Origin of the sequence: Staphylococcus sp. HMSC068G11, assembly GCF_001815825.1 — a bacterium.
GTDB lineage: Bacteria > Bacillota > Bacilli > Staphylococcales > Staphylococcaceae > Staphylococcus > Staphylococcus epidermidis.
Genome location: NZ_KV822073.1, coordinates 1 through 57,671 on the forward strand (window position 1 = coordinate 1; position 57,671 = coordinate 57,671).

Consider the following 57,671-nt stretch of genomic DNA (forward strand, 5'->3'; position numbering starts at 1 on the left):
GACATATTGTCATTCAGTTTTCAATGTTCATTTCCTTACCGACAAGAATTAATTATACTCTTCATAGTTGTTTAAGTCAACAACTTTTTGAAATTAATTTTAGTCGTTTATTTAATGATTAGTTAAGTTGTTTCGCTCAACAAATAAATACTATACAGACTTATCCCCGTTTTAACAACAGTAAAAATTACACTATCAAAAGACAATCAAAATCACTCCAAAAGAAAAACCGAACTTTTTCCTTATAGAATTCAATTACAAACGTATTATACAGAAAAAAGATACTTGAAATAAAACTAAAACGCCTATACAAACCCTATTCACAAACTTTATTTTTGTTGTTCATTTTAAAATATTTTTACTATTTTTCTATAATCCTTGTTTTTTTATTCCAAACACCTTACATCTTCCTTGAGGAATGAAGGGTTGATTCTTATCCTCATTAATAATAAATGTAATTATAAAAGTCTCACCATAAACTCAATAAGTCTGAATTCTAAAAAGCTAAACAGAAATCTTATCATATTCGTTATTTCAATCCATTAACGAACCCCAACTTGCTTTGTCTGGTGAATTTCTCAGTGAAATTCTCTATGTTAAAGAGCTTCATATATAAGTGTATTTAATCTTCTTCTATTTAAATATAAAGAAAGCCTAGAATATTGACTTATATCCCAGACTTTTAAGTGGTAAATATTATTACATTTCCGTTCTACCTGCAATTGCTTTAGATAAAGTCACTTCATCAGCATATTCTAAATCGCCGCCTACAGATAAACCTTGTGCCAGTCTTGTGACTTTAATCCCAATTGGCTTAACCAGCCTAGATATATACATTGCAGTAGACTCACCTTCTAGGTTAGGATTCATAGCTAATATAAGTTCTTTCACCTCATCGTTTTTGAGGCGTTCAACTAATGCAGGTATATTGATGTCTTCAGGCCCAATACCATCCATTGGTGAAATCGAACCATGAAGCACGTGATATAAACCTTTATATTCACGCATTTTTTCCATTGCTATGACATCCTTGTCATCCTCAACTACACATATGACAGAACGATCTCGCTGTTTATCTTCACATATATAACAAGGATCATTTTCTGTAATATGTCCACAAACACTACAATAGGTAAGTTCTCTTTTAACATCAACTAGTGCTTTAGCAAACTTAACAACATCGTCTTCTTTCATATCTAAAGTATGAAAAGCCAGACGTTGAGCCGTCTTTGGTCCAATGCCTGGCAGTTTCATAAAACTATCGATAAGCTTTGATATAGGTTCTGGATAATGCATATTTCATCACATTCCAGGGATGTTTAAGCCTTGAGTATGCTTACCTAAACGTTGTTGTGTTAACTCATCTGCTTTATTCATCGCTTCATTTGTAGCCGCCAATACTAAATCTTGAAGCATCTCAACATCTTCTGGATCAACAGCTTCTTCTTTAATTTCTACATCTACAACTTCTTTATGACCTGTTACAGTAACAGTCACCATACCTCCGCCTGCTGTTCCAGCAACACGTTCTTCTTTTAATTTTTCTTGTTCTTGAGCCATTTTCTTTTGCATTTTTTGCATTTGTTTCATCATTTGTTGCATATTTCCGCCACCGCGCATAATTTCATTTCCTCCTTAATAGTAAACAATTTCTATAAAAATTTAGCTTTTATTACATTATACATACCAATATATCGCTTGTCATGTATCAGTCTTCATCAACTAAATGTACAGTTTCCTCACCAAATAAGTCTTTAGCTTTTTGAGCAATATCTATTTGTTGAGACTGTTGTGTGCTTTGTTTTTCACTTTGATGTGTTTCATTGGTGTTACGATTTTGTAAGTACTCTGCTCCCGCTCTCAACCATTGGTCAGCCGGCACTCCTACTACTTTGACAGTTTTATTAACTATATTACAAACTACACTTTCAATATTATTTCTCTTTTCATCATCTTTATTTACTATTTCACAATGAATTTCTTCATCAAATTTAACTAACACATGATCTTCACTAGCTGCTACCGGTTCTGAATTCAGTAGTAAACTAACTAAAGACTTTTTATCATTACTTTTCGCATGATCAATCACTTCTTGCCAATGGTTCTTCAATAATTTGATATCATCTTTGTTTGCTTTGTCTAATACTTTCGCTATCTGTTGCATAGAAAACGCATTTTTAGATCGTTGAATCGTGCGTGTTGGCTTCTTAGGTTGTTTATTAACTTTATTAGCTTTGATTCCTTGTTCTTTTAAGGTTTTAAGCTCATTTTCAAGTTGTTCTAAGCGTTGTAATAACATTTCATTATCTGGTTCATTAGCTACCGATGCTGTTGCTACATTTTGTACAGTTTGAGGCTGTGTCTTAATCATTTCTGCAAGTTTAACTAGTAACACTTCAAAATGAACACTTTGATTTACACTGAACCTAATGGATACTAGTGTATCATTTATGATATCTATCATCTTGTATAACATATCTAAGTCGAAATGAATAAGTGATTCAAAATGAACGGATTCGTTAGACGTTTTATTCATTATTGTATCTCTAACAAAGTAAATCATATCATTAATGAGTCTGTTGACTTCTTTACCTTCTGAAATAAAATGATGATATCTATTAAATGCAGCTTTAACATCACTTTTTACAATGTCATTAAACAACTCATTTAACGCCGCTTCATCAACACTACCTGTAACATTTAAAGCATCTTGTAAAGTAAGTCGTTCATCTCCGAACGCTATTGCCTGGTCCATAATGCTTAATGCATCTCGCATACCACCTTCTGATGCTTTAGCAATAAATTCTAATGCTGCGTCGTCGTAATCCAAAGATTGGGAATTAGCTACATACTTAAGTCTATCTATAATTTGGTCACTGCTAATTGCTTTAAAGTCAAATCGTTGCGCTCTCGAAATAATAGTGGGTGGAATTTTATGTGGTTCTGTTGTTGCCAAGATAAATATAGCATGCGCTGGTGGTTCTTCTAATGTTTTAAGCAAAGCATTGAAAGCACCAGTAGTTAACATATGAACCTCGTCAATAATATATACTTTATACTTAGATTCACTAGGTGCGTACTTAACTTTATCTCTAATATTCCTTATTTCATCTACACCGTTATTACTTGCAGCATCAATTTCAATTACATCGTTATTCGTACCTTGTATGATTCCTTTACAAATCGCACATTCATTACAAGGTTCACCATTGTCACTATTAAGACAATTAATAGCTTTGGCAAAAACCTTTGCAATACTCGTTTTACCCGTACCTCTCGGACCGCTAAAAATATATGCATGAGATTGTTTACCTTTTGAAATTGCATTACGCAGTGTTTTAGTTACATGCGTTTGTCCAACCACATCATCAAAACTTTGCGGTCTATACATACGATACAAAGCTTGGTAATCCACCGTAGCACCTCCATTAACAATTACTCATTATTATATCACGCTCTTATATTTTCTTTTCAATTAAAAATCAATCCAGTACTTCCGGATAATACACTGTCATTCCAGACCATTCATTTTGAACCGGTTTTAGAAATTTTACTAATAATGTTTGATCATTTCGTTTTTCTTCTATATGTATATTATATAAATGAGCTGCTTCATAATCAGATTTCTCAAAGTACTGAGGATGATTATTTACAAAAATAGCACAATATCCTTGTTCTTTAGCACGTTCTTCTACAGCTTTTAACAGCGCTTGACCTAATCCTTGGTTTCGAATAGATTTATCTACTGACAGTGCACCAATGGCTAACGCTATCGCTTTTTTGTTTTTAGACGACAACTTAACCTCTGCTAACACAACGTGACCTATAACTTCATTCAATTCATTCTTAGCTATAACTTCTAATTCATAATTGTAGCTTTCAAGTTTTCTTAGATTTTTAACGCGCGCTCGATCTTGCCAACTGGATTCTGGATTTAGATTATAATTATTTTCTATACTATTTAGTGACGTTTCATAATCGACCTCTGTTAAAGTACTTAAATAAATATGCATGTATCCTCCATTTTAATAAGCCATTCTATATTTCGACGTAATTTTTTTAATTAACTAGGTTTTTATTTTACAACGATATAACTTTAACAAATTATTCGTTATTAATCCATTTAATAAAAATGACTTGAAGTAAAACATCACACTCAACATCAAACATTTAAATTAATATTTAGATAAATAACTATAACGCTTCGTAGTAACTACTCCAACTTTAAGATTGAAATCAATAGCTATTATATTAAATTAAATTGTAAATAAAAAAATAGCCCTGAATGAAATTTAAATAACTTCACATCGGACTATATATCTAAGTTTCATAACCTAGACCTTTATTATCTATATAAAAATTTGCTTAAATCTAAAGTAAAAAACCATGCACCTTTGTATCGAACGCATATCATAAACGTTACCGAAGTCGACAGCTAAATCTCGGCTACCCTACGGCACATATGAGGATCCACTTAATGCTGCTTCCGTCAGGACCTGACATGGTTCATGGGTTCATATTGCATAGGACCGAAATCTTCAAACACTACGTGCTTCGGGCAGACTTCACAAAAATACGCCCTCAACAAAGGAATTAAGTCTCGCATAAAGCGGATTTCGAGTACAGGGAACCGCTACCTCCCCACCTAGCACGGTAAGAACTATATTACTATAATTCTGCCTCTCTTTGCAAGCGTAAAAATTTAATCTTCTTCGCTTTTAAAAAAAACACGACGATTTTTGAAACTCATTAAAATGTAATTATCGTTGTCTTAAAAATTCTGCGAACTTAAATTCTGTGGCTAAATATTTTGAAATAATATATTAAAAATATGTGGTATCTTTAAAAAAACAGTACTTCTGACAGTAGCTGTAAAAGGTGTAAAATAATTACCAAAAATTTCGTAGTCAAAAGATAAAAAAGTTTCAAAAGTAATAGACTTACTTAAATAACTTATATCTAATTTCGAATCCTTTTCAATGATTAATTGTCTTTGAAGACATTTCTCCTACGATCATCAATACTTTATCTCCAAAAGCATTTAAATTTTCTGCACAATGAGTTACATTAAAAAATTTATTCATATATATAAATTACAAATACGACATAAAAAGGCAAATACTTATTAACATAAGCACTTGCCTTCGGTATCTATTAGTCTTGGAATTTAAATTCTAATGGCGGAGGAAGAGGGATTCGAACCCCCGCGGCCCGTTAAGGCCCTGTCGGTTTTCAAGACCGATCCCTTCAGCCGGACTTGGGTATTCCTCCAATTAACACAATAACAATAATATAATGACTTTAATTAAAAGTCAATATAATTATTCTTGAGTTTACACTAGAACTTTTTTACTTAAGTATTGATCAACAGACTGTGCTACTTCACGACCTTCTTTTATTGCCCAAACAACCAAACTCTGACCTCGTCTTGCATCTCCTGCAGCAAATATTTTAGCGTGATTGGTTTGATAATTTGTATCATTAGCTACAATTTTATTACGCTCGGTGTGTATATCAAACGCATGTGGAACAGTGGTTTCAGTGCCAACAAACCCTATAGATAATAAGACTAAATCAGCTGGCCAAAATCGTTCTGGTCCATCTTCCATAACCATACCATCAGGCGTTTCTTTTAATATTTGTGTATATAAGCCTTTAACATTTCCTAACTCGTCAACATCATAGCGCATTGTTTGTACACCATAGGCTCTTGGTTCTTGACCAAATTTAGCTTCATATTCCTTATGCGCATAATCCATTTTGAAAACAGGCATTGCTAATGGCCAGGAAGTATTACTTTCAAAAGTAATCTCTTCAGGTTGCTTCGTATATTTATTAAATTGGACAATAGATTTACAGTTTTCACGTAATGCAGTCGCTACACAGTCTGCACCAGTGTCACCAGCACCAATAATAATTACATTCTTATCTTTAGCAGTAATGCTCAAACTTTCAATCTCACCATTTAGATACTGGGTTTGTTCAGTAAGATAGTCCATTGCAAAATGAATACCAGAGCCCATTCGTCCTTCTAATGGCAAATCTCTCGCATTTTGAGCACCTGTGCATAAAATAATAGCATCATAATTTTCTTCAAGTGTTTCACGGCTCACATCGACGCCAATTTCAACGCCTGTTTTAAATAAAATCCCAGCATCTTTCATAAGTGATACACGTCGACGTATTACGTCTTTATCTAGTTTCATATTTGGTATGCCGTACATTAGCAAGCCACCTGGTTCATGCGCCTTTTCATAAACCGTAACTTTATAGCCTTTAAGGTTTAATTCTTCAGCTGCTGTAAGTCCCGCTGGGCCACTACCTACGATAGCAACTCGTTGGTCCTTATGATCTTCAGGATATGCGGGATGAACCCACTCGTTCTCATATGCTTCGTCAATAATTGTACGTTCAATACCTTTAATCGCCACGGATTCTCTATTAATTTTCATAACACATGATTGCTCACATGGTGCTGGACAAACTCTTCCTGTAAATTCAGGAAAATTATTCGTCTCTCTCAATCTTTCGTAAGCAGCTTTAAAATCTTGATGATAGACTAAGTCGTTCCACTCAGGTATATAATTACCAATAGGGCATCCTATTGTTTCTCTTCCATAAGATTGCCCAGTTTGACAAAAAGGTGTTCCACAATCCATACAGCGAGCACCCTGAATCGAAGCATCTTCTTTAGTGAAGCGTTGTTGAAACGCTTCATGATTCGAAAGACGGTCTACCAAAGACAATTCTGATAGCGACTGTTTATCATATTTCATAAATCCTTTAAATTCGCCCATGATAATCCCCCACTTCTTTAATAAATGACTGCTGGCTGTAACTCTTGTTCAATTGTTTCTCTATCATCATAAAACGCTGCCAGTGTTGCTTCATCTTCACGTTCCATTTGACGTTTTTTCAAATCAATTTTTTGCATCATTAATTTGTAATCTTTTGGAATAACTTTAATTGCTAACTTTTCAATATTGTCAAATTGGTCGAGTAATTGGCGTGCTTTGTTACTATGTGTATGCTTAAAATGTGCTTCAAGCATGTCTTTGATAAGAGATTTTTCCTCATCAAAACGTATACTACTAAATTCTAAAGTTTCAAGCGCATTAACCTTTTTAAATGTCTCCACGTCAGAAGGAAAAATATAACTTACGCCCCCGCTCATACCTTGGCCAAAGTTCTTTCCTACATCTCCTAAGATAATGACATGTCCCCCTGTCATATATTCAAGTCCATGATCACCAATACCTTCTACCACAACATCTGCGCCGCTATTTCTAATACAGAAACGCTCACCAGCTTTACCATTGATAAACGCTTTACCTCTAGAAGCCCCGTAAAAGTTTACATTTCCTGCTATAATTTCATTTTCACGCTGACTATTTGGAGCATTTACGATGACAGTTCCACCGGACAATCCTTTACCTACATAATCATTAGCATCACCGGTATGATGAATTGTTAATCCACGTGGTGCATATGCAGCTAAGCTTTGACCTGCATGACCTTCAGTGTAAGCAAGTATCGTATCTTCAGGCAATCCTTCTTCTCCATATTGTTTAGCTATCGCACTACCTGTAATTACACCTACATCTCGCTGTTCATTATTAACAACATAATTTCCGGTAAAAGAGTGCCCGTTTTCAATGCTATAGCGTGCGTCTGGGTACAGATAATTCAAATCGAATCCTTCATCAAGATGATGATTTTGTGATATCTCTTTCGTATTAACACCGTCAAATTGTTCAATTAAACGTTCTATTTGAAGAGACGCTGATTTACTATTTGGTTTCAATTGCGTCGAACGTTGAAGAAGATCTGTTCTCCCTACTAACTCTTCTACTGTTTCTAAACCAAGTGAAGCCAAAATTTCACGTAATTCTTCAGCTATAAAATACATAAAGTTAACTACATGCTGTGCCTTACCTCTAAACAAAGCTCTCAAATCTTTGTTTTGTGTTGCAACCCCTACTGGACACGTATCGTTATGACAAACTCTCATCATAATACACCCCAAAACAACAAGTGGTGCTGTTGCGAAACCAAATTCTTCTGCACCGAGCGCACAAGCATAAGCTACATCTTTACCTGTCAGTAACTTACCATCCGTTTCTAATTTTACACGACTACGCAAATCATTTAATTTAAGTGTTTGATGTGTTTCGGCAAGGCCTATCTCCCATGGCAAACCTGCATGTTGAATACTTGTTTTAGGCGATGCACCTGTACCTCCATCATAACCACTTATAACAATTTTATCGGCGAAAGCTTTAGCTACCCCTGAAGCTATAGTTCCAACGCCAGTTTTAGATACAAGTTTAACTGCAATATCAGCTCTTCTATTTGCATTTTTTAAATCATGAATGAGCTGTGCTAAGTCCTCAATTGAATAAATATCATGGTGTGGTGGTGGTGAAATTAATCCTATACCTGGTGTCGAACCTCTAGTCTCAGCAATCCATGGATATACTTTTGAACCTGGTAGTTGTCCACCTTCCCCTGGTTTAGCGCCTTGTGCAACTTTAATTTGAATTTCTTTTGCATGTTGCAAGTAATCACTCGTCACCCCAAAACGACCTGATGCAACTTGCTTAATTGCACTTATCTTATTACTTCCATCCTTTTGAATTTCGTAACGTGAAGAATCTTCACCACCTTCTCCACTATTGCTTTTACCTCCAATTTGATTCATAGCTTGAGCCAACGTCTCATGTGCCTCTGCTGAGATAGAGCCGTAACTCATTGCTCCTGTATTAAAACGTTTCACAATTTCACTTGCTGGCTCAACACGACTAATATCAATAGATTGACGTGTCTTGAATTCTAATAAATGTCTAATATGATCCGTACGTTTTAAATTTACAGCTTTGGAGAATTTTTTAAACAATTCGTAATCATTTTCTCTACATGCATGCTGCAATAAAAAAATCGTACGAGGATTAAATGCATGATGCTGACCTTGCTGTCTCCATTGGAATACACTTCCGGATTCAAGATAATCAGAATCATCACTTTGTCTCGCTTTATTCTCTTGGTCTATTTGTTCAATACTTATACCAGATAATTTTGACTGTGTACCTGTAAAATATTTTTCAATGACGCTATTCGATAAACCTACCGCTTCAAATATCTGTGCTCCTTGATAACTTTGTACGGTAGAAATGCCCATTTTAGCCATCACTTTAATAACGCCTTCTGACAATACATTGGTATACGTAGCAACATTTTCAGCGACGTTTCCTGAAAGTTGACCTTGACGCGTTAATTGTTCAATCGTTCGTTGCGCTAAATATGGAACTACAGCGTTTGCACCATAACCAAGTAAACATGCAACATGATGAACTTCTCGTGTTTCACCGGACTGCGCAATGAGGCTGGTCTCCATTCTTAATCCTTTTCGAATTAATAATTGATGCACGTGACTTAATGCTAATAAAATTGGCATTGCATAACTATTTTCGTGAGTTAACGACGTATCGTCTAACACCAAAATTTTCGCCCCTTCATGTACAGCCTGTATTGCTCGGTTCCCTAGTTCAGTTAAGCTACTTTCCAAATCATCTGTATAAAGTGTAGATAAATACGTTACATTAAAATACGAATGATCGATTGATGATAATTGCGCTTCATTTAAAACTGGTTTTTTTAATTGAATTCTTTCTAAAACTGATTCATCAGGACATAAAAGGTTCCCTTCTGAACCTAAATATGAAAGTTCACTCGTTACAATCTTTTCTCGATAAGCATCGATGGGTGGATTGGTAACTTGTGCAAATAATTGTTTAAAATAATTAAATAGCGACTCAGGCTTATCATTAAGAACTGCAATAGGTGCATCATATCCCATCGCTCCAATGGGATCTTTTTTATTGATGACTAAATCTGTCATATATTTATTGATATCTTCTTTAGTGTAAGCAAATTGTTTCTGTAAGCGGAAGAGTGTTTGATCATCCCAGTCGGAAGATTGGTAATAAATATTATCTAAATCATTTTGATTTTTATAATCTTTTAGCCATTGTTCGTAGGGCAACTCATTAGCAATATTAGTTTTTAGCTCATTATTTTCTACAACCTTATTTTGTAAAAAGTCTACAAGTAATAACTTCCCAGGATTAAGTTGTCCTTTAAATGCTACATTTTCTTCCGGAACATCAATGACACCTACTTCGGAAGAAAAAACAATAAAATTATCTTTAGTTATTGTATAACGCCCAGGTCTTAATCCATTTCTATCAGTCAATGCACCTATCTTATCTCCATTGCAAAAGGAAATCATAGTTGGTCCATCCCATGGCTCCATTAAATAACTATAAAATTCATAGAAAGAACGAACTTTTTTATCGTTAGATTCATTGTATAACCATGGCTCTGGAATTAATAACATCGCTGCTTTTTCAGGCTCCATTGCTAATGATAAGAACTCTAACGCATTATCAACTATTGATGAGTCACTACCATCTTCATCAACAATAAAATGCACCTTATCTTTCTCATCTTCAAATAATGTTTCAACTAGTTTATTTTGGCGTGCTCGCATCCAGTTTACGTTACCCTTAATGGTATTAATTTCACCATTGTGCATAAGCATTCGATTTGGATGTGCACGTTTCCAACTTGGAAATGTATTAGTACTAAAGCGGGAGTGTACAAGCCCTAATTTTGATTGATATGCCTCATTTTGTAGATCTAAATATAACCCTTTAATTTGATCCGAACGTAACCAACCTTTATAAACAATCGTTCTATGAGAGAGACTTGTGAAATATAAATCAATGGATTGTGTTTCACTATATTTTTCAATTTGTTTTCTTGCTAAAAACAATCGTTTTTCAACTTCATTTACACCTGTGATGTCAACAAATACTTGTTGAATATAAGGCATAGTATCTGCAACATGTTGAGCAATAGCGCGAGTATCTACTGGCACATCTCTATATCCAATGACTTTAAAACCTTCACTTTCAAAATATTGATTAAACATCTCTTCGTGAATTGAATCTCTAACTTTCTCTTTAGAAAAAAATAATCCCACGGCATAATATCCTTCGCCGGGAACTTTGAATTCTGTTAATTGTTCGAACAATTGGTATGGTATCTCCGTCATAATTCCAGCACCATCACCAGTAATACCGTCGGCACCTACTCCACCACGATGATCTAACCGTCTTAACATTTCTAAAGATTTTTCTATAATATCGTGAGATCTTTTATTATCCATATTGGCATAAAATCCAATACCACACGCATCATGCTCTTCACGATAATCGTATAGTCCCTTTTTTAATTTCTCATTGTACATGATGCACACTCCCTTATTAGAATTTTCTGACAATTTTGTTTGATAGTAATAACTATAATGTAATTTATTTATCTGTTCAATATATAAATTAGATTAAATTCATCTAATTATTAGAACGATTCCAAAAAATACTGATATACTAGGTTTAGAATAAGACAGTATTTATTTTATTGAATGGAGGGAAATCAACTATGGATATAAAACAACTTAGATACTTTGTAGAGGTTGCACGTCGAGAGCATATTTCAGATGCAGCATTAGAACTAAACATTGCACAGTCTGCGATTAGTCGTCAAATCACTCAACTCGAAAAAGAATTGGGGGTGACATTATTTAAAAGAAGTGGTAGAAATATCATATTAACTGTTGAAGGTAGACAGTTACTCTCACAGGCAACTCAAATACTAGAATTAATGGATAAAACCATTCACTCATTTCAACAACACGCATCACATAATCAACAGACAATTTATATTGGATATGAAGAAAGTGATGCCTCTCAAATGATTCTTCCCCTAATTCAAACATTTGAACAACAAAGTAACAGTACCATGATTCCGCAACTTACAATACATGATAAATTATTAGATCAAATTCTTTCCAATCAGTTGGATATTGCAATCACTGAATTTACTCCTGTGTTAGAACGGGAAACACATTTACGCGTCATGCCTTTATTTGAAGAAAATTATCATATGTATGTACCCAAATCACATCCGCTAGCTATGACTATACATCCCCCGCTATCTCAATTTACAAATCAATCACTATACTGTCTCGAACCAATGACAAACTCTATAAAAAGTAAATTGATTGAAAAGACTAAAGCACAAGTACGAATGATTTCAGATATGAAACTCGCGCAACATATTTTGAGTAATGATAAGGGATTTATTATTTCTAGTCAAAATTGTTTACTATATAATCACGTAAATTGGACTAAAATCCCTTTAAATCATACAGAATTAAAACGAACGCTATGTGTAGTTATGCGAAAAGATAACAAGAAAAACGACATTAATGTAGCATGGGGTTTAATTTACACATTATTAAATAAATCTACTATATATTAATTATTCATCTTATCTTTGTAAAACTTTATCACTCTTCGACATCAACATTTCATTGATAACTTTTTGAGTTCAATCATAAAAGGTCGTATAATCACTATATCAATATGATTATTAAGTTGAGAATTGAGGTTTTAAGATGCAATCCAAGAATTTTTTAAAAATACCTTTTACTTGGATGATGATAATCTTTAGTTGCCTATTTTTAGGTACGTTAATATTCACGTTTTTTAACGATAGATTTTATAATATGCCTATAGGACAAATCACTCAAATTACTGATATCCAATCACAAAAGGTAACAGACGAGCACAAAAATAAAGATATTAAATACAAAGAGAAGCTAACATTCAAGATTCTAAATGGTGAATTCAAGGGGCAAACAACGACGATTCCCCACCAATATGTGAAATCTCAAGCTGATTCAGAATCATTTTCCAAAAATGACAAAGTTGTTTTACATATTTCTAAAAATCCTAAAGACGCAACGATTATAGAGAAAAAACGAGATACTATTGTTGTCATAATAACCGGCTTATTTTTACTTACTGTTTTAGTCGTAGGAAAAAAAGTAGGAATTCAATCTATATTATCACTTATCGTTAATACTATTACCGTTATGGGAGCTATTTTAATACATAATCAATATGGGACTATAAGTTTATTCTTATTGATGACTTGTGCCATTATCATTTCCACTTCTTTCACTTTGCTACTTGTAACAGGTTGGCATACCCGAACCTTAATTACTATTGTAAGTACGCTGATTGGAACGTTCTTATGTGTTGGAATTACCGAAGTCATCATCAAATTTACCGGGGGAAATGGAATAAAATACGAAACAATCACTTTCCTTACTCTCCCTCCTAAAGATGTCTTTCTAGCTTCCGTACTAATAGGTACACTTGGAGCAGTGATGGATGTTTCTATTACTATAGCAAGTGGGATGTATGAAATTTTACAACGTAGCCCTCAAATATCAATGAAACGTTGGGCTCTTGCCGGAAGACATATCGGTCAGGATATAATGGGAACGATGACTAACATACTACTCTTTTCATATCTATCTGGTAGCTTACCTATGTTTCTAATTTATTTAAAAAATGCTAACACTATTACTTATACTATTTCGATGAATTGGTCATTAGAAATTGCTCGAGCATTAACTGGTGGGATAGGCATCGTTTTAACTATTCCTATAACAATTGCTTTAATGGAACTATGGCTTAAACTGCGAGGTGTTAATCAATGAGTGCAATTACTATTTTAGGTTTCTTATTATTGTTGATAATGGTTATTTTCGGAGGTAAGAAAGGACTCATTTCTTTTTTTACTTTGTTTTTAAACTTTATCATTCTTGTAATAAGTATTCTTTTAATTATATATGGTGTACCAATCTATCTTGTCACATTTATATTTTGCTTTATCATAGCCGCAATTAATTTATTTGTATTAAATAGTTATAACGTCAAAACACAAGCAGCTTTTCTAGGTACTTTAGCAACAATACTCATATTAATACTCATGATATACTTTTCAGTTGAGATGGGGCACTTACAAGGTTTTGCAACCGAACAGCAGGATGAAACATATGTGTATTCAATGAATATTGGTATTAATATGGTACAGTTTATGGTATTTACAATTGTTCTTGCAGTGATAGCAGCAGTCATTGATTTAGCAATAACAATTAGTTCCCCTATGTATGAACTAAATGAGACAAATCCAAATTTAAATCAGCATCAATTATTTCAGTCTGGTATGCGCGTGGGTAGAGAGATATTAGCAACTTCTGCCAATACCATTTATTTAGCATTTTTCGGAGGACAATTAACTTTATTCTTCTGGTTCTTTAAATTACATTATTCATTTGGACACATCATTAATTCGAAAATATTCACACAGGAATTTATAGCTATTTTACTTGGTGGCATCGCCGTTGCAATTAGCATTCCCATAACTGCATGGATTACAGCATTTATGATTAAACATGTCAGTCAAAAGAAGACTCTTACGAATCAACAAAATAAATAAAATATTCCCACCGCCTTTAAATAATTATAGCGAGCGTTTATGATCAAACAGTTTAACTTAATTATTATATGGCGATGGGATGTTTAATATTATTCTTAATGTATAGACCTAATTTAAAGTAATTGCATTTTTAATAAATATTCGTCATGTTCTTATTTTTAATATTTGATAGTGTACGTAAATTCTTTAACCCATGAAAAAATATATATCATCTGTGTAACAACTTACTCATTTTTCGCCGACAACTTATCCTCAACATTAACTTTCTATAATGCATCATCAAAATAGTATAGCAAACAGGTGTTTTCATATACTGTCTAGCCATTAATCTTTCCACTCAGAAAGATTCAGTCATCTATGTACCTGCACAACTAGGTTAGTCTAATGGATTCTATGATGAGTACGGTTTAAATACTTAATTAACGATCTTTCATAAACTTGATATTATCAAAACTTCACATCAATAGAAATTGAGTTGCGTAATATGATGTTAATATTTAACTCCTATCTATTAATGATTGATAAATTCCTTAATCCAACTATTTACTGCAGGCGCTATATTTTCACTGTCATTGATATCGAACCATTTCATGTCAGTAATTTCATGATCGGTTTCAACTTTTGACCAATCTATAGCTCGATTAACTTTGAATCCATTAAGTTCAGTCAACATATTAGGTTGTGGATAGGCTTCTCCGACAATAGTTCCAATAAATTCTAGTTCATCTTTAGCTAATTCTAAGCGCAATTCTTCCTTCAATTCTCTTTGTAAAGCTTCCACAAGACTCTCACCCTCATCAATTTTACCACCCGGGAAATAATACTTATCTCTATGTCGAACTTGTACAAGTAGTAACTGATGATTCTTTTCTTCAACTAAGCAAACACATTTAATCATTCATCAATTCATCCCTATTCATAATAAATATCTTCAATTTCATACTTATATTTAGTATTATGTTATCATAAATAAGTTACTACATGATTTAACTAAACTACATTTAATTGAAAATATAATATTTAACCATACATTCGAATATTTTATTCTTCAAAATAAGTATGGTATACGGAGGGAATCATTATTTATGGCTAAACAAGCAAACACTTCACGTTTATCAAGATTATTCAACATAGCAGGATTCATTGTAGATGGTTATAACGGGATTCGCTATAATGCTAAGAATAAACAACTTGTCTATTTATCATTAGGTCTAAGCGCACTAGGAACAATCATTGATTTTTACATTTCTATTAAATCCGCATCTAAACTTCGTAAGTTAAGTGCACTTGGATCATTTGCAATCAACGGGGTACGCTTATTTACAAGTTTTAAAAAAGTTAGAGATGAATATGACTATCACTAAACAAATTAAAACTGATAATTAAAGTTTTGAGAAAAAATAAGTTGCCAAACATTAAAATATATTCTTATGAGATGACTAGTTTTAAAATATCGTTTTAATCATTTTTAAACTAGTCATCTTAAAGTAAGGGGTGAGGAGATGAAGAGTTTAAAAATTCTTCATCTCCTCTTTTTTATTTTAAACAAATTAAACAATTATAAAATAGTGTGACAAAGCATTACATTTAATACTAATCACCAACACGGTTATATAGTACAAATACTGAATAGTTATTAAAATTCTTGTAATTTTCATAAAAGTGTTTATCATGAGTAATTAACAATTTATAAAACTTATCTAATAATTTAAGTTTGAAATAAAGGAGAATTAATTATGATATACACAGTAACAACCACCCTCCCATTATCCCATGGTGGTAGGACTCAAGCTTTACTCAGACGAATTAAACTGTTAGATGAAGAATTTAAAATTCCAAGTAAAATTCTCACCACTAATTATCATGGTAATTATCCTAGTATTTATAAAAAATACAGACAAGAAAACAAAGTTACAGAAAATATACAATTCGAAAATATGTATGAATGGTTATCAAATTTCAAACTTTTTAAAGTCCCAAAAACATTGATTACTAGGAATCCAAAATACATTAAAACACCTAGAAAGATTAAAGGACTTATTGATAGGCGAGGAAAAAAGAGTGATCTTATTCATTATTATAATAATGAATGTCGTGTGAGATCTCGAAAGTATTATGGGCAGTCTAATGTTCTTGAATACGAGGACTTCATTTCTCCTACATCAGGATTGAAATATGAGCGCCATCAATATAATTTATACGGCCAACTTCATAGAAAAGAATATTATTATGATGACTCTTCTTTAAAACATAGCGACGAATTATTTGATACTGAGGGCTCTATGTATTGCAAGAGATATTTTAAAACTAAACCAAACAGCAAAATTAATGGCGTAGAAATATATAGAAATAAAAAACTTTATAAGACTTTTAAAAATGATAAATTATTAGCTCAGTTTTATTTTCAGAATAGATTTAAAGATCAAGATATCGTCTTTAATGATGCTCGATTTTTAGATAAGCCATTACTTAAGCAAACGCATAAAACAAAAAATATTCTTGTTCTACATAGCTCGCATTTATCAGGGAACCAAATAAAAAAATCATATCGATTTGCTTTAAATCAATCGGAAAATGTTTATAAATATATTGTCCTCACTCACCAACAAAAGCACGATATACAGCAACATTTCCCTATAAGTGACGACCAATTTCAACTAGTACCACATTTTATCGAATTAGATACAGAGGTAGAACAAGATTCCTCAAACAATCAAAATCGCTTTATATATATAGGACGTTTTAGCGCAGAGAAACAGATTGATCATATTATTAGAGCTTATCACAAGTTTTTGCAAAGTGGTTACCAAACAGAATTACATTTATTTGGTAGAGATGAAGATAATCAAATTCCATTGATGAATACTTTGATTTCAGAATTAAAATTATCGGATAAAGTTAAAATATTTAAATATACCAATCAACCTTTACAAGAATTTAAGAATTCTAAAGCCTCTCTACTTACAAGTCAATATGAGGGATTTGGCTTAACACTTATGGAAAGTATAGAAATGGGGTGTCCAGTCCTATCTTATAACGTTCGTTACGGTCCAAGTGAAATTATTCAAAACGGAATAAATGGCTATCTCATTGAAAAAAATGATATTGATAGTTTATCAAAACATATGATTAACATCATTGAGTACCCACTACAAGAAGTGAAAAATAAAGACACTTTAAAATATAACGCCGCAGTGAATAATTACAAACAACTTATGCAAATCTTAGACTTGTTAAAATAGTCACTTTTTCCGATATTATAAAGATTTGGTAGCATCTTTATAAAACTATTAATAAGCCCATCGATGATCCTTAATCCAATCATCAATGGGCTTAATTTGATAGTTATATATTGTTAAACAATTTTCTTAATGAATAAATTTGTAATTTCTCACTTGATAAGCTGGAATTGTTCTATATGTCATATTTCCAGGAGCTGCACTCCAGTTCATTTCTGAAACTAAAATACTTCCATCGCTATTCACACGCTCTACAAACGCTACGTGACCATAGTAACCAGCGTCAGTTTGTGCAATTGAGCCTACTGTAGGGCGATAATCAATAGTATATCCATCAGCAGCTGATGCATTGTCCCAATTATTTGCATTCCACCAGTATGTACTGATACCTTTTCCTATTTCAGCACGTCTATTAAATACGTGCCATGTACATTGTCCCCAAGTATACAAGTTTTGATGGTTAAAAGTTGGTGAATAATAGCCACCATTTGATCTAGTATTATTAGAAGATGAGCTACTAGAACTACCACCAGGCACTTTTAACTTCTGTCCAGGATAGATAAAGAAATTAGTTAGTCCATTTAATTGCATAATTTTTTGATACGTTGTCCCATATTTACTAGCAATTGCAGATAGTGAATCTCCATATTTAACAGTATATGTTGCAGTACGACCACTAGACCCACTAGCTTTTGTACGACTGGAACTCGTCGCTTTACCAGAAACTTTCAACTTTTGTCCGGGGAAAATAAGATAGTTATTTAACCCATTAAGTTGCATGATTTTTTGATACGTTGTACCGTATTTTGCAGCAATAGAAGATAATGAATCTCCAGCTTTAACTGTGTAAACTGTGCCACTATTTGTTGACGTTGCTCTTGAAGATGAGCCTGATACTTTCAATACTTGATTAGGGAATATTAAATTGGAAGTCAATCCATTAAGTGATTTTAATTTAGCAATACTAATCCCATATTTGTGGGAAATTGACCATACAGATTCTCCACTTTTTACTGTATGCGTTGTTGCAGCTTGTGCATGAGTTGATGCCAATGCGCTAAGGGCAGTTGTTCCTATAATGGCAGTAATATATTTTTTTTGCACTTGAAATCCTCCTCTACTTTAGTTTTGCTTATTCACGTTTTAACAATACAAAGATATTATACTCTTTAATTATGTATAGCATGTTTGCTTTAGATGACATTCTGATTACAAATATTATTTTAAATAAAAAATAGGGCTACGCTCAAACATATTTGCATTTGTCCAATTTAATACATTTTGCAGTCAATTACAATGTCTTTTTTATTACAAATATTATTAATATGGTTTTGCTCCTTATATTTACAATTTCGAATGTAATTTTTTTCTATTTTCAAATTAATATTAAATAGACAGACGCTTATTTCTAGAATCTAAATTCAACATTTCGAATAAAAAAAGAAGTAGGAGTAGAATTCGCTATGGATTCTTTATCCCACTTCAAAAAGGTGAAATGCCATGAAAGATATAGAAATATATCTTCAACTTTGTCATTGACTATAAAATTGTTTTGCAACCAACACATATAACTGGAATTCTAGACTGAAAATTTCTATATTATGAATGTTGCGCTAAAACTTTATATTATTTTTTTGCCAACTCATTTTCGATTTCTTCGATTTCCTTTTTAGAAAGATCTACTGGTTTTTCACCGTCTTTAGTGTCTTCTTTTAATGCTTTTTGAGCTTCTTTTGAATGATAAAGTTCTATAATTTTTTTGTAGGTTTTATTATCTTTGTCTTTAGAGTTGACAGCTACAACATTAATATATGGTTTTACTGCATCTGAACTTGCTTTTTCCAAATAAATAGGATCCTTTTTAGCATCTTTTCCTGCTTTTGTTGCAACACCGTTATTGATAACTGATATATCCACATCAGAAAGTGCACGCGCTGTTTGTTGTGCATCAACAGCTTTAATTTTTAAATCTTTAGGATTACTTTCAATATCTTTTGTTGTTCCGTTTAATCCAAAGTTCTTCTTAAGCTTAATTAAACCTGCAGATTCTAATAACTTAAGTGCTCGAGCTTGGTTAGATACATCATTCGGAATAGCAACTTGCGCACCTTTTTTAACATCTTTAATGTTCTTAACTTTATCTGAATAAATACCTAATGGAGCTAATACAGTAGTGCTAAGTGCTTCAATATTGGTATCTTTATGAGCTTTTTTATATTGATCTAAAAAAGCAAAGTGTTGGAAGGCATTTAAATCGATATCCCCGTCACTAAGCGCTTTGTTCGGGACATTGTAATCTGAAAAGTGCTTGATTTCTAAATCAATATCATCTTTTTTAGCTAATTCTTTAACTTTTTCCCAAGCCTTCGTGTCGTTGGATGCAACACCTATGGTTACCTTTTTACCATTGTTACCACCACATGCTGCTAAAACTAAAATTGCAACAATTAAAAAACTTAAAATCTTTTTCATAAATGAATTCCCCCTAAATATTTATAAAACCCTTACTAGTATTTTAATTTCTACGGATAACCCTAGCGATAAAGTTACCTAACGTTTGTATAATTTGAACAATAATAATAAGTACAATGACTGTAATCACAATAACAATGGTATCGAACCGTTGATAACCATACACTAAAGCCAAATCACCTATACCGCCACCACCAACAGCACCAGCCATTGCTGTACTACCGATGAGACCAATAATAGCTGTAGTTATAGCTAGAATTAATGAACCAAGTGCTTCCGGCAATAAAAAATAACGTATAATTTGAAGAGGTGATGCACCCATTGCTTTAGCTGCCTCAATAATCCCGTCATCGACTTCCAGTAATGAATTTTCTACTAAGCGTGCGATATAAGGTGCTACATAAACCGTGAGTGGTACTATGGCTGCTGTTGTACCGATAGATGTTCCAACTAGCAATTTAGTAAAAGGCACTATGGCTATTAATAAAATTATGAACGGAATTGATCTTAAAATATTAATGATAGGATTTAATACTTGATGCAATATCGTATTCGACCATATACCGTTTTTTCTAGTTACCACCAACAAGATGCCAAGAGGTATACCAATCAAAGCACCGATTACAAGCGATACTGTCACCATATACAATGTTTCGTATAGAGCTTGTAATAATTGAGATGAATCTAAACTTGAACCAAACATATTTATATAACCTCCTCATACCGAATATGTCGTTTTGAAAGGTAATCAGTAAGTTTAAAATCATTAAAAGACTCATCATGCTCAAATCTCAACCACAAATAACAAACCGTTTCATCTTGTATTTCTGACATAGAAGAAAATAATACGTTAACGTTAAGATGATGCTCGTTGATAAGCTCATTCAATATTGGCAATTGAATTTGTTCGGAGTCTAAAAACAGTTTATAATCTGTGAAATTTGAATCCTTTCTCGTGTTAAAAGAGGCTCGTAACTCTTTTGAAGGCTCAGTGTTAATCACCGTCGAAACGAAATTTTTTGCAGTATTCGTTTGTGGATGACTAAAGACATCTTTAACTGTTCCCATTTCTATCACTTCGCCATTTTCCATGACAGCTACACGATGACAAATTTTTTGAATTACGCTCATTTCATGTGTAATCATCATAATCGTCACACCAAATGTTCGATTCACATTACTTAATAAATTTAAAATTGAGCTTGTAGTAGCTGGATCCAGAGCACTTGTCGCTTCATCACATAATAATATTTTAGGATGCGTTACTAATGCTCTTGCGATGGCAACACGTTGTTTTTGTCCACCTGATAGTTCATCTGGAAATTGATCTTTTTTATCAGCAAGCCCTACAAATTCTAACATTTCGTCAACTTTTTCCTTAATTTCTTTCTTATTTGTCTTACTTAAAATAAGTGGCATTGCAACATTTTTATAGACTGATTTAGAATTAAGCAAATTGAAATGTTGAAAGATCATACCGATATCTTTTTTAATATGACGCAAATCTTTTTCTTTATATGTATCAATCTCATGACCATCAACAATAACTTGACCATCTGATACTGTCTCAAGTTGATTGACTAACCGAACTAATGTACTCTTACCAGCACCACTATAGCCAATCACACCAAAAATATCATGTTGGTCGATCTTAAATGATACATTTTTCAAAGCTTGAATAGTTTCTCTTTTTTTGTGAAAAACTTTGTTAACATTTTTGAATTCAATCACCTAATCTCTCCCTCCGATTTCCGATTAAAATTATCTGAATATTTGCATTATATTGAATTGATGTCGTACCGTCAACACGCTTTTTTGATTTTTCCAAAATTAATTAATATTCCGAAAAATTATGTTCTAAAATTGGTTACTTATATAAAAAATTGTGGAAATTACACAACTCAATAGTAAATATAAAACAAGAGATTAAGATGCAAAACGTTTTATTTCATCATCTTAATCTCTAACTAAGCGATATTACCTCAAAGTATTTAAAGCTTGTTCTAAATCATTAACTAAGTCTTCCGTGTCTTCAATACCAATAGATAAACGAATGAGACCATCCGTAATACCTTCCTTGGCTCTTACATCTGATGGGATGGATGCATGCGTCATAAGTGCCGGTACAGAAATTAGACTTTCTACTGCCCCTAAACTCTCTGCCAGTGTAAAGTAGTTGGTTGCGTGAATCACTTGTTTAGCCGCTTCTGTATCCTTAACTTCAAAAGATACTACCCCTGTATGACCACTTGCTTGATTTTGATGGATAGTATAGTTCATATGTTCCTTAATACTAGGATGGAATACTTGTTGAACTTTAGGATGCTTTTGTAACATTTGAACGATACCTTCAACGTTTCGGTTTATTTGCTCCATTCTTAGACCTAGCGTTTTAATACCTCTGATTAATAAATAGCTATCTTGAGGTCCAAGTACACCACCTGTAGAATTTGAAATAAAGCCTAGACGTTCTGCTAAGGCATCATCAGCAGTAGCAACAAGACCAGCTACAACATCACTATGACCTCCAATATATTTAGTAGCCGAATGCAATACGATATCAATACCAAAGTCTAAAGGATTTTGGTAGTAAGGTGTCATAAATGTATTATCGACTACGGATATCAAATCATATTTTTTCGCAATTTTTGCTGATGCTTTAATATCAGTCACACGCAATAATGGATTTGAAGGTGTTTCTACATATAACATTTTAGTTTCAGGTTTAATATATTGTTCAATGTTTTCAATTTTAGTTGTATCAACAAAATCTACGTCTATACCAAAGCGAGTAAATACTTTAGTTAATGCACGATATGTGCCACCATAAACATCAGAATTAAGAACTAAGTGATCTCCTTTATCTAATAACATGATAACTGCACTAATTGCTGCCATTCCTGAACCAAAAGCAAAACCATGCTTACCATGTTCTAAATTAGCAATAACACTTTCAAGAGACGCACGTGTAGGATTTGCAGTACGTGAATATTCGTACCCTTGTCTTAAATCCCCAATATCATCTTGTAAATAAGTACTTGTTTGATAAATAGGTGTTGTCACTGCTCCAGTATAGTTGTCTGTCGTATGTCCCCCATGTATCATTTGCGTTTTTTTATTCATTATTAAAACTCTCCTTATAGTTGAATATTTGTTTGGACATGTATCGATCGCTCCCATCTGGAAAGATGGTAACAATCACACCAGTTTGAATGCTTTTTTTTAATTCCAATGCTCCTTGTAATGCCGCTCCCGAAGAACTACCAACTAACAATCCTTCTTTATTCGCAACAAGCTTAACATTATTAAAAGCATCGTTATCAGCAACAGTAAAAATACCATCTACTAATTCTTTGTCTAAAAATGATGGCCACTTTTCAGAACCAATCCCTTCAGTTGCATGAGGATGACTGACACCACCATTTAAGACAGAGCCTTCTGGTTCTACAATATAATTTTTTACATCATAAGTTTTTAAGTGTTGTGCAACTCCTGTAAAGGTACCACCGGAACCAACACCTGCCACAAAATAATCAATATGTGAAAGTTCATCTGTGAGTTGTTTGGCAAGTGTTTGTGTATATGCCCCAGGATTATCTTTAGTTTCGAATTGATTCATATATAAATATCCATATCGTGTTGCGTATGCCAACGCCTCTTGCTGTGCGCCAGTCATACCCTCAACTTTGGGAGTACGTCTAACATCTGCACCCAATGCTTTCATAATTGAAATTTTTTCTTCTGCAAATCCTTCTGGAGCAAAGATGATACATTTTACTTTGTGCCGATTAGAGGCAATAGCAAGTCCAATACCTGTATTACCAGCAGTCGCTTCGACTATTGTATCCCCTTCTTTAAGTCGTCCTTCGTCTATTGCTTTTTCAATTAAGTACTTCCCCAGACGGTCTTTGATGCTACCTCCAGGATTAAATTGCTCAAGTTTGGCGTATATTTTAACATTCTCGTCACTAAAGCTTTCTAATAAAACTAATGGAGTTTGTCCTATCAAATCGTATGCAATCATTATTTTTGGTTCAGATGACAACAATGAGTATCACTGAACTTAACCCACTTTCTTTATTTATGTTAGCGCTAATCCTTACTTATCAGATATGAATTATAACTTATCGACATTGTTTTTGCAATTTCTGAAAAACGTACAATCAATTTGAAATTTAAACATTATTTAAAATAAGTATTTTTATTTTTATAATTGATTACGTTCATATGAGAATACTTAACGAAAGTGTTATGATAGGGGTAAATAAGCTAGCACATCGATAAACGTTATCGAATTACATACACTAGAAATGATAAGGAGCTGCTTTAATTATGACGAAACAAGATTTATCTTTATCTGTATTTACCAATGAAAATTATAAGAATCTTCGTTACACATCATCTAGTTTTAGAAATTCTATGTATGATGAATTAGAGGTTAATAAAAGTCGCTTTAAAAACTGTAATTTTAATGAAGGTATTTTTAAGAATATAGAAGCAATTTGTAATTGTAAATTTACAACATGTGGGTTTAATAATTGTATTTTCGAAGATGTCCATTTTTATAAAAACCAATTTAAAAATTCAACATTTGTGAATACACCATTTGATCAATCCGTATTTAATAACACTTTATTCCAAAATGTAATGTTCGATAGCAACCTCATTCGTAGCGTAAAATGGACTGATATTATTTTTAAAAACGTTTCTTTTAAAAATGTAGAAATTGAAGGAACAACATTTAAAGATGTAAAATTCAAGAATTGTGAGTTCAAAAATGTAATTATTACTAATTCAACTATGTCGCAAAAGTTAATGAATGAATTACAAAAACAAGATGTTACTTTAGAAGATATAGACACTTCTATTTAACATTCATTAACTTAATCTTAAGAAAACAATTTAAGCTCATAGTTAAACATTCACTCGTTTAATGCTAATAGATATTTCGAATCAACTACATATCATTCTTTATATAGTAAAACGGTCAACTCCACTAAAAAATGGAATTGACCGTTTGTTTTAGTTTTATCAATAACGTCTCAATGATTTAAAATAATTGAACTATAAATACTAAAATAATGACAATGGGCATGATGAACTTAATTAAATAATACCACGGTAAAAATAGGTTGAATTTGTCTTTCCCAAAGCTTTCTTTTAATAATTTTTTATCTAGTAATTGGCCAACCACCAATGTTGTTCCTAATGCCCCTAATGGCATAAGAATATTAGATACAATAAAATCCATATTATCAAATATAGTACCAGCGCCAAAACGCAAATGACTTAGACTACTAAAAGATAATGTTGCTGGGATACTAATGATAAATACAAGTATACTACCTATGATTGCCACTTTTTGTCTTTTACTATTATCATTTTTAGTAAAATTAGATACATTTAACTCTAATAATGATATAGAAGACGTTAATGCCGCAAATAAGAATAATAGTAAAAATATAAAGTAAAAGAATGTACCAAAAGTCATTTCGCTAAACACTAGTGGTAAGACCTTAAATAATAAGCCAGGTCCTTCTTGGGGTTGGTAACCAAATGTTTTAAGCGCAGGAAATATAGCTAATCCAGCCAAGACAGAAATTAAAATATTCATTACGACAATTGAAAGTGCTGAAGACTTTATCGTCATATTTTTAGGTGCATAACTTGCATAAGTAATCATTCCGGTTGTACCTAGAGACAGCGTAAAAAACGATTGCCCTAACGCAAATAGTACCCCTTGAATAGACATATCTTCAACTCGAGGTTGCAGTATATAACGTACACCTTCTAAAGCACCTTCTAAAGTTAAAGATTGTGCTACAACAATAATTAAAAAGATAAATAATAGAGGCATCATTATTTTAGAAGCTTTTTCTAAACCTTTTTCAACACCTAACATAACAATTACCATTGTTATCAAAATAAATATGCCTTGACCTAAAACAGTCAACCATGGATTACTAATAATTGTTTCAAATTGAATATTTGTCAGCGTACTTGATTTAAAAATCGCGATTTGTGCTATGACATAACCTATATATATAATAATCCAACCACCAATAACACTATAAAAACCAAATAATATAAATACGGCTAAATTACCATTCCACCCGATAATATTAAGCCATTTCTTTCCCGTTAATTTCTTATATATTTGCGTTGTATATGTACGCCCCATTTTACCTACCGTAAATTCCATAATTAACAGTGGTAGTCCTACAAATATAGTAAAAATTAAAAACATTAAAAGAAAAGCGCCACCGCCATATATACCTGCCATATATGGGAACTTCCACATTGCACCCAACCCTATTGCAGAACCTGCGCTAGCTAATATAAAACCGGTAGACGTTTTCCATTGTGAATGACCACTCAAATTACCAACTCCCTTTAAAGCGCTAAAGTGTTAAAATGCTTAAGTCCTACTTTATCATGAGTTTATTTTATGTGCAATGTACCTATATATTGTCAGAATAATGAAATACACATTTTTTGATATTTATGGATTGTTGCTGTATTTTTATTCAAAATCATAAGTAATGTGTTGTCCCTCTGTCACTTCTTCAATGTCTAGACTTTCAATGTGATCAACATTAATATAATGTACAACATCTTTTTTAATATATAAGTATGCCAATTCATCAAATTCATCTATGATTCGTGATACACATGTATCGTAATCGGGACCATTTTCAAATGTTTTAAATTCCGTATATATTTTTCCTGATACGGTTGTATAAGTTAATAAAAATGTACGTTTCATATTCCTACACTCCTTTATTTACTAAAAAATTGAATAATAGATCGTTCTACTTTGTATGCTTTATCACCATATGTCATAAGATGACCACTTTTTTCAAATTTGAGAAGTTCTTTATCTTGACTATTTACATTATCATAAATGTATTGCGCACTTTGAGCATATAATGGGTCATCTTCTTCGCCATACATAATATTCACTGGTACTGTAATATTTGTAAGACAAGCCATAATTTCATCAATTACACCTTGAAATACTTCAATTTCTTTATCATAGGACAAGATGGTTTCCATTTGGTGACGACGTTCTTCTTCGCTCAAACTCAAAATTTCATTCATTCGATGCCCATACCTTTCAAGACGCCACGCAATCTCGCTTTCACGCTTTTTATGTGGGGCTGACATCACAGCTATACGTTCTAAATTAAAATGTTCAGCCAACCTTAAAGTAAATAATCCACCTAATGATACGCCTGTCACATTAATTCTGCTATATCCTTCATTTCTTAAAAATTGATATGCTGAAGTAACTTGTTCCCACCAATCATTAATATTGTGTTTAGTAAATTCCTTAAGCGGCAAACCGTGCCCTGGATAACTAGGGACGTAACAAGTAAACCCCTCTTCATTTAACTGTTGTGCTAAATGTTTTACATCACGTACAGTTCCCGTAAAAGAATGTAATAACAATACAGCTTGTTGACGATGTCCTTTTAAGTAGATTGATTGTGGTGATTTAACTTTCATTTTTACATTCACTCCTATTTATGTAGATGTTGATATAAAATAGACGCCCTGCACTCTCAAGACCGTCTAAAAATTGATATTTTAAAATTTTTCAAGCTACTTTCACTTACTTTTTCCCCAAAAAATTTAATAAAGGTGACACTAATATAAATAACGATACCCAAATAATCGCTAAACTTACGCCTCCTACAACGTCAGAAAAATAGTGTGCATGAAAATACAGTCTACTTATTAAAACGCTAATCCAAAATACAATACTTAAAATTGTGATTATAAATTTAAAAGCACGCTGTCGGATTAATGGGATAATAAGGATCATAATCATTAAAAAGAATAACGTATTAATATTAGAATGCCCACTAGGAAAAGACCATCCTGTATCAATACTTAAATGATTCTCAGGCCTTGACCTTTCAATCGTTTGCTTAATTAAATAATTAATCAATGCGCCACTAGTCATCGTTATGATTAGCCATATTGCTTGTTGAACCTTCTTGTAAAACATAAGTAGCACTGCAATAAGGATAGCCACAATTAATATAGTCTTAACATCACCAAAGGTAGCGCAAAACGTCATTATGCTGTTGATGAATCCATGTCCAAACACTCTATTAGGATTCCCAAATTGTTTACTAAACCACTCTTGCACGCTAAGATCAACCATTCCCAACCACTGATTATGCGCTAGCACATGAGTAGCGATAAAGCTTAAAAGAATAATCATGCATATTAAAATTGGGATTATCCCTTTTGCTATATTCATATATTTAAAATTCATATCAACACCTATTTCTTTAATATGGTTCAGTTAAGTTATTTTGTCTTATTTTGAATACGAAATATGTCTTCGCACCTCAAACATAATCATTCTTTCTCATTTTACACTATATCAGTGTTTTATCATTAATTTTACTTAACAAACATTTACTTAAATACTTTAAATGTCTTTAAAATATCATACTCATTACATATACAATAATGTATAATGTGATTTAACATAAAATATAATTTTAATGAGGAGGCGACACATTGTTTACTAAAAAAATATTGATTTATATTGCGCTCCTTATTACCTTAATTCGTTTTTTTATTCCATTACATCCAGACTTTGATACGTTGTTAGTATGGTTGTTTATTCTTTACATAGTTCCAATTATTTTATGTATCATTGGCTTTAAATCAGATAAACTCATCGCTACTATGATTATGATTCCAAATTTAATGGGTATAGGTTATCGTCTATTCATCTTCTTTAATGACTTTTTGCATTTAAAATAAAACAGCACTATCTATTAAAGATAGTACCGTTAAATAATTTATTACTCATGTAATGCTTTATCAAAACGATCTTCCAACTTAAAAATCATTACGCGTTCACCGGTTATAGTACTTAAATCACTATGAAAACTTTTCACATTAAGTCCAGTCAAATCTTTAATAATGCGACTCAAGTCCTCTTCACCAGACTCTACAAGTTCAGAACGTGTACGTTTAATATTTAAAAGCCCTTCATTGGTTTTACACACGCGATATTCAGCAGGTGTCAAAATGCCTTGTAAACTAACAATCACCATATCACGAAGAATGTCTGTTTTTACAGACAAAGAACCTCTCCCTAAAAAATCTTTTTCCCATTGCGTAATGGCTTTACTAATTTCAGATTCATAAATACCTTTCGTCTTTTTCATAACTGGGCGACTCCTATTTCTTGATTACTTATAGTTTAACATTAAACTGAAATAATCAAAAAACTTAATTTCTTCTAATGAATCTTTAATTATTAATCTCACCGAGTATTTTCTACCAGTCTTTCCAACTATTATTTTCATCAATACTAGCAAGTCTTATCCATTGATGATCAACCTTTTGTCTAAAATGATCATGATGTTTTAACAAACGTTGAATATATGCATCTGGTGCTTGAATAACAATTAAAAGTCTAATAGGTGCGTGATACGCCTCTTTATCATTCATCATTACTGACTGCCATGGTAAGCCATACATTAAATCACTAGCATTTCCTTGCATGACACCAACACCACTTGTCACAGTTTGCGTTGTTTTACTACCGCTTCCATAATAATGAGGTGCCACAGTTGAGGCGTAGTATTGTAAATTAATCCATTGTGCTACTAGTGCCGGCCCAGAAATAATTGTATTTAAAATCTCACCGTCTTCATCCTTTATCCAATCATAATTATGAAGAAATGCCCGTCCCTCTAGGTTACTATTTTGAGTGATTTGACGTTTCCCAATAATGAATTCAGCATTTCGTGCTAGGCCCCATTCTGGACGAACCTCACTCCAATCGCTAGCGTGACGACGCGCTTCAGCTTTAGGATTTTGGTCAGTTTTTTTTATATTTGGCAATGATGCCAAACGTTCTAAATTAGCTTTATAACTTACTTTTGGCATCACACGCTTAAGTTCGTCAAAGGCATTTTGAGCTTCTGTAGTTAATGGTGGAACATAAATATACTCTAACTCATCAACTGACGTTTGATGTTCAGCAGCTATAAACACTGTATGTCTTGGAATATCGATTCCTTCCATCACTAATCCACGTCTAACATTTTCTTGATTACACATTACTGCTAATAATTTCGCATTGAATCCACTCGAGGCACCGCCGCAAGCACCACATTCTAATGAAGCATGATAGGGATTATTATGTGATTCACTACCGTGTCCACATAGAACAATAAGTGGGGCAAAATCATCTGTTAAGTCCATTAATTGTAATGCTTTTTTGGAAAATTGAATCTGTTCATCTAAAGTAAAGCCGATAGGTAGTTTTGAATACGCATCTTGCTCACGCTGAATAGTTAACTTACCTGTTGGTTTACGTAGCCATTTTTGTGAGAATCGATGCACAATACGTTGTGCTTTTTTAGGAAAAATTGTGTTAGCTATAGTCGCAATGCTTAAAAAAGGACCACTTAATTCTGGCAAAAGTAAACTTGGCAAGACGTTGTTTTTCATTAATTTAAAGTTATAAAACATAGATGTAAGTGTATGTTGTTGTTGATTATAAATTTTCATTTCATGTTGATCAGCATATTCTTTAATACGATATGCAGGTTCTACCATCACTGGTAATGATGGATGTGCAAATTGCTCATCAAGTACTTCTTTTTGAATTGGCAGACCAAAGAACCCAGCAATTCCTATTGTTTCAAAAGGCCCTTCACTTTCTAAATGTCTTCTAAACGGTTCGGATCGTACATCAATACAAAACGCAAGTTGTACTTTTGCTTTTTCTTGATTAGTATCTTCGGTTGGAACACGATAAATTTCATCAACCAAGCGACGTTCATGCGTTTCTTCCCAAGCATCTAACCATAACTTTTTAAAATAAAACGGGCTGAATCGTGTCACCAATTCAATGTATGCTTGTTGCTTTTTAGTTGATAGATTTAACCACTGCTCAACATTTATTTGTATGTTAAATAGCAAATAACGTATTTGCTTTAACTTTTTTTGAAGATATATAGATTTTTTTAATAAGGTTGTATGGTGGTCCTTTAAAAGTGCCATCTCAATCGAGAGACGAATCGCAACATAGTCTGTTAATAAGTAATCATCATTACTATGTGTCTGTGACCGATGATACATGATTCCTGCCCAACCTGGTAAAGATAATAAATGACTCTCAATATATGATTGTCGATATTCTTCTTTTACCCCTAATTCTTGAAAGGCGTACTCTATTGCTTCGGTTGCTTGATTTGGCAGATGTACTAAAGTAAGTCGTTGTTTTTTTGTGAATAGCGGATCATGCTTAACTAAACGTTGCCAAGCATGATAGAACCCTTTTTCTCTTTTTGGCATGGTCCAACTTGATTGAAAGTCATCAACATATAATTTAGACCACTTAATCATATGAGCATCTAAAATATCAATAAGTCGTGTACCTTCCTTTGTGAAAACACTAGCACTTTGCGCTATCACATCATCTTTTTTCTTATAATCCTTAAAATAAGTTTGCACCCATTTTTCCAGTTTCTCGTTATCTTTTGTATCAAAGTAACCTTCTTCAATCGTTTTTAAATTTTTCGCTCTGTGAATATATGTGTTGATATCACTGTCAGATAGTGAACTATTATTATAATGCGCACGATTTTCATCCAACCGTTCTTCAAATACTCTTAAATCTATTTCTTTATTACTAATCGCTCTGTGAATGGAAGACGCATTAGGATAAATGTCAATATCCTCTACACTTTTTAACCAATGTGCCACTTGATCAAAAGAAGCATCTTCTAGCCCCTCCCACGGATTACGTGCAGCAAATGTTGAAATCGGTGATAAAGGTGTAATAACATGTTTAGCCTGATTGACTAATTCATTGATATCTGATTGAAGCATAATTTCTATCCTCCTTTATTAAAATCGTTTTAAATATGAGGGATGACTTTCTATAGATTGGGTTTTAGCCTCTCCTACTTTAATAAGCCATAGGTATAACTTCGCAAATGCCTTTGATTCTCTTCGCCGTGCTACCCATATGCTTAACATACTGCCGAAAACTATAATAGCAATCGATAGAATAATACTTATGGATGGTGGTGAAACAATATGAATATCAACGGTACTTAATGTCGTGAAGAAGTAATGATGCGTAATAATATAAACAATTGCTACAACAATAATCATACATATTCCGATAATTCTTCCGATGAGTCCATGACTAAAAGCAACTAATTGATTCCATGACACCATTAACGACCAAGCTAATATAAGAGCGCTTAATACATCATAGGCATGTCTATCACTATTCAACCAAAATATTATCGCTATAAGAATAGCTAGTAGACGACCAAATACAAGCCATCCATATGACTTTTTAACAGATGGAGGCGTAGGGATGTTAAATCTTTTAACAACAGAACCCGATTGTAGAAATAATGTCGCTTTAAACACGCCATGCAATATTAAATGTACTATCGCCGCAGAATATGCTCCAAGCGCACATTGTACTAACATAAAACCCATTTGACTTATTGTAGAACCTACAAGTTGTCTCTTGTAATCAACATGCACAAGACTGATTCCAGAACCTAACAATACTGAAATGCTTGCAATAATTAATAACAGTGAAATGGCTATTTCGTCATTAAATACCGGAGAAAAGCGTGTAAGAATCACGCCACCAGCATTAACAATACCAGCGTGCATAATAGCTGAAACTGGCGTAGGCGCAGCTACAGATTCAATAAGCCAGCCTTGAAATGGAAATTGTGCCGCCGGAATAATCACTGCTAGAACAATAAGTAAATTGATACAGAGACGCATTCCATAATTGATTGCATTATCATCTGACATATTCGAATGAATATACCAATCTCCTGTAGCGATATACAATAAAATGACAGCAATCAATAGCGACAACCATGCCAATGTAAATGACCGAGCTGAAATTCTTGCCGCTTCCCTAGGTACCTTCCATAATTTGTTAACTTTAATGAGACGTGTTAACACAAATAATGTTGCCCCCCAAAACATGGTCATTAACCTTAAGTCTCCACTTAACCATGCCAATGAAGCAAATGCAGTAATTAGTGTAAGAAACGGAAAATATTTACGGTAATGCATGTCACCAATTAAATAACGCATAGAAAACTTTTGAATGATAAAGCCTAAAGTCAAAATAAATGTCATCATCAACCAAGTAAGATGATCAACTACAAAAGGTCCAACATTCACCCTTTCACCGAAAAATATTAATCCACTTAATCCCGCAATGATAGGTAAAACAAGTAAATATATATGAAATTTAATATATTGAATGGGTACTTGATGATTCAAAAATATTAATCCACTCAGTATAGCAATGACAAGTGTGATAAAAAACATAAACAAAACAAACTCTGAACTTAACATTGCGTATCCTCCATCTCAAAAAATATTTAAAACATAACAAAAAGCCTACAATAGCCAACCTTTCATATATGTCATAATGAAAGAATTTAAACTATTGTAGGCTTCAATTTAACTCAAGTGTTTCGCACTTTTATCCTCAATATATATATAAATCTTACGGAGTATAAATAAATCGTACACTTTATTTAAATAAGCTGCCTATATCATTTTGTAGTAAAGTAAGAACTCTTTCCCCTCTATCAATCAAGGTTACTCAACCTAAAATTGCTAAAGCAAGACTTAGTTATTACCTTTTCGAATAATACTATTAATATATTTTAAATGAGCAAGAGTGTCAATGGTTACGCTTCTCAAAATAAGACTCAATTAATCATATAGTAATGATTATTGAAAGCTTAATTACTCAAAGATCCTTTTGTAAAGCTTATGTAAACAGTATAAAGACAAAATAACACTTAGGAATAACTCACTGTTGAGTGAAAAACATAAATCATTCACTTAAGACATTGATATTTTAATTTAGGGACTATGCACATATTTAATTCAAATTCCAGTTACACTATAGATAACAAATTAGTAAGGGAGGTCATTTAAATGGCAGATGTAATCGCTAAAATTGTTGAAATTGTTAAAGGCTTAATTGATCAATTTACTCAAAAATAATATTTAAAAGTTAAGTATTTTATAAGTTAGCTTTTGAATATTCAACAACCATCTCTAAATACATTTCCCTTTTGAAAGGAGGTCATGAACATGAGCATCGTATCAACTATCATCGAAGTCGTTAAAACTATCGTAGACATCGTTAAAAAATTCAAAAAATAGTCTACATTCTACATAGCCACCATCTTTTACGATGGTGGTTTTTTATGTCTATTTATTTTCAGCTCGCTTAAACACCTTTAACCACCCAACATTTACTTCTCTTCATTATTGGATAACTTTTCAAAATAAACTATTGTAATGAATATATTTTTACTTATAATGGTAAACACGGCATCACGTTTATTAAAACAACGATGACTATTGATTCATTTGGTAAATAACGACATCGAAAGGAAGGACAAAATGAAGAAGGGTTCAATTTCCAGCTTATTATCAATTATTGTCACGCTCATTAGTATTTTTATATGTTTTACAACCATGTTTACGAACATCTATAACAACACTGACTTTAACTTTTGGTATTTCCCAGGAGCAATTATCTTTGTTATCTCAATTATTATTAATATCATAGCAATGTTTAAAGGTAATAAGACGTTAAACATCATCCTATTTTTTATTAACTTTTTTGCCTTACTTATCTTTACCACACCATTTGCAATCGTTTAAATGTTGTTTTCAACTGCAAAATAGTTAGGCACGAGTCATATCACATCTTCGCCCGTAGAAATTTTTTGCAACTAATAACTGATTTTGAAAATATGTCGATATTAATATTTTAGGTTTCAATATTTAAGCGGGCAAGCGTCTCTGAATTCAAAGGCACTTGTCCACTTAATTTTTCACGTGAAACAGCACAGTATATTCATTCGTATTACATTTTCATTTAAAATGATGAATCAATCAACTACATTCTTTGATCATACGTCCACTGATACGGACTATCTAGCAATCGCCAATCTTCATCAATCTCATCACTACGAATTAAACATGCATCTAATTCCCGGGAAATTTTTTCTTGATCTAAATCCGTACCAATAATTACAAATTGCGTTTGACGATCTCCATATTCGATATCCCAATCTTCTGCTACATCTTGACGTGCTTCCAAAATAGCTTCCTGCTGGCGCTCACTCATTGTTGCCACCCAGTATGTAACGGGGTGAATATTACAAGATGAACCAGCCTGTGATAACAAACACGCTACATCATTATACTGCGCTAGCCATACAATCCCTTTTGTTCTTACAATATTTTCTGGCATTTGTTCTAGCCATTGATGAAATCTTTTTGCATGAAATGGTAATCGTCTAGTATAAGCAAATGATGTAATCCCATACTCTTCTGTTTCCGGCGTATGTGTCGCATGTCCTCCAGCTGTTAATTCTTTGATCCATCCAGCTGATTCACTTGCCTTCTCAAAATCAAATAATTGCGTATTAAGTACATCTGATAATTCCACTTTAGCATTTACTGTTTTAATAATTTTAGCTTCGGGTTGCAATGCACGTAATACATTTTCTAATTTTTCTAAAGCTTCGTCGCTAATCAAATCGATTTTATTGATAATCATCACATCACAAAATTCTACTTGATCAATGAGTAAGTCAGCAATAGTACGCTCATCTTCATCATCAACACTTTCATCACGGTCTGCCAATAAATCTTCACTACGAATATCGTTAACAAAGCGATTCGCATCTACAACCGTCACCATTGTATCTAATCGACATATAGAGGTTAAATCAATACCTAATTCTTCATCTATGTATGAGAACGTTTGAGCTACCGGCACAGGCTCAGATATTCCAGTTGATTCAATTACAATTTGGTCGATACCCCCTTTGTGAATTAAGCGCTCGACTTCTCGTAACAAATCGTCTCTTAAAGTACAACATATACATCCATTAGAAAGTTCTACTAATTTCTCATCTGTTCTAGATAAGCCGCCACCTTGTGCTACTAAATCCTTATCAATATTAACTTCACTCATATCATTGACTATAACAGCAATGCGACGCCCTTCTCTATTTTTTAAGATATGATTAAGTAATGTCGTTTTGCCCGACCCTAAATATCCACTTAATACAGTTACAGGTATTTTCGCCATTTCAAGAACCCTCTCTTTTGTAAATAGTAATTATTACGTTTTACATTCTATAGAAAGTTCCTTCTTTTATCAATACTCAATTTTTTAAAAATCGAATAAACGTTATTAAATAAAAAAAGCTAGTTGGAATCATTATAAATTTCCAACTAACTAAGATTAAAATATTACAATTATATATGTTCATCTAAAAAGTAATTAAATACCCAAATGATACCATTGAGATGGTCTTTTACCTCTGCATGATAGGCATTAAAAAAAGTTTTATTGAGTTTCACTTTAGCATGACCACCATCATCAATTAACCTTTTATAGACACGCTCCAACTCTTCTAATGAATCACATTCAATAATAAGATGAGGATTTTTAGAAACGGGATGCTTATGAAACGTATCGGAGAAATGAACGAACGTTTCATCACCAATAATAAGTTGGGCATGATAAGTTCGACCATCTTTACCCATAAGTATTTCTGTTTGAGCATTAAATACATCTTTGTAATAACATAAAGATTTATCTACGTCCTTAACGTAAATAAACGGGCTTACATTCTTCATAATTTCCTCCTTTTTTTATTTATTAACACATTTAGACACACTTTCATCAATTTAAACTAATCATTTTCGGGATTATTGCAAATTAATACAATAAAACCACTCCTCAATGGAGTGGCTACTTTTCTATTTTTTAGGTTCACCGTTGACTAGCACACTATTTAAAAAGTTGAGAAATTGTATTACGAATTGAATTGAATCGTTCATAATCTACATCTCCTCTCAATACTTTTTTAACACTTTTATTATAAAACGTTTATGCTTCAACATACTAAATTTGCCTAACTGTATATTTTTCATACTCAAGTGTCAAATAAATGGTGTGATATTATTTTGTTCAACTACATTTCTTCTAATATTTAAGAGTTGCACGCATACATATTAACAAAAATATTTTCTCTAACTTTGAATAGAAAATATTCTGTTCATTTTATGTATTCACATAATCGTGAAATCATCTATGACTTTGATCAATTTTCAAATCGCCTAGTCTTAGCGCTCATCATTGTATACTCAGTTATGTCATTGTGTCCCGTTCTAACATTTGCTTTTTAGTAATAATGGGGTACTTTTTGAAAACAATAGACCCTACAATACCAGCAATAGTTCCTATAATCGCCATAACCACACCATAGATAATCACTTTCGTTAAACTATTAAAACCAAACATCACTAAAAAACCTGCAATAGGTGTAGCAGTGCCAGTTGCATTATTAATCATACCTGACCAAGCAATTATAATACCGGCAATTGCCCCACCAAAGAAATTAGTGACATAAATAGGAATAGGATTAGCGGAAACAATATCAGCTTGAGAAAGCGGTTCGATTCCGACTGAAATGGTTGATTTACGGTCTCCCAATTTCAAACGATGGAACAATGCACTATTCATAAACGCCGAACTAAATGCGGCCATAGCACCTATGGCCATAGGCGCACCCGTTAAACCAAGCAATGCAGTGAGAGCCATTGAACTTAATGGAGCAGTACCTACTACTGTAATAATACCTCCCAATACAATTCCCATAATCAACGGGTTAGTGTCAGTACTACTTTGTATAATATCCCCAATTTTAATTAACGTGTTATTAACCACTGGCGTCAATCCAGTAGCAATTAATCGAGCAATAGGGGCAAGTATAACAATTGAACCAATTAAATCAATACCGTCTGGCACATATTTTTCTGTATACTTCATCATATAACCTACAATATACCCAGCGAAAAATCCTGGTAATAAATCCATACCTCCACAAGCTGCCCCAATAACAAGTGCATAAACTGGAGATACGCCAATCGCTAATGCGGTTAATCCAGCCGCAGCCACACCACCTAAACCTCCAGCAGCATCTCCTAATTCTTCTAAGAATTTAATACCAAATACTTGTCCACCCACATATTTATTGAAAGCTTCAACTAAAAACGAAGCAATTGCCGCATTCGCTAAAGCACCCATCGCTTTCATCCCACTGGGTGCCTTGTATGTAAATAGAGTAAAAATAACTAAAACTAAAATTAAAAATAAAGTACCTATAAGTAAATCCATATCAAACACTCCCCCATTTCTTTAAAATTTTCAGATTTTTTAGAAAACAACTATAAAATACATAGTACCAAAAAAATATACCTTTGAGGAGAATTTTTTGAAAAATAGAAAATATTTATTAAATTAAATAAAGTTAAATAGTAAAACATTGTAGCAAGCGAGTCATTTAGTTCGATGATTAATCAATCTCTATTATATACATTTGATTTTTTTAATGCGCTTGAACAAAAAATTATCAAATCGATTTCTTAATAAAGTTGATTCTCTTATTAAAATGTTCAAAACGAAACTAAAATATGCAATTATAAACCCATATCACATAAAAAAAGCTAGAAACACTTTTGTTTTAGTGTTTCTAGCTTTTAAAATGATTATTTTGTTATTCCCACTCATGCATAAAATCTATTTTTAAATATTTCTCACACGATCAAAACACTTATATATAAACGTTTATAACTTTATTTTTATTATATTCATGTTCATACATGTGCCCCTTATTTCAAAATCATAACCTTTTTCTACCCTTTTTTATTTTCCTATCATTCTTCTGATTTCCTTTTTTTGAAAAACATATCATAAATAAATGAGATTACCGCTAGTATAATCCCCACTGTTAAAAGTCCATTTAATCCATTATCACTGTATACATTAATAATGTTTAACGAACTTATTTTGTCAGCAAGCCTATTAGTTATATGTATATTAAGATAACTTAGTAAAAATGTACCTATAAAAAAGATAGCTATAATGAATATAAAATCGCCTAATGCTTTCAAAAATCTACTCATGCTTGTTCTCCTTTTTAACTTTGGCTATTAATATTAACATCATTATCAACGGAAACCATATAAACAAGTAGATCATTATAACAACCTCCTATTTATATTTAACATTCCTGTATTAAATGAGAATTGTTGATTCAATAACAATATAATGTTGCCGTTTCTCACTACCTCACATTAAGGGTGAACGAATCGTTATCCTATATATTAGAAGCGTAACTTATTCATGGCGTAATGTTTATCATTATCATAAAACTACAACGCCATTCCTTATTGCAAAACAGAGCGTTTCTCAGCACACAATAATATGTTTGTTTTCAGTCTATATTACTCGTTATAGTAATACAATCCATGCATAAATAAGCTATTATACCTATTGGTATTCCAAATAATGGCGTTGTAAATATATACTTGCTACGAGTATGTTTAGTAACAATGTCCAAAATTCATCAGATTGCCATTTTTTATTTAATAAATACTCCCACATATCTTTTATACTTACGTGATAACCACCTTTGTTATTTCTATTGAAATCACACTTATTATTACATGTACCATAATGTTATTATTAATCAAATAGACAAATGATGGATTTTAACTATTAAATTTATATAAATTTACTTATTCCCAATGTCACATAAAAATCGCTATTCTAAGAGTGACATTATAAAAGATTTATTTAACTTGACCGTGTGTGTTAAATAATTTAAATATTGCAAAGTTAATTTTGACTAATCAATTAAATCTAATTTATTATCGATTTCATCTGTTGATATCTCATTTTTAAAACAAAAATTAGTACTTACTGAAAGAGTAAATTCTTTAATATCATTACATTTGTCATCTTCGTTCCGTAAACCTCCACTTTTTTATTACGTTCAAATGTATTTATTGGATATATTAGTAAAACTTAAATGGAAATTATAGACTTTCCATCAATTAGAACAATTTATTATTATCAATAGGTTTTAAAAATCCAAAGCTAAGTAGTTGAACTAGACCTAAAAAAGACATAAATAAAAAATCAAGATCATGATAAGCGAGTTTATATCTGTTGAAGATAGTAAAATCTATATTAAAGAATTAAAAAATATATAATTATTCAATACTAGTTATGACTATTTAAACAAAAAAAATTTAAATGGTGTATTATTATAAGGGTAAGTTAAAATTATTATAACAGAAATTATCACTTCAATTTTAAATAGTATATTAAAGCAAGAAGAAATTTATTTAAATAATGATATTGAACAATCAAGTGAGTTCAGAAAAGACATTATCCTAAAATGAAAACCAATTAAAATTATTTGCCAATCATAACAGTATCCAATCTCTTAAAGATATAAGATAAAATAAAAGACACTTACATACGATAACTATTTATTAATGAAAGTTAATTCATCAATTAAGGTGGTGGTTCTATCGAACAATATCTAATACACCATAGAAAAATGAATATAAAAGGTAATAAAAAATAGGGAGTTACTTATAAAATGAAAAAGTTTTTTATACTTTTATTAAGTAGTTTATTAGTTCTAACTGCATGTGGTAAGAATTATGAAATCAGTGATATTATAAACAAATTTAAAAATGAAGGTTTGAGTGTCGAAAACTTACGAAAAATGGAACGTGAAGATTTTGGTATGGCACCAATGAAAACTGAAAATGCTAAAATATTTACTGTTTCAGATGGTAAAAATGCACGTATTTTAAAATTTAAAAATGAAGATGATCTAAAAGAAATGAAAAAGTATTATGAAGAATTGGGTAAATCAAGTGCAGCGTTCTATTCACATGTATACATCAAAGATAAATTTTTAATACAGATGAATGGCGATATTGACGATCATGTATTTGAAAAGTATAAAAAAGCTATGAATGAGGCATTAAATTAAAGGAGAATACATATGAAAAAATTATTAGGTACATTATTTGCTGCTACACTAGTGTTAAGTGCTTGTAGCCAAGACGACACTAAGGAAGATGAAAATAAAAAGTCAGAAAATACTACTGAAAAGAAATCTGACGATAAAAAAGATAAGAAAACTAAAGAGGATAAAAAATCTGGAGAAGAAAAGAAATCTCAAGAAAAAAAGGATAACAAGTCAATGCAAGAATCTGCTACAAATGAACAGGTTCAATCTCAACAACAAACTAATAACAATCAGCAACAATATAGTGATGAATATTTAGCAAACAATTCTGTTTCTAATGATGATCAATTATCACCTGAAGAACAGCAGAAATACAATGAAAGTACTAACGAAAACAAACAGAATAATCATGTTGACTTAAATTCATTACCTGCTACAGATTTTCGAACAGATTGGATGTCTGAATCTGGTCAAAAACAAGTGAATGATTTAGCAAACCAAAAAGATAGCGGTCAAATTTCACAATACGAATTTAATGATCGCGTATCTGATGTGATGAATAATGAAATAGATAATCAACAGCCATAATTGAAATATAGGGTAGCACGTCTACCCTTTTTATTTAGGAAGGGTAAACACGTGACATGAGAAATCCACCAATAAACATGGTGAAACTAAATATCGCTACTATGAGAAGTATAAAGATTCACTCACAAACAAATGGCGACGTGTTAGCGTGGTATACTTAATAAGAATGATAAGGAGTCACAAAAAGAGGCTTAGAAGCGCTTAAATGAGGTGAGCATATAGAAGCAAAGTTAAACGATAAAATACCTACTACACTTAAGTCACTAACATTCCATGATCATTTGATGAGTGGTTTGAAAGATACAAATTAACTTCCGGATCTAAACAATACACTGTTACATAGAGATTTTATATTCACTAACCATAGATGAAACCCTCTATCACTTACATCAATCAATAGAAAAATACAAATTGGTGCAAATAATGTAGGTATTGAAAAATATATAACGAGTCATACTAATGCGTCATAGTCACATATCATTATTATCACAATTAGGCATATCACTGCGTGCAATTATGGATCGTGTAGGTCATACAGACCATAAAACTACCCTACAAATATTTAACCATGTTACTGAACAAATTAGAAAAAATACAATAATAACTTATTAATAAAGAAAGAATTTTTAAATGAATTTTGTTATATATCCTTTATTATGTGGTCTATTTTGTGCTTTACTAGAAGTAATCGATTTATGGTATAAAAAGAAAATAACTAAAACTCATTCAAGAGATTGGAAATTTAGTCCAAATTTAATTTGAATGATGTTTATATTCGGTGCAATTATAGGGATTATCTATGTTCTATTATTTAAATGATATATCCTAGTAGCGAGATAATCACTATATGGTTATCTCTATTTTTTGCGCTCAAGTGAAAACAAACTTCACACACCTCCTTTTTCCAATTTCAGAAGTACAAAAACAACCCCTTAAGCCTATACTTAAGAGGTTTCATTATTCTATGCTATTATTCCCACTCGATGATATGTATTTTTCACATGTGTTTTCGACTATTGATATACGTTGTCATATTAGAGTTTTATAGGTACTTCTTTTTTATAGATTGCTATTAATTTTTAATTAACGTATTCAAAATAAAAACGCCACTTAGTAAGTGGCGTTTAAAATGAAATATTTAACTTGTCCGTGTGTGTGTATTTGTAATCCTTTATATACTTAGCTAAAGGCAGAGGCTATGCACTCAAAACAATCACTAATACTGTTTTGTAAAATTGGCGTGCATATTTGTCTGAGAGTTGTACTATCGCTCATCTTTACCACTCCTAACAAGATTATAATTAAAATTATAGATGCTAAAAGGTCAGAATGAGTGCTAGCAACTACCTCGAGCTAATGCCATTGGCTAAATATATAAAGGTTATTACTAGTTAATTATACCACTTAATCCTTTTTTAAACATTAAAGAGATCATTTAAAAATTCCAATTTAGTAATCTGTCTATTTATTTAAGGTATCAACAAAACACAAAACCTTTAACCACATTGCTAAATCAACAAGCTGATAAATGCTGCAATCCTAAATTAGGACTACACCCGTGTATTAACATATGCTTAAATTGAGAATGTGCCTACATATCGAAGCGGTTGCTATATTCAATTAGTAGCTACCGTCACAAATTGTTACATAAGCTCATGCACTAAAGTGGTGCGTCAGCTTACACGCTAAAATACTGTATGAGATGTATACAAATTTGTATATATCACTGTCCATATTTGGACTGTGAAACTCACTGCGCAAATCTGCGCCACGAGATCATACATCATAAATATATTTCGACTATAAGCTGCGTACTCATTGTAGGTACATAGCTTTCATTCCTCAGATTTGGGGAGTGATAATATCCCACATATTAAAATTTTCATTTTAAACTGCGTAGCCAAATTGACTACGCACATCTATAAGTTAGATAACCGATATTTCGGTTTTCCAAAGTAACGTTTTAGTAGTTGGGATATAAGAGAACTCATATTTGAGTTTTCTAGCTATATATATTCAGACAAGCCACATTTGGCTTGTCTGAACTTATAGAACAGATATAGTCGTTTTCTGATTTACCGTTGTGATATATCTACTAGTGCCGACATTTCGGCTGTATTCAGCTTAATTTTAGAGAACGAATATTTTCGTTTTCTAATGCACTGACATAGTGCGTCAGCATTTGTATTATTAATTAACGAGCTCACATTTGAGCCAGTTAAATATATTTATAGCTAATCAGTTCTATTACTGAGCTCAATTTTGAGCTGAGTATAAACCAATATACCCAAATTTGAGGATATTAAAAGGCACCCCTAATTTGGGGCACCCTTTATTCTTTTATCAAACCACTTCCCTATTTTAAGGTACTGGTTACAAGCGTACTTTTAAGTCTGTTTGTAACTTTATGAAATGTCAAGTTTTGACAAGTTAAAAAGACTACATCTAGCGGATACAGTCATTTAAAGGATACTCAATTTTGAGTAGTACATTTCAGTAGATACGTTCATTATCTTTAAGAAAACTATAATTGTAAATGTTAAACATCTACTTTTGTGTTTATAAATCACACTTACATTTATTTTTTTATTTTAGTATTATTTCTGTATAATATCAAAGCAAGAGGAAACTCGTTTTCAACTCGCTTCAAAAACCCTCCTGATTTTTAGAGAAAAATTCTCTTATTTCATCGTCTTTAATAAAATAATATGCCATCTTTCCCTCTTTATAAAAATCAAGTACCTCATTTTTATATAAAAGTCTTAAATGATGTGAAGTTGAAGCAACACTCATTTTCAATATCAAAGAAATATCACAAACACACAACTCATCTTCTTTAATCAAAGATAATATAATTTTCAATTTCTTCTCATCACAAATCTTTTCTAAAATGTTAAGTAATTTCTTAGATTTATCATCTTCTAAAAAACTTAAAGCATTGTTAACTTTATCCTCATGTACACAGATCACATCACAAGCATTTTCATAACTCATATGAAATCACACCCTAAATTAAAATATAAATCCTAAAATTGTTTGAATAGTGTCATTTTCTATAATAATAAATAAACCTAAAGCTATATAAATAACAGCCATAATCCAACGGCTAAATTTCTCAACAATTTCTCCAACTCCTGGAATATTAGCTAATTTTTGTGCAGTAAATACCAAGAAGAAAATTAAAATTAAAAAGACAAACAAAGTAATGAATAAATTAGTAACACTTAATGTCACAAAATACGGAACAAATAAACCAATATTATCAGCACCACAACTTGCTATCGTAACAATTGCAACCGTACCAACTAATTTAGACAATCCTTTTTCATTCAATTCTTTTTTAGCTCTCTTTTCTCCTTCACAATCATCATAAATAGCCACTTTAATTCCTAAATAAATCGGTATTAACCCTAATAATCCTAATATCCATTTTTCAGGAACATAATTTAAGACAAAGGCAAAGAATAAACTTACGACAATCAATGTCACAGATCCTACATATTGACCAATATAAATATCTCGATATTCCTTTTTAGTCTTTGCTTTAGCAAAAAATATTAACAAAATCACTAATAAATCTACTGCTGTCGCAATATAAAGAATAGCAGCAGTTACAATAGTCTGAATCATAATTACACCTCATTCAAAAATATTTTTGAATATATTATAACTTATGTTTTCAAATAATCATAGATGCTTTATTCCAATTGCTTTATTGATATCGATACTTAGAATTTTTAACAATTTCAAAATCAACATAAATGAGCAATTTATTTTTGTGAATACTTCTTAAAAATTCCAATAATCCAATTAATTAAAAATACAGTTAAAACACCAAAAGCAAGCCCATCTAAAATTTTAAAAGTTATTGTATCAGGTGACGGAAGTAAATAATTCATGGTACAACGAAGCATAATTACCAATACTAAAGCTTTTAAAAAGTAATTAACTTTGTCCAATTACCATTCTCCTATTATTTTTTAATCTTACCCCTTTTAGATTATCATTTATTAATCAATTAAAATACTAATAAAATAATATCTCAATTAAAATCAAAAATGCCCATCTGAATATTTTCAGATAGGCTCTATTTAATCCTCTAACGGTATATCATCAACAATAATTGTTCTATTAGGATAGTTTTCATTTATTTTATCTGGTGCTCTCTGTTTATCTTCTTCATCGCCCTCATCCCATTCGCCAATATTAACAATTTCCGGAGTATCACCTGTAAAATTTTTTCTCTCAGTAAATAGTTTATGATACTTCCCAATCATATCATCACGAACTTTCAAACAATCACTTGGCTTAGTATGGCCTTCTACTAGCTATACATATTCATTATAAACAAGTTGCAATTTACCGTTTTATTGATTTTCCTTATATTCACCACGTTTTATAACAATTTCCTTAGTTTCCGTCACCATTAGCTGAATTGGTTAATAAATATAGTTATTCATTAATACCTAATAAACTTTCATCCACCGCCCTTTTCCAACTTCGAAAATACAAAAACAACCCTCTAACCATTGCGGTTAAAGGGTTGTTTCATTATTATATTCTATTCCCACTCAATTGTACTTGGTGGCTTAGACGTTATGTCATAGACAACGCGATTAACGTGGTCCACCTCATTGACAATTCGACTTGAAATCTTTTGTAAGACTTCCCAATCAATTCTAGCAAAGTCACTAGTCATGCCATCGATGGATGTTACCGCACGAATACCTACAGTATGATCATACGTACGGTAGTCTCCCATGACACCGACCGATTGAATACCTGGAAGTACTGTAAAGTATTGCCAGATATCTCTTTCAAGACCTTCCTCACGAATCACTTCACGTAAAATCGCATCTGATTCACGAACAATTTCAAGCTTATCTTCAGTAATTTCTCCAAGTACACGGATACCTAATCCAGGTCCTGGGAATGGTTGTCTCCAAACTAAATGTTCAGGTATACCTAATTCTATTCCTAATGCACGCACTTCATCTTTGAATAATGTATTGATCGGTTCAATAAGTTCAAATTCCATGTCTTCAGGTAATCCACCTACATTGTGGTGAGATTTAATTGTTTGAGCTGTCTTAGTACCTGATTCAATCACATCCGTATATAACGTACCTTGAGCTAAGAAATCTACATCTGTTAATTTCGCAGCTTCGTCATCAAAGACATATACAAACTCGTTACCAATGATTTTACGTTTACGTTCTGGATCAGAAACACCTTTTAGTTTACTCATGAAGCGTTCTTGAGCATTAACACGAATAATATTCATATCAAAACCTTCACCGAATTGCTCCATGACCATGTCACCTTCACCTTTACGTAAAAGACCATGGTCTACAAAAATACATGTTAATTGGTCGCCGATTGCCTTATGTAAAAGTACAGCAACTACGGATGAATCTACTCCACCACTCATTGCACATAATACTTTACGATTACCTACTTGTTGACGAATTTTCTCAATTTCAATTTCAATGAAATTCTCCATCGTCCATTCACCTGTACAATTACAAACACGGCGAACGAAGTTTCTTAGTAAGTCGTTCCCATATTCAGTGTGACGTACTTCTGGATGGAATTGTACACCGTAAATACGACGTTTTTTATCTTCAATAGCTGCATAATTAGTACTTGGACTATCTGCGATTACTTCAAATCCTTCAGGAATTTCAATTACTTTATCAGAATGACTCATCCATACTGTTTGTTCAGAAGGTAAGCCAAAGAAAAGTTCATCTGATTTAGCGTTAATTGTAGCTTTGCCATATTCACGCTCATTGGCACGCTCAACTTTACCACCTAAAAGCTTAGTCGTTAATTGCATACCATAACAAATACCTAAAACTGGAATACCTAAATTATAAATTTCAGGGTCGATAGTAAATGACCCCTCTTCATACACTGAATTTGGACCACCTGAAAGAATGATACCTTTAGGATTCATTCGTTTAATTTCTTCAATAGAAATTTCGTGATCATGTAATTCACTATAAACGCCCATCTCACGGATACGACGCGTAATTAACTGGTTATATTGGCTACCAAAGTCTAAAACAAGAATCAGCTCTTGCTCTTTCGCCATTTCCATAGTCATGAATCTCCTTTATTGTTTTATTTTATGTAAAAGTAAGAGAAACGCGCCTATCAATGCCCTAAATGATAGCTTTAAGTATTGTTACCGTATCATTAAGCATTTTTGTTTTAAGAATTAAGCGCGTTCCTACAAATAATTAATTCATCATCCAAAGTTTAACACTAGAAAGAATAGTTTGGTGATTCTTTCGTAATTTGAACATTGTGAGGATGACTTTCAGCTAAGCCAGCTGGTCCCATACGTGTAAATTGTGCTTCTTCACGTAATTTTTTTAGGTTTTCTGAACCAGTATAACCCATACCAGCTCTAACGCCACCCATAAGTTGATAGATTGTATCTTGTAATGGTCCTTTATAAGCTGTGCGACCTTCAATACCTTCAGGAACAAATTTTCTTGGCGTCTTATCTTCTTGGAAGTAACGATCATTTGAACCTTTTTCCATAGCACCTAAAGATCCCATACCGCGATAAACTTTATATTGTCTACCTTGGAATACTTCAGTTGCACCAGGACTTTCTTCTGTACCAGCTAACAAACTACCTAACATAACCGCATGACCACCAGCAGCTAATGCTTTGATAATATCACCTGAGAACTTAATACCACCATCAGCAATAATAGCCTTACCATGCTTACGGGCTTCTGTAGCACAATCATAAACTGCTGTAATTTGAGGCACACCTACACCTGCAACAACACGTGTCGTACAAATTGACCCTGGACCAATACCTACTTTAACTACATCGGCACCAGCTTCAAATAAAGCACGTGTTGCCTCTGCAGTCGCTACGTTACCTGCGACAACAGTAATTTCAGGATATGTTTCCTTAATGTGTTTAACTTGATTAATAACGCCTTTAGAATGACCATGAGCCGTATCAATAATTAACGCATCTACGCCAGCTTCAACTAATTTTTGTGCACGAATTTCAGTATCTTTAGACGTACCGATTGCTGCTGCAGCTAACAATCTACCATGTTCATCTTTAGCTGCATATGGGAATTCAAGTACTTTTTCAATATCTTTAATCGTGATTAATCCTTCTAAACGACCATTTTCTACTAATGGAAGTTTCTCAATCTTATGTTTTTGAAGAATAGCTTCGGCTTCATCTAAAGTCGTACCAACTGGAGCTGTTATTAAATCATCTTTCGTCATTACATCTGATATTTTAATTGAAAAATCTTCAATAAATCGTAAATCACGATTTGTTAAAATCCCAATCAACTTGCGATCCTCTTGATTATCGACAATAGGTACACCAGAGATACGGTATTTGCCCATTAATGCTTCAGCCTCATACACACTTTCGTCCGGTGTTAAGAAGAACGGGTTAGAAATAACACCATTTTCTGAACGTTTAACCTTTTGTACCTCATCAGCTTGCTCTTCGACGCCCATATTCTTATGGATAACACCTAAACCGCCTTGACGAGCCATAGCAATCGCCATTTTTGATTCAGTTACTGTATCCATACCTGCTGAGATAACAGGAATGTTTAATTTGATCTTATCTGATAATTTGACACTTAAGTCAACATCGCTTGGTAAAACATCTGATGCAGCTGGAATGAGTAACACGTCGTCAAATGTTAAAGATTCTTTAGCAAATTTATTTTCCCACATTAAAAACAGCCTCCAATTTTATTTATACTTAGTTACATTATTTCACATTTTCTCCGGTTTGTTTATACTTTATACCATTAAAAAAGAAATTTAAGATGATTGCAGAAATTGCGCCAAGCACTATACCATTTTGAGTTAACCAAGCAAATTGTTCTCCTAATCCTTTAAATGCTTGAGGTACTGCACTAATACCAGCACCTAACCCTACTGAAATTGCAATAATTAATAAATTATTTTGATTTTGGAAATTAATGTTACCCAAAATACTAACACCGTATGCCATAACCATTCCAAACATTGCTATCATTGCCCCACCTAAAACCGGCAATGGAATAATATTAGCTAAAGCACCTAATTTAGGTATACAACCACAAATTAGTAAAAGAATAACCATTCCATATATCACATTGTTCTTTTTAGCTCCTGATAAAGAAACAAGACCTACATTTTGGGAATATGCAGTGTAAGGAAACGCATTAAATATTGAACCTAAAATGATTGCTAGACCTTCCGCAGTATACCCTTTTCGAAAATCTTTTCTTTCTAATTTTCTACCAGTAATTTCACTCAGTGCATGATAGACACCAGTAGATTCAATTAAACTTACAACTGCAACAATGAAAAATACAAGTATCGAGCTTACATCAAAGCCAAAACCAGAAAATCTGAATGGAACAGGGAATCCAAACCAATGTGCATCGCCCACTTGTTTGATATCAACCATTCCAAATATACCAGCTAAAGCAGTACCTATTGCCAATCCTATAAGTATCGCAATTGATTTCAAGAAGCCCTTTGTAAATCTTTGTAAAATAAGAATAATGAGTAGTGTAATACCACCTAACATTAAATTCTTAGTATCGCCATAGTTTTTCGCTCCTTCGCCACCTGCCAAGTAATTCATTGCAACTGGCATTAAATTGATTCCAATAATTGTCACGACACTTCCTGTTACAACAGGTGGGAAGAATTTAACTAAATAAGAGAAAAAAGGCGCAATTAAAACAACTAAGATACCGGATATTAAAAGCGAACCATATAAAACATTAAGTCCTTTGGTTTGACCGATGAGTATCATAGGTGCAACAGCAGTAAACGTACATCCTAGTACAATCGGTAATCCAGTCCCTGTGACTTTATTCGCTTGAAGAAATGTCGCTACCCCGCACATAAATATATCAACAGTAACTAGATAAGCAATTTCTTCAGCTGAAAATTTTAAGCTTGTCCCCACAATAATAGGAACAAGAATCGCCCCTGCATACATCGCTAACAAATGTTGCACACTTAATATGAAATTTTTCATTACGCTTCACCTAAAAGAGTTACCTTATTGCCTTTTAATGAAGCTACCTTACAAAGTGAAGACACATATAAGCCTGCATCTTCTAAACGTTGGCGCCCATTTTGGAAACTTTTTTCAACCACAATACCCACGCCAACTGTCGTAGCATTTGCTTGTTTTACAATGTCATTAAGACCTAGCGAAGCATCGCCATTAGCTAAAAAGTCATCAATGATAAGTACTTTATCGTCTGGACCTAAAAACTCTTCAGATACAATGACTGTACTCGTTTTATTTTTTGTGAATGAATGAATATCCGTGCTATAAAAGCCATCTTTCAAAGTACTAGGTTTAGCTTTTTTAGCAAATAGACAAGGAACATCAAAATGAAAAGAAGCCATAATAGCAGGCGCAATACCAGAAGCTTCAATAGTTAAAATTTTAGTAATACCAGCGTCTTTGAAAGACTCATAAAATGTTTTACCTACATCATTCATCAACTTTGCATCAATTTGATGATTTAAAAATCCATCTACTTTCAAAATTTTCTCATCGATGACAACGCCATCTTCTTTGACTTTTTGTCCTAACGACTCCACTCAAAAAACCTCCTCAAGTAAATTCAAATTCGATTCCTAGATACAAAAAAACCTCAAACTACCATTAATAGTTTCAGGATCTATGAGTGAACGTGCAATACTTTGCCTTAAAGCAAATTAAGAAGAAGATACGCATACGTAATCCTAAAAACGCTTATTAAATTTGATAAAACTCAAACAATTGCACTCAATTTATACAGGCTTATGTGTATCCTCACTTGTTACCAGTTATACCAAATGCGTTTTACTTTTATGTTGCTTTAGCGATTTAAACTGCTCTTAATGTATTGGATTGTTACTCATAGTCGTGTCGTTTATGGCGACACGGTAGAAACTTCTAAAGCCATATTCTCTAGATTATATGAGTCATATAAATTATTTAATGATAATAGCAAATTTTTGTTGTATTTTCAATATAATTAAAGAGATGTTCACGATTCAAAAAGCATCAAAATTCAGTGTAAGCGTTATATTAAAGGATGAATTATCATTGAAATGTTTTAACACAAAATTATATAATTATCTGTATAATAGTTTTATTAAATTAGACTAGGGTATAACCATGTAAGACAACATTTTTAAAAGGGGCGATAATCATGGCAAAAATTACTGTAGTGAATAACCAAGACGAATTATATAAAGTCATCAATCAAAAAAAATCTGAAGGTTATTTAGAGACAGAATTAGCTGTTATCAGTAAAAGTAAGTTGCACTTAGATGATTTACACAACTCTCAAATCTCATTAATGGCTACAAGTGGCTCATTTAGTGACCGTATGTCTCGTTTACTTACAGGTGAAGATGGAGAAGAAGCAGTATTATCTCGTTATGATTTAACTGACAATGAACTAGAAGGATATAAACAAGATATTTTAAACGATAAAATGCTCGTTGTTGCTAACAGTGATCGTTCTTCTCATGATGAAGTTGAAGATAATAATGCTGCATATAAAGAAGTGGATATTACTCATTATGCCGCAGAGTCTGAAGGGCCTAAAGCATAATTTTATTTCTACATTATAAAAGCATTGCACCATAATGTTTGTTTAGTCGAGCAGACATTATGGTTTTTTTATCATTAAATAAAGCTAATTAGCTACGATTGAATAATATTAGGGAGAGGATATAACATGGAATTTAAAGTAATAGAATCAGCTAAAGATCCATTATTTAGCGAGGCACTCAAATTATATGATAATAAATTGGATATTGGTTTAGATGAAGATAGTAAAATTTTTAAACGCTCACTTGAAAACAATAAAACAGAAAATGATTACGCCTTTATCGTTGGAATTGAAAACCAGACTGTAGTTAGCTTAGCAACTGCGCATTACGAAGCAACAACCAATTCTGCATTTTTAATTTACTTAATCGCAAAAGAAAGCCCCAATCATGATGAAAGAATGTCCTTAACTTTAGAGGCAATAGAAAAACAATTAAACCTTTTATCACAAGAAGTTCATAATAGAGATATTAATTTCATCATGTTAGAAGTTCCAAAAGAACCCTCGACTGTTGACATCGATGACAAGCTCAGAAACGCACTAGAACATCGTCGTCAATTCCTCTTTGAAAATCAATTTGAAAAGCAGGACGACATCGACTACATTCATCCAAATCAAAACCAAAAGGAAACGCCACAAAAAGTAGATTTATTTATTAAAGCTAACATTGAATTAACAAAGGACATTTATGGCACAAGCGTCAAATCTAATTATATTCTTAAATATGTTTTTGCAAACGGCATTTCAAGAGAAATTATTTACCCTCTCCTAAAAGAAATGAATTTAAGATAGTCTGTCTAAAACACCTTGAAATCAATATTAAGAAAAGGTAAACTATCATATGAGGTAAGACTGACGTTTCACTGGCCGAAGACAAACGTCACCATACATAATTAAAATATGAAGGGACTTTTTCAATGTTAACTAAAGAATTTGCTCAACGTGTAGAACTAAGTGAAAAGCAGGTCCGAAAAATTGTACAACATTTAGAGGAACGAGGCTATCACCTTAGTAAAACAGAATATCGTGGTCGTGAAGCCACAGACTTTAAAGAAGATGACATCGAATTATTTACAGATATCGCTAACAAAGTTAAACAAACGAATAGTTATGATTTAGCATTTGAAGAGCTTGAAAAGGAAAAAGACTTTTTACAAGTCATTGTTAAAGACGAGGATAGCCAATTACCAACTGATCAAAATGTAGCACAACTCGTTGAAGATTTACGTTCTGAAATTCAAAAAATGCGAGAAGAACGTCAAATGTTAGGGCAAATGATTAACCAAGTACATCACCAACAACAGGAACTTAAAGAATTACAGACTGATATTACAACAAAATTAGAATCGAATGCCCAGTCTTTAAAATCAATCCAAAATTCTCAAGAGGCTATTCAGTCAGCACAAGAACAACAATCTAAAGACATCGCTAAAGCTAACGAATTAAAAGATAGTGAATTACGCAGTCATTTTGATTCAATGTCAAATAGCGCTTCAATATCTCAGAGCAACATCGCAAGTCAAAGCACTACAGCAAGTTTAAGCCAATCTGAATCAGTAAACGATTCAATGAGTTCATCTCTATCCGAGTCTAACTCGATAACATCTGAAAGTAATACAAATAGCAAATCGGAAATTGAATCAAAAAGTACGTCTACAAGCGAGTTCTTGTCAGAGTCAGGAAGTGTATCTAACTCAGAAAAATCTGAGTCAATTTCTCATTCTCAATCAACATCAGCTACACCTTCTTCTCAATCGACTTACCAACAACAACCTAAAGAAGAGAAGAAAGGTTTCTTTGCACGTCTATTTAACTTATAAATGATTTGTATTCATAGCTGACTCATGCTTATTCATAATATTAAATAAAAAACGCGCGCAATCTTGTCTTCTTATAGCATGATTGCACGCGTCTTTTTTATTAATGTAAATCTCTTTATGTCCTCTTTGCTCACTTTTCTAATAAACATAAACTTCCAATTTTTCATTGTTCTAGTAATCACCTTCACACTATTCAACTTTAAGTGAATCAGAAAACTATAAATCAACAACTTGAATTTCTTCTTAACCCCCTTTATTCTTATTACATATGTCGGAATACTAAAATTATAAAAGGAGCTATATATTGATATGGAAATACTTTTTACAGTAATTAATGTCATCGTGTTACTTGTTTTCCTAGTTATGTTAAATATTATGGCAAGAAAACACGTTTCATTCCCTAAACGCGTCTTTACCGCTTTAGGAATAGGTATCGTATTTGGCATTGTATTACACCTCATATATGGTGCAGAGTCTAAAACTCTCGAACAATCAACAGACTGGTTTAGTATTGTCGGAGATGGTTATGTTGCACTATTACAAATGATTGTCATGCCACTAATATTCATTTCAATTGTTGCCGCTTTTAGCAAAATACAAATTGGTGAAAAATTCGCTAAGATCGGTTCTTATATTTTTATGTTTTTAATTGGTACTGTAGCCATCGCAGCTATCGTCGGAATTTTTTACGCTTTGATCTTTGGTTTAGATGCATCGTCTATTGATTTAGGTAGTGCAGAACATTCACGTGGTACAGAAATTTCAAAACAAGCTAAAGATTTAACTGCAAACACTTTACCACAACAAATTCTCGAAGTATTCCCAAGCAATCCATTTTTAGATTTCACAGGACAACGTACAACTTCGACAATTGCAGTTGTTATTTTTGCAACGTTTGTGGGCTTTGCTTATCTTAGAGTTGCAAGAAAACAACCGGAACATGGAAGCTTACTTAAACGTGGTATAGAAGCAATCTATTCTATCGTTATGGCTATCGTAACTTTTGTTTTACGATTAACGCCTTATGGCATTTTAGCTATTATGGCTTCTACTCTTGCGACCAGCGATTTTTCTGCAATTTGGACGTTAGGTAAATTCTTAATTGCTTCATACGCAGCTCTAATCACAATGTATATCATCCATTTAATTATACTGAGTGTCTTAGGTATCAATCCCGTTAAATACGTGAAAAAGACAATAGAAGTACTAATCTTCGCATTTACTTCACGATCAAGTGCAGGTGCATTACCATTAAATGTTCAAACGCAAACAAAACGTTTAGGTGTACCTGAGGGAATTGCAAACTTCTCTGCAACTTTTGGTCTATCCATAGGGCAAAATGGCTGTGCAGGAATCTACCCTGCTATGCTAGCAGTTATGGTAGCACCAGTAGCAAATGTAGAAATTGACTTCCAATTTGTTGTTACACTTATTGCTGTTGTTATTATAAGTTCATTTGGTGTTGCAGGTGTAGGTGGCGGTGCAACATTCGCATCAATACTCGTATTATCTACACTTAATCTACCAGTCGCTCTAGCAGGAGTACTGATATCTATCGAACCTCTCATCGATATGGGTCGTACAGCACTTAACGTTAATGACTCAATGCTAGCTGGAACAGGTACCGCACGCTTAACAAATCATTGGGACAAAAAAACTTTTGACTCAAATGATTACGGCGATTTATCTGCAAATTAAATGTAAGATAAGTTGTCATTGGTCATTACGATATACAATTATAAAAAGAGCGGGGCAAAATTTGTGTTTAAAATATCGCCCCACCCAGCCTGAGACATGTATTTCTGTCTCAGGTTCTTTTTATCTTTGAATAAATCCTGCTTTTTTCAATTCATCTAACATATCTAAACGTGTTTTACGTCCTAGAAATGTTTCTATTTGTTGTGACCAATTTTCTGTACGCACACCGTGGGTACGTTCTTTATAATATTCACTCACTACTTGGTCGTATGCTTCCAATTCTTTTCGTTGTTGATGATGATTTGCATCATACTGGTCTTTATGAAATATATGTTTAAATGGCAAGCGCGGTTTAGGTGAACCATTTTCTTCATCAGAAGGCTCACCAACTGCCATACCAAATAACGGAAACGTATAATCTGGTAAATTTAAAATTTCACGCACTCGCGCAACATCATTACGCAATGACCCTAAATAAACAATTCCATATCCCATATCTTCGGCAGCAACTGCCATGTTTTGTGCAACTAATGCAACATCTATTGTACCTACTAATAGTCCTTCTGCAGAACCATATGATGTCTCCATATTTGACGCCGCAACTTCATCTACTAAATGATGACGATAATAATCTAAAACAAATACAAATAAATAACCATTATCTAAAACATAAGGTTGACCTGACACTTCCTTTAAACGCGCTTTAATGCTTGGATCTTCAACACCAATAATAGAATAAGTTTGAAGATAACTGGATGTAGAAGCACTCTGTCCCGCCTCTACTAATTTTTCTACCGTCTCAGAACTAAGTGGTTGATCCTTAAATTTTCTAACTGAATGATGTTGTTTCATCAGCTCATAAACATAATCTGACACTATACACACTCCTATCAAAATTTTCATTATTAATTATTTTATACCCTAAATGAAGTATATTTAAATAGATTTGCACGCTTCATATTTAGAAGTTATCATAAAAGTATCAATTTTCAGATAATTTAGGGGGATACAATATGACACTAACAAATAAAGAAGTTGCTGAGGTTTTATTTAAAGCCTATAGATATAAAAAACCTATCGATTTCATTAGCGAGAACTATCAATTAAGCGAAGAAGAAGCATATCATGTACAAGAGGAACTAATTGACCAATTAACTTTCAAAGACCGTTCGACTGTTACAGGGTATAAAGTTAGTATGACTAGCAAGGCAACTCAAACAATTGCTAACACTAACGAACCTGCATATGGAACACTTTTATCTAACCAAATTGTTAATGATAGCGCCTCAGTCTCTCTTTCAGAATTATTTTCACCATTACTAGAACCAGAAATTATCTTTATAGTGCAAGAAGACTTACCTTATGATGCTGATTTAGAAACAATTAAATATCATACCCGTATCGCGCCAGGCATTGAAATTCCAGATGCAAGATATAAAAATTGGTTTCCAAATTTTACTTTATCAGATTTAATATCAGATAATACCGCAACAGGACTTGTCGTAGTAGGTGACTCTGTAGACGGACTTGATAATGATGCATTTGCTAATGTACATTTAAATTTATATAAAGACGATAAATGTATCGCCACAGGAGAATCATCTGAAGTACTTGGAAATCCTTTAAACGCTATTCATTGGTTAATTAAAAAACTACACACGCACGGCAAACAACTTAAAAAAGGAGATATCATTTCATCTGGAACTTTTATATCTCCATTAAAATTAGAATATGGCACGTACCGTGCTGAATATAGTGGTATCGGTAAGGTGTCATTTTCGGTTAATAAATAAAGTAAGTTTAATAGGGTTATTTTCACAGAAAGTCATAACAACTTGTGGAATTAACTCTTTCTGTTTTATACAGATGCTAAAAAAGGAAATCCATGTATGATAC

Annotated in this window: 49 protein-coding genes, 1 tRNA gene, 1 other RNA gene, 3 pseudogenes and 1 riboswitch; of the genes and pseudogenes, 19 read left to right on the forward strand and 35 right to left on the reverse strand. The window is 32.6% G+C overall.

Features of this window, described 5'->3' with window-relative positions; all coding sequences use genetic code 11:
* Positions 1–699: 699 nt before the first annotated feature.
* From recR to gltB, 8 genes are all read right to left on the reverse strand, one after another.
* Positions 700–1,296 (reverse strand): recombination mediator RecR, encoded by a 597-nt coding sequence (gene recR, locus HMPREF3058_RS04335; protein ID WP_001829377.1) that lies wholly within the window; start codon positions 1,294–1,296, stop codon positions 700–702.
* Positions 1,297–1,302: 6 nt separating this feature from the next.
* Positions 1,303–1,620, reverse strand: a complete 318-nt coding sequence (locus HMPREF3058_RS04340) for a YbaB/EbfC family nucleoid-associated protein (protein WP_002447741.1) — start codon at positions 1,618–1,620, stop codon at positions 1,303–1,305.
* Positions 1,621–1,708: 88 nt separating this feature from the next.
* Complete coding sequence (gene dnaX / locus HMPREF3058_RS04345) at positions 1,709–3,415, reverse strand: DNA polymerase III subunit gamma/tau (protein WP_070731155.1); 1,707 nt, start codon at positions 3,413–3,415, stop codon at positions 1,709–1,711.
* A gap of 67 nt (positions 3,416–3,482) precedes the next feature.
* A complete protein-coding gene (locus tag HMPREF3058_RS04350; RefSeq protein ID WP_002486833.1) occupies positions 3,483–4,013 on the reverse strand; it encodes a GNAT family N-acetyltransferase in 531 nt (176 codons plus the stop codon).
* A 371-nt stretch (positions 4,014–4,384) separates the two neighbouring features.
* Positions 4,385–4,654, reverse strand: an RNA gene (gene ffs, locus HMPREF3058_RS04355) — signal recognition particle sRNA large type.
* 524 nt (positions 4,655–5,178) lie between these two features.
* A tRNA-Ser gene (locus HMPREF3058_RS04360) sits at positions 5,179–5,271 on the reverse strand.
* A 62-nt stretch (positions 5,272–5,333) separates the two neighbouring features.
* Positions 5,334–6,797 carry a glutamate synthase subunit beta gene (locus HMPREF3058_RS04365; protein ID WP_002476176.1) on the reverse strand — a complete coding sequence of 488 codons (1,464 nt, stop codon included), beginning with the start codon at positions 6,795–6,797 and terminating at the stop codon, positions 5,334–5,336.
* 17 nt (positions 6,798–6,814) lie between these two features.
* Complete coding sequence (gltB, locus tag HMPREF3058_RS04370) at positions 6,815–11,311, reverse strand: glutamate synthase large subunit (protein ID WP_002491737.1); 4,497 nt, start codon at positions 11,309–11,311, stop codon at positions 6,815–6,817.
* A 191-nt stretch (positions 11,312–11,502) separates the two neighbouring features.
* Here gltB and gltC point away from each other — a divergent pair, with 191 nt between their 5' ends.
* The 3 genes from gltC (at position 11,503) to HMPREF3058_RS04385 (ending at position 14,415) form a co-directional block, all read left to right on the forward strand.
* The gene (gene gltC / locus HMPREF3058_RS04375) at positions 11,503–12,384 is read left to right on the forward strand and encodes a glutamate biosynthesis transcriptional regulator GltC (RefSeq protein WP_002499488.1); all 882 of its coding nucleotides are present in this window, start codon (positions 11,503–11,505) and stop codon (positions 12,382–12,384) included.
* Between the two features lie 136 nt (positions 12,385–12,520).
* The gene (locus HMPREF3058_RS04380) at positions 12,521–13,633 is read left to right on the forward strand and encodes a YibE/F family protein (RefSeq protein ID WP_002499489.1); all 1,113 of its coding nucleotides are present in this window, start codon (positions 12,521–12,523) and stop codon (positions 13,631–13,633) included.
* The gene (locus tag HMPREF3058_RS04385) at positions 13,630–14,415 is read left to right on the forward strand and encodes a YibE/F family protein (RefSeq protein ID WP_002447734.1); all 786 of its coding nucleotides are present in this window, start codon (positions 13,630–13,632) and stop codon (positions 14,413–14,415) included. Before HMPREF3058_RS04380 ends, HMPREF3058_RS04385 begins: the two co-directional genes overlap by 4 nt.
* A gap of 511 nt (positions 14,416–14,926) precedes the next feature.
* On the opposite strand, the gene HMPREF3058_RS04390 is transcribed toward HMPREF3058_RS04385, so the two are convergent.
* The gene (locus HMPREF3058_RS04390) at positions 14,927–15,313 is read right to left on the reverse strand and encodes an NUDIX domain-containing protein (protein ID WP_002491706.1); all 387 of its coding nucleotides are present in this window, start codon (positions 15,311–15,313) and stop codon (positions 14,927–14,929) included.
* Positions 15,314–15,500: 187 nt separating this feature from the next.
* On the opposite strand from HMPREF3058_RS04390, the gene HMPREF3058_RS04395 reads away from it, so the two are divergent.
* Both HMPREF3058_RS04395 and HMPREF3058_RS04400 read left to right on the forward strand, forming a co-directional pair.
* On the forward strand, positions 15,501–15,779 hold the full coding sequence (locus tag HMPREF3058_RS04395; protein ID WP_002491746.1) for a hypothetical protein: 279 nt from the start codon (positions 15,501–15,503) through the stop codon (positions 15,777–15,779).
* Between the two features lie 372 nt (positions 15,780–16,151).
* Positions 16,152–17,657 (forward strand): glycosyltransferase, encoded by a 1,506-nt coding sequence (locus HMPREF3058_RS04400; protein WP_002491682.1) that lies wholly within the window; start codon positions 16,152–16,154, stop codon positions 17,655–17,657.
* Between the two features lie 126 nt (positions 17,658–17,783).
* Here the strand turns inward: HMPREF3058_RS04400 and aae are convergent, their stop codons facing one another.
* From aae to HMPREF3058_RS04430, 6 genes are all read right to left on the reverse strand, one after another.
* Positions 17,784–18,758: an autolysin/adhesin Aae gene (gene aae, locus HMPREF3058_RS04405; protein WP_002447730.1), complete on the reverse strand. Its 975-nt coding sequence runs from the start codon at positions 18,756–18,758 to the stop codon at positions 17,784–17,786.
* A 522-nt stretch (positions 18,759–19,280) separates the two neighbouring features.
* Positions 19,281–20,126 (reverse strand): dipeptide ABC transporter glycylmethionine-binding lipoprotein, encoded by an 846-nt coding sequence (gene gmpC / locus HMPREF3058_RS04410; protein ID WP_002447728.1) that lies wholly within the window; start codon positions 20,124–20,126, stop codon positions 19,281–19,283.
* 43 nt (positions 20,127–20,169) lie between these two features.
* The gene (locus HMPREF3058_RS04415; RefSeq protein WP_001829353.1) at positions 20,170–20,829 is read right to left on the reverse strand and encodes a methionine ABC transporter permease; all 660 of its coding nucleotides are present in this window, start codon (positions 20,827–20,829) and stop codon (positions 20,170–20,172) included.
* Between the two features lie 2 nt (positions 20,830–20,831).
* Positions 20,832–21,857 carry a methionine ABC transporter ATP-binding protein gene (locus tag HMPREF3058_RS04420; RefSeq protein ID WP_002486470.1) on the reverse strand — a complete coding sequence of 342 codons (1,026 nt, stop codon included), beginning with the start codon at positions 21,855–21,857 and terminating at the stop codon, positions 20,832–20,834.
* Between the two features lie 246 nt (positions 21,858–22,103).
* A complete protein-coding gene (locus tag HMPREF3058_RS04425) occupies positions 22,104–23,249 on the reverse strand; it encodes a bifunctional cystathionine gamma-lyase/homocysteine desulfhydrase (RefSeq protein ID WP_002447726.1) in 1,146 nt (381 codons plus the stop codon).
* Positions 23,242–24,150, reverse strand: a complete 909-nt coding sequence (locus HMPREF3058_RS04430; protein WP_049386165.1) for a PLP-dependent cysteine synthase family protein — start codon at positions 24,148–24,150, stop codon at positions 23,242–23,244. The genes HMPREF3058_RS04425 and HMPREF3058_RS04430 overlap by 8 nt, the downstream gene beginning before the upstream one ends.
* A 308-nt stretch (positions 24,151–24,458) precedes the next feature.
* Between HMPREF3058_RS04430 and HMPREF3058_RS04435 the strand changes: the two genes are divergently transcribed.
* Entirely contained in the window at positions 24,459–24,998 is a 540-nt protein-coding gene (locus tag HMPREF3058_RS04435) for a pentapeptide repeat-containing protein (protein ID WP_049386164.1), read from the forward strand.
* Positions 24,999–25,176: 178 nt separating this feature from the next.
* Here HMPREF3058_RS04435 and HMPREF3058_RS04440 read toward each other — a convergent pair whose 3' ends face one another.
* The 4 genes from HMPREF3058_RS04440 to HMPREF3058_RS04455 all read right to left on the reverse strand — a co-directional run bounded on the left by HMPREF3058_RS04440 (position 25,177) and on the right by HMPREF3058_RS04455 (position 28,413).
* Complete coding sequence (locus HMPREF3058_RS04440) at positions 25,177–26,505, reverse strand: sodium-dependent transporter (protein WP_002491683.1); 1,329 nt, start codon at positions 26,503–26,505, stop codon at positions 25,177–25,179.
* A gap of 144 nt (positions 26,506–26,649) precedes the next feature.
* Positions 26,650–26,892 (reverse strand): hypothetical protein, encoded by a 243-nt coding sequence (locus HMPREF3058_RS04445; RefSeq protein WP_002491710.1) that lies wholly within the window; start codon positions 26,890–26,892, stop codon positions 26,650–26,652.
* A gap of 14 nt (positions 26,893–26,906) precedes the next feature.
* Positions 26,907–27,635, reverse strand: a complete 729-nt coding sequence (locus HMPREF3058_RS04450; RefSeq protein WP_002502299.1) for an alpha/beta hydrolase — start codon at positions 27,633–27,635, stop codon at positions 26,907–26,909.
* Between the two features lie 106 nt (positions 27,636–27,741).
* Positions 27,742–28,413, reverse strand: coding sequence for a phosphatase PAP2 family protein (locus HMPREF3058_RS04455; protein WP_002491679.1), 672 nt, complete (start codon positions 28,411–28,413; stop codon positions 27,742–27,744).
* 251 nt (positions 28,414–28,664) lie between these two features.
* On the opposite strand from HMPREF3058_RS04455, the gene HMPREF3058_RS04460 reads away from it, so the two are divergent.
* Positions 28,665–28,913: a hypothetical protein gene (locus tag HMPREF3058_RS04460; protein ID WP_002447720.1), complete on the forward strand. Its 249-nt coding sequence runs from the start codon at positions 28,665–28,667 to the stop codon at positions 28,911–28,913.
* A gap of 41 nt (positions 28,914–28,954) precedes the next feature.
* Here HMPREF3058_RS04460 and HMPREF3058_RS04465 read toward each other — a convergent pair whose 3' ends face one another.
* The 3 genes from HMPREF3058_RS04465 to HMPREF3058_RS04475 form a co-directional block, all read right to left on the reverse strand.
* Positions 28,955–29,323 carry a Na-translocating system protein MpsC family protein gene (locus HMPREF3058_RS04465; protein WP_001829349.1) on the reverse strand — a complete coding sequence of 123 codons (369 nt, stop codon included), beginning with the start codon at positions 29,321–29,323 and terminating at the stop codon, positions 28,955–28,957.
* Between the two features lie 112 nt (positions 29,324–29,435).
* Complete coding sequence (locus HMPREF3058_RS04470) at positions 29,436–32,003, reverse strand: DUF2309 domain-containing protein (protein ID WP_049386163.1); 2,568 nt, start codon at positions 32,001–32,003, stop codon at positions 29,436–29,438.
* 18 nt (positions 32,004–32,021) lie between these two features.
* Positions 32,022–33,518: an NADH dehydrogenase subunit 5 gene (locus tag HMPREF3058_RS04475; RefSeq protein ID WP_002491716.1), complete on the reverse strand. Its 1,497-nt coding sequence runs from the start codon at positions 33,516–33,518 to the stop codon at positions 32,022–32,024.
* Between the two features lie 594 nt (positions 33,519–34,112).
* On the opposite strand from HMPREF3058_RS04475, the gene HMPREF3058_RS12475 reads away from it, so the two are divergent.
* Both HMPREF3058_RS12475 and HMPREF3058_RS12120 read left to right on the forward strand, forming a co-directional pair.
* Positions 34,113–34,181 carry an alpha-1/alpha-2 family phenol-soluble modulin gene (locus tag HMPREF3058_RS12475; protein ID WP_096824640.1) on the forward strand — a complete coding sequence of 23 codons (69 nt, stop codon included), beginning with the start codon at positions 34,113–34,115 and terminating at the stop codon, positions 34,179–34,181.
* A gap of 90 nt (positions 34,182–34,271) precedes the next feature.
* Positions 34,272–34,343 (forward strand): phenol-soluble modulin PSM-delta, encoded by a 72-nt coding sequence (locus HMPREF3058_RS12120; RefSeq protein ID WP_087587975.1) that lies wholly within the window; start codon positions 34,272–34,274, stop codon positions 34,341–34,343.
* A 745-nt stretch (positions 34,344–35,088) separates the two neighbouring features.
* Here HMPREF3058_RS12120 and HMPREF3058_RS04480 read toward each other — a convergent pair.
* The 3 genes from HMPREF3058_RS04480 to HMPREF3058_RS04490 all read right to left on the reverse strand — a co-directional run bounded on the left by HMPREF3058_RS04480 (position 35,089) and on the right by HMPREF3058_RS04490 (position 38,343).
* On the reverse strand, positions 35,089–36,291 hold the full coding sequence (locus tag HMPREF3058_RS04480) for a GTP-binding protein (protein ID WP_002486465.1): 1,203 nt from the start codon (positions 36,289–36,291) through the stop codon (positions 35,089–35,091).
* Positions 36,292–36,461: 170 nt separating this feature from the next.
* Positions 36,462–36,845, reverse strand: a complete 384-nt coding sequence (locus HMPREF3058_RS04485) for a VOC family protein (RefSeq protein ID WP_002447716.1) — start codon at positions 36,843–36,845, stop codon at positions 36,462–36,464.
* 514 nt (positions 36,846–37,359) lie between these two features.
* Complete coding sequence (locus tag HMPREF3058_RS04490) at positions 37,360–38,343, reverse strand: PTS sugar transporter subunit IIC (protein ID WP_225307998.1); 984 nt, start codon at positions 38,341–38,343, stop codon at positions 37,360–37,362.
* Between HMPREF3058_RS04490 and HMPREF3058_RS12400 the strand changes: the two genes are divergently transcribed.
* Positions 38,297–38,413, forward strand: coding sequence for a hypothetical protein (locus HMPREF3058_RS12400; RefSeq protein WP_371093947.1), 117 nt, complete (start codon positions 38,297–38,299; stop codon positions 38,411–38,413). The two genes, HMPREF3058_RS04490 and HMPREF3058_RS12400, sit on opposite strands and share 47 nt — an antisense overlap.
* A 514-nt stretch (positions 38,414–38,927) precedes the next feature.
* On the opposite strand, the gene HMPREF3058_RS04495 is transcribed toward HMPREF3058_RS12400, so the two are convergent.
* Complete coding sequence (locus HMPREF3058_RS04495; protein ID WP_002491743.1) at positions 38,928–39,176, reverse strand: hypothetical protein; 249 nt, start codon at positions 39,174–39,176, stop codon at positions 38,928–38,930.
* Between the two features lie 1,487 nt (positions 39,177–40,663).
* Here HMPREF3058_RS04495 and HMPREF3058_RS04500 point away from each other — a divergent pair.
* The 4 genes and pseudogenes from HMPREF3058_RS04500 to HMPREF3058_RS12485 form a co-directional block, all read left to right on the forward strand.
* Positions 40,664–41,065: a hypothetical protein gene (locus HMPREF3058_RS04500; RefSeq protein ID WP_002475279.1), complete on the forward strand. Its 402-nt coding sequence runs from the start codon at positions 40,664–40,666 to the stop codon at positions 41,063–41,065.
* Between the two features lie 12 nt (positions 41,066–41,077).
* Positions 41,078–41,632: a hypothetical protein gene (locus tag HMPREF3058_RS04505; RefSeq protein WP_002475254.1), complete on the forward strand. Its 555-nt coding sequence runs from the start codon at positions 41,078–41,080 to the stop codon at positions 41,630–41,632.
* Between the two features lie 55 nt (positions 41,633–41,687).
* A pseudogene (locus tag HMPREF3058_RS12480) lies at positions 41,688–41,969 on the forward strand (site-specific integrase); the annotation flags it as partial.
* 4 nt (positions 41,970–41,973) lie between these two features.
* Positions 41,974–42,244, forward strand: a pseudogene (locus tag HMPREF3058_RS12485) (tyrosine-type recombinase/integrase); the annotation flags it as partial.
* Positions 42,245–44,278: 2,034 nt separating this feature from the next.
* Here HMPREF3058_RS12485 and HMPREF3058_RS04515 read toward each other — a convergent pair.
* The 8 genes and pseudogenes from HMPREF3058_RS04515 to xpt form a co-directional block, all read right to left on the reverse strand.
* Entirely contained in the window at positions 44,279–44,626 is a 348-nt protein-coding gene (locus HMPREF3058_RS04515) for an ArsR/SmtB family transcription factor (protein WP_002447711.1), read from the reverse strand.
* 18 nt (positions 44,627–44,644) lie between these two features.
* Positions 44,645–45,262: a CadD family cadmium resistance transporter gene (locus HMPREF3058_RS04520; RefSeq protein WP_002447710.1), complete on the reverse strand. Its 618-nt coding sequence runs from the start codon at positions 45,260–45,262 to the stop codon at positions 44,645–44,647.
* A gap of 140 nt (positions 45,263–45,402) precedes the next feature.
* The gene (locus HMPREF3058_RS04525) at positions 45,403–45,591 is read right to left on the reverse strand and encodes a hypothetical protein (RefSeq protein ID WP_002475276.1); all 189 of its coding nucleotides are present in this window, start codon (positions 45,589–45,591) and stop codon (positions 45,403–45,405) included.
* 132 nt (positions 45,592–45,723) lie between these two features.
* A pseudogene (locus HMPREF3058_RS12490) lies at positions 45,724–46,053 on the reverse strand (terminase small subunit); the annotation flags it as partial.
* Positions 46,054–46,193: 140 nt separating this feature from the next.
* The gene (gene guaA / locus HMPREF3058_RS04535) at positions 46,194–47,735 is read right to left on the reverse strand and encodes a glutamine-hydrolyzing GMP synthase (protein ID WP_002468031.1); all 1,542 of its coding nucleotides are present in this window, start codon (positions 47,733–47,735) and stop codon (positions 46,194–46,196) included.
* A gap of 167 nt (positions 47,736–47,902) precedes the next feature.
* Positions 47,903–49,369 carry an IMP dehydrogenase gene (gene guaB, locus HMPREF3058_RS04540; RefSeq protein WP_002447706.1) on the reverse strand — a complete coding sequence of 489 codons (1,467 nt, stop codon included), beginning with the start codon at positions 49,367–49,369 and terminating at the stop codon, positions 47,903–47,905.
* Positions 49,370–49,406: 37 nt separating this feature from the next.
* On the reverse strand, positions 49,407–50,675 hold the full coding sequence (gene pbuX, locus HMPREF3058_RS04545) for a xanthine permease PbuX (protein WP_002502296.1): 1,269 nt from the start codon (positions 50,673–50,675) through the stop codon (positions 49,407–49,409).
* Positions 50,675–51,253, reverse strand: coding sequence for a xanthine phosphoribosyltransferase (gene xpt / locus HMPREF3058_RS04550; protein ID WP_002447704.1), 579 nt, complete (start codon positions 51,251–51,253; stop codon positions 50,675–50,677). The genes pbuX and xpt overlap by 1 nt, the downstream gene beginning before the upstream one ends.
* 282 nt (positions 51,254–51,535) lie before the next feature.
* Positions 51,536–51,638, reverse strand: a riboswitch (purine riboswitch).
* 211 nt (positions 51,639–51,849) lie between these two features.
* On the opposite strand from xpt, the gene HMPREF3058_RS04555 reads away from it, so the two are divergent.
* The 4 genes from HMPREF3058_RS04555 (at position 51,850) to HMPREF3058_RS04575 (ending at position 55,775) form a co-directional block, all read left to right on the forward strand.
* On the forward strand, positions 51,850–52,257 hold the full coding sequence (locus HMPREF3058_RS04555) for a YflT domain-containing protein (RefSeq protein ID WP_002473328.1): 408 nt from the start codon (positions 51,850–51,852) through the stop codon (positions 52,255–52,257).
* Between the two features lie 126 nt (positions 52,258–52,383).
* On the forward strand, positions 52,384–53,049 hold the full coding sequence (locus HMPREF3058_RS04560; protein ID WP_002447702.1) for a hypothetical protein: 666 nt from the start codon (positions 52,384–52,386) through the stop codon (positions 53,047–53,049).
* A gap of 125 nt (positions 53,050–53,174) precedes the next feature.
* Positions 53,175–54,077 carry a hypothetical protein gene (locus HMPREF3058_RS04565; RefSeq protein ID WP_002447701.1) on the forward strand — a complete coding sequence of 301 codons (903 nt, stop codon included), beginning with the start codon at positions 53,175–53,177 and terminating at the stop codon, positions 54,075–54,077.
* A gap of 309 nt (positions 54,078–54,386) precedes the next feature.
* Complete coding sequence (locus HMPREF3058_RS04575) at positions 54,387–55,775, forward strand: L-cystine transporter (protein WP_002491708.1); 1,389 nt, start codon at positions 54,387–54,389, stop codon at positions 55,773–55,775.
* Positions 55,776–55,895: 120 nt separating this feature from the next.
* Here the strand turns inward: HMPREF3058_RS04575 and HMPREF3058_RS04580 are convergent, their stop codons facing one another.
* Complete coding sequence (locus HMPREF3058_RS04580) at positions 55,896–56,651, reverse strand: NADPH-dependent oxidoreductase (RefSeq protein ID WP_002458604.1); 756 nt, start codon at positions 56,649–56,651, stop codon at positions 55,896–55,898.
* Between the two features lie 137 nt (positions 56,652–56,788).
* On the opposite strand from HMPREF3058_RS04580, the gene HMPREF3058_RS04585 reads away from it, so the two are divergent.
* On the forward strand, positions 56,789–57,568 hold the full coding sequence (locus HMPREF3058_RS04585) for a 2-keto-4-pentenoate hydratase (RefSeq protein WP_070731159.1): 780 nt from the start codon (positions 56,789–56,791) through the stop codon (positions 57,566–57,568).
* The last annotated feature ends 103 nt before the right edge of the window (positions 57,569–57,671 follow it).

Bases quoted from the DNA above. Each gene is read 5' to 3' on its own strand.
- HMPREF3058_RS04350 (WP_002486833.1), bottom strand. From the start codon at position 4,013: ATGCATATTTATTTAAGTACTTTAACAGAGGTCGATTATGAAACGTCA.
- HMPREF3058_RS04450 (WP_002502299.1), bottom strand. From the start codon at position 27,635: ATGAAAGTTAAATCACCACAATCAATCTACTTAAAAGGACATCGTCAA.
- HMPREF3058_RS04365 (WP_002476176.1), bottom strand. From the start codon at position 6,797: ATGGGCGAATTTAAAGGATTTATGAAATATGATAAACAGTCGCTATCA.
- HMPREF3058_RS04555 (WP_002473328.1), top strand. From the start codon at position 51,850: ATGGCAAAAATTACTGTAGTGAATAACCAAGACGAATTATATAAAGTC.
- HMPREF3058_RS04480 (WP_002486465.1), bottom strand. From the start codon at position 36,291: ATGGCGAAAATACCTGTAACTGTATTAAGTGGATATTTAGGGTCGGGC.
- HMPREF3058_RS04340 (WP_002447741.1), bottom strand. From the start codon at position 1,620: ATGCGCGGTGGCGGAAATATGCAACAAATGATGAAACAAATGCAAAAA.
- HMPREF3058_RS04425 (WP_002447726.1), bottom strand. From the start codon at position 23,249: ATGAATAAAAAAACGCAAATGATACATGGGGGACATACGACAGACAAC.
- HMPREF3058_RS04380 (WP_002499489.1), top strand. From the start codon at position 12,521: ATGCAATCCAAGAATTTTTTAAAAATACCTTTTACTTGGATGATGATA.
- HMPREF3058_RS04445 (WP_002491710.1), bottom strand. From the start codon at position 26,892: ATGAAACGTACATTTTTATTAACTTATACAACCGTATCAGGAAAAATA.
- HMPREF3058_RS04565 (WP_002447701.1), top strand. From the start codon at position 53,175: ATGTTAACTAAAGAATTTGCTCAACGTGTAGAACTAAGTGAAAAGCAG.
- pbuX (WP_002502296.1), bottom strand. From the start codon at position 50,675: ATGAAAAATTTCATATTAAGTGTGCAACATTTGTTAGCGATGTATGCA.
- HMPREF3058_RS04520 (WP_002447710.1), bottom strand. From the start codon at position 45,262: ATGATTCAGACTATTGTAACTGCTGCTATTCTTTATATTGCGACAGCA.
- recR (WP_001829377.1), bottom strand. From the start codon at position 1,296: ATGCATTATCCAGAACCTATATCAAAGCTTATCGATAGTTTTATGAAA.
- HMPREF3058_RS04470 (WP_049386163.1), bottom strand. From the start codon at position 32,003: ATGCTTCAATCAGATATCAATGAATTAGTCAATCAGGCTAAACATGTT.
- HMPREF3058_RS04385 (WP_002447734.1), top strand. From the start codon at position 13,630: ATGAGTGCAATTACTATTTTAGGTTTCTTATTATTGTTGATAATGGTT.
- HMPREF3058_RS04515 (WP_002447711.1), bottom strand. From the start codon at position 44,626: ATGAGTTATGAAAATGCTTGTGATGTGATCTGTGTACATGAGGATAAA.
- gltC (WP_002499488.1), top strand. From the start codon at position 11,503: ATGGATATAAAACAACTTAGATACTTTGTAGAGGTTGCACGTCGAGAG.
- HMPREF3058_RS04500 (WP_002475279.1), top strand. From the start codon at position 40,664: ATGAAAAAGTTTTTTATACTTTTATTAAGTAGTTTATTAGTTCTAACT.
- HMPREF3058_RS04395 (WP_002491746.1), top strand. From the start codon at position 15,501: ATGGCTAAACAAGCAAACACTTCACGTTTATCAAGATTATTCAACATA.
- HMPREF3058_RS04495 (WP_002491743.1), bottom strand. From the start codon at position 39,176: ATGAGTAGATTTTTGAAAGCATTAGGCGATTTTATATTCATTATAGCT.
- guaA (WP_002468031.1), bottom strand. From the start codon at position 47,735: ATGGAAATGGCGAAAGAGCAAGAGCTGATTCTTGTTTTAGACTTTGGT.
- gmpC (WP_002447728.1), bottom strand. From the start codon at position 20,126: ATGAAAAAGATTTTAAGTTTTTTAATTGTTGCAATTTTAGTTTTAGCA.
- HMPREF3058_RS04485 (WP_002447716.1), bottom strand. From the start codon at position 36,845: ATGAAGAATGTAAGCCCGTTTATTTACGTTAAGGACGTAGATAAATCT.
- HMPREF3058_RS04575 (WP_002491708.1), top strand. From the start codon at position 54,387: ATGGAAATACTTTTTACAGTAATTAATGTCATCGTGTTACTTGTTTTC.
- HMPREF3058_RS04455 (WP_002491679.1), bottom strand. From the start codon at position 28,413: ATGAATTTTAAATATATGAATATAGCAAAAGGGATAATCCCAATTTTA.
- guaB (WP_002447706.1), bottom strand. From the start codon at position 49,369: ATGTGGGAAAATAAATTTGCTAAAGAATCTTTAACATTTGACGACGTG.
- gltB (WP_002491737.1), bottom strand. From the start codon at position 11,311: ATGTACAATGAGAAATTAAAAAAGGGACTATACGATTATCGTGAAGAG.
- HMPREF3058_RS04415 (WP_001829353.1), bottom strand. From the start codon at position 20,829: ATGTTTGGTTCAAGTTTAGATTCATCTCAATTATTACAAGCTCTATAC.
- HMPREF3058_RS04585 (WP_070731159.1), top strand. From the start codon at position 56,789: ATGACACTAACAAATAAAGAAGTTGCTGAGGTTTTATTTAAAGCCTAT.
- HMPREF3058_RS04505 (WP_002475254.1), top strand. From the start codon at position 41,078: ATGAAAAAATTATTAGGTACATTATTTGCTGCTACACTAGTGTTAAGT.
- HMPREF3058_RS04390 (WP_002491706.1), bottom strand. From the start codon at position 15,313: ATGATTAAATGTGTTTGCTTAGTTGAAGAAAAGAATCATCAGTTACTA.
- HMPREF3058_RS04465 (WP_001829349.1), bottom strand. From the start codon at position 29,323: ATGAAAAAGACGAAAGGTATTTATGAATCTGAAATTAGTAAAGCCATT.
- HMPREF3058_RS04400 (WP_002491682.1), top strand. From the start codon at position 16,152: ATGATATACACAGTAACAACCACCCTCCCATTATCCCATGGTGGTAGG.
- HMPREF3058_RS04435 (WP_049386164.1), top strand. From the start codon at position 24,459: ATGACGAAACAAGATTTATCTTTATCTGTATTTACCAATGAAAATTAT.
- HMPREF3058_RS04475 (WP_002491716.1), bottom strand. From the start codon at position 33,518: ATGTTAAGTTCAGAGTTTGTTTTGTTTATGTTTTTTATCACACTTGTC.
- HMPREF3058_RS04560 (WP_002447702.1), top strand. From the start codon at position 52,384: ATGGAATTTAAAGTAATAGAATCAGCTAAAGATCCATTATTTAGCGAG.
- HMPREF3058_RS04430 (WP_049386165.1), bottom strand. From the start codon at position 24,150: ATGATTGCATACGATTTGATAGGACAAACTCCATTAGTTTTATTAGAA.